The 57671-nt window shown below is 57.7% G+C and carries 53 protein-coding genes, 1 tRNA gene and 1 pseudogene (1 of these 55 running past the window's edge); 26 read left to right on the plus strand and 29 right to left on the minus strand.

All coding sequences use genetic code 11. The annotated features are described in order from the left end of the window. Window positions 1-510 (plus strand): TetR/AcrR family transcriptional regulator (locus ACFC5L_RS13740; RefSeq protein ID WP_375210753.1); only part of this gene is annotated, 510 nt, incomplete at its 5' end. A 482-nt stretch (window positions 511-992) separates the two neighbouring features. Here the strand turns inward: ACFC5L_RS13740 and ACFC5L_RS13745 are convergent. Beyond that, the gene (locus tag ACFC5L_RS13745) at window positions 993-2153 is read right to left on the minus strand and encodes a hypothetical protein (protein ID WP_375210754.1); all 1161 of its coding nucleotides are present in this window, start codon (window positions 2151-2153) and stop codon (window positions 993-995) included. A gap of 150 nt (window positions 2154-2303) precedes the next feature. On the opposite strand from ACFC5L_RS13745, the gene ACFC5L_RS13750 reads away from it, so the two are divergent. From ACFC5L_RS13750 to ACFC5L_RS13760, 3 genes are all read left to right on the plus strand, one after another. Next, a complete protein-coding gene (locus tag ACFC5L_RS13750; protein WP_104831515.1) occupies window positions 2304-2636 on the plus strand; it encodes a PadR family transcriptional regulator in 333 nt (110 codons plus the stop codon). Between the two features lie 6 nt (window positions 2637-2642). Beyond that, window positions 2643-3125: a hypothetical protein gene (locus ACFC5L_RS13755; RefSeq protein WP_375210755.1), complete on the plus strand. Its 483-nt coding sequence runs from the start codon at window positions 2643-2645 to the stop codon at window positions 3123-3125. A 351-nt stretch (window positions 3126-3476) separates the two neighbouring features. After that, window positions 3477-4682: a hypothetical protein gene (locus ACFC5L_RS13760; protein WP_375210756.1), complete on the plus strand. Its 1206-nt coding sequence runs from the start codon at window positions 3477-3479 to the stop codon at window positions 4680-4682. 280 nt (window positions 4683-4962) lie between these two features. Here the strand turns inward: ACFC5L_RS13760 and ACFC5L_RS13765 are convergent, their stop codons facing one another. From ACFC5L_RS13765 to ACFC5L_RS13780, 4 genes are all read right to left on the minus strand, one after another. Then, on the minus strand, window positions 4963-5841 hold the full coding sequence (locus ACFC5L_RS13765) for a DMT family transporter (protein ID WP_375210757.1): 879 nt from the start codon (window positions 5839-5841) through the stop codon (window positions 4963-4965). Between the two features lie 20 nt (window positions 5842-5861). Next, complete coding sequence (locus ACFC5L_RS13770; RefSeq protein WP_375210758.1) at window positions 5862-6158, minus strand: putative quinol monooxygenase; 297 nt, start codon at window positions 6156-6158, stop codon at window positions 5862-5864. Window positions 6159-6309: 151 nt separating this feature from the next. Beyond that, window positions 6310-6693, minus strand: a complete 384-nt coding sequence (locus tag ACFC5L_RS13775; RefSeq protein WP_375210759.1) for a transcriptional regulator — start codon at window positions 6691-6693, stop codon at window positions 6310-6312. Between the two features lie 20 nt (window positions 6694-6713). Continuing rightward, window positions 6714-7436 carry a CPBP family intramembrane glutamic endopeptidase gene (locus tag ACFC5L_RS13780; protein ID WP_375210760.1) on the minus strand — a complete coding sequence of 241 codons (723 nt, stop codon included), beginning with the start codon at window positions 7434-7436 and terminating at the stop codon, window positions 6714-6716. Between the two features lie 78 nt (window positions 7437-7514). Between ACFC5L_RS13780 and ACFC5L_RS13785 the strand changes: the two genes are divergently transcribed. Continuing rightward, window positions 7515-8030, plus strand: a complete 516-nt coding sequence (locus ACFC5L_RS13785; protein WP_375210761.1) for a PadR family transcriptional regulator — start codon at window positions 7515-7517, stop codon at window positions 8028-8030. Window positions 8031-8067: 37 nt separating this feature from the next. Here the strand turns inward: ACFC5L_RS13785 and ACFC5L_RS13790 are convergent, their stop codons facing one another. Beyond that, window positions 8068-8280, minus strand: coding sequence for a GDCCVxC domain-containing (seleno)protein (locus ACFC5L_RS13790; protein WP_375210762.1), 213 nt, complete (start codon window positions 8278-8280; stop codon window positions 8068-8070). Further along, window positions 8277-8648: a hypothetical protein gene (locus ACFC5L_RS13795; RefSeq protein WP_375210763.1), complete on the minus strand. Its 372-nt coding sequence runs from the start codon at window positions 8646-8648 to the stop codon at window positions 8277-8279. The genes ACFC5L_RS13790 and ACFC5L_RS13795 overlap by 4 nt, the downstream gene beginning before the upstream one ends. Before the next feature lie 34 nt (window positions 8649-8682). On the opposite strand from ACFC5L_RS13795, the gene ACFC5L_RS13800 reads away from it, so the two are divergent. The 3 genes from ACFC5L_RS13800 to ACFC5L_RS13810 all read left to right on the plus strand — a co-directional run bounded on the left by ACFC5L_RS13800 (window position 8683) and on the right by ACFC5L_RS13810 (window position 11062). Further along, window positions 8683-9081, plus strand: a complete 399-nt coding sequence (locus tag ACFC5L_RS13800) for a MerR family transcriptional regulator (protein WP_375210764.1) — start codon at window positions 8683-8685, stop codon at window positions 9079-9081. Window positions 9082-9315: 234 nt separating this feature from the next. Next, on the plus strand, window positions 9316-10155 hold the full coding sequence (locus ACFC5L_RS13805; protein ID WP_375210765.1) for a type IV toxin-antitoxin system AbiEi family antitoxin domain-containing protein: 840 nt from the start codon (window positions 9316-9318) through the stop codon (window positions 10153-10155). After that, on the plus strand, window positions 10145-11062 hold the full coding sequence (locus ACFC5L_RS13810; RefSeq protein WP_375210766.1) for a nucleotidyl transferase AbiEii/AbiGii toxin family protein: 918 nt from the start codon (window positions 10145-10147) through the stop codon (window positions 11060-11062). The genes ACFC5L_RS13805 and ACFC5L_RS13810 overlap by 11 nt, the downstream gene beginning before the upstream one ends. Window positions 11063-11122: 60 nt before the next feature. Here ACFC5L_RS13810 and lspA read toward each other — a convergent pair whose 3' ends face one another. The 7 genes and pseudogenes from lspA to ACFC5L_RS13845 all read right to left on the minus strand — a co-directional run bounded on the left by lspA (window position 11123) and on the right by ACFC5L_RS13845 (window position 20726). After that, the gene (lspA, locus tag ACFC5L_RS13815) at window positions 11123-11653 is read right to left on the minus strand and encodes a signal peptidase II (protein ID WP_375210767.1); all 531 of its coding nucleotides are present in this window, start codon (window positions 11651-11653) and stop codon (window positions 11123-11125) included. 20 nt (window positions 11654-11673) lie between these two features. Further along, a pseudogene (locus tag ACFC5L_RS13820) lies at window positions 11674-12267 on the minus strand (cation transporter); the annotation flags it as partial. Between the two features lie 282 nt (window positions 12268-12549). Then, a complete protein-coding gene (locus ACFC5L_RS13825) occupies window positions 12550-14601 on the minus strand; it encodes a heavy metal translocating P-type ATPase (RefSeq protein WP_375210768.1) in 2052 nt (683 codons plus the stop codon). A 231-nt stretch (window positions 14602-14832) separates the two neighbouring features. Next, window positions 14833-15141: a P-II family nitrogen regulator gene (locus ACFC5L_RS13830; RefSeq protein WP_165793820.1), complete on the minus strand. Its 309-nt coding sequence runs from the start codon at window positions 15139-15141 to the stop codon at window positions 14833-14835. A gap of 13 nt (window positions 15142-15154) precedes the next feature. Next, the gene (locus tag ACFC5L_RS13835) at window positions 15155-18310 is read right to left on the minus strand and encodes an efflux RND transporter permease subunit (protein ID WP_375204411.1); all 3156 of its coding nucleotides are present in this window, start codon (window positions 18308-18310) and stop codon (window positions 15155-15157) included. Window positions 18311-18321: 11 nt separating this feature from the next. Then, window positions 18322-19491, minus strand: a complete 1170-nt coding sequence (locus ACFC5L_RS13840) for an efflux RND transporter periplasmic adaptor subunit (RefSeq protein WP_375204412.1) — start codon at window positions 19489-19491, stop codon at window positions 18322-18324. Continuing rightward, on the minus strand, window positions 19491-20726 hold the full coding sequence (locus ACFC5L_RS13845) for a TolC family protein (RefSeq protein ID WP_375204413.1): 1236 nt from the start codon (window positions 20724-20726) through the stop codon (window positions 19491-19493). The genes ACFC5L_RS13840 and ACFC5L_RS13845 overlap by 1 nt, the downstream gene beginning before the upstream one ends. Before the next feature lie 184 nt (window positions 20727-20910). On the opposite strand from ACFC5L_RS13845, the gene ACFC5L_RS13850 reads away from it, so the two are divergent. Continuing rightward, the gene (locus tag ACFC5L_RS13850; protein WP_375204414.1) at window positions 20911-21087 is read left to right on the plus strand and encodes a hypothetical protein; all 177 of its coding nucleotides are present in this window, start codon (window positions 20911-20913) and stop codon (window positions 21085-21087) included. Between the two features lie 91 nt (window positions 21088-21178). Here the strand turns inward: ACFC5L_RS13850 and ACFC5L_RS13855 are convergent, their stop codons facing one another. Continuing rightward, window positions 21179-21769 (minus strand): methyltransferase family protein, encoded by a 591-nt coding sequence (locus ACFC5L_RS13855; protein WP_375204415.1) that lies wholly within the window; start codon window positions 21767-21769, stop codon window positions 21179-21181. A 2-nt stretch (window positions 21770-21771) separates the two neighbouring features. Then, complete coding sequence (locus tag ACFC5L_RS13860; protein WP_375210769.1) at window positions 21772-22407, minus strand: cation transporter; 636 nt, start codon at window positions 22405-22407, stop codon at window positions 21772-21774. Window positions 22408-22476: 69 nt separating this feature from the next. Here ACFC5L_RS13860 and ACFC5L_RS13865 point away from each other — a divergent pair, with 69 nt between their 5' ends. Further along, window positions 22477-22914: a MerR family transcriptional regulator gene (locus tag ACFC5L_RS13865; protein WP_207764912.1), complete on the plus strand. Its 438-nt coding sequence runs from the start codon at window positions 22477-22479 to the stop codon at window positions 22912-22914. A gap of 327 nt (window positions 22915-23241) precedes the next feature. Here ACFC5L_RS13865 and ACFC5L_RS13870 read toward each other — a convergent pair whose 3' ends face one another. The 6 genes from ACFC5L_RS13870 to ACFC5L_RS13895 all read right to left on the minus strand — a co-directional run bounded on the left by ACFC5L_RS13870 (window position 23242) and on the right by ACFC5L_RS13895 (window position 30691). Continuing rightward, window positions 23242-23736 (minus strand): copper-binding protein, encoded by a 495-nt coding sequence (locus tag ACFC5L_RS13870; protein ID WP_104831546.1) that lies wholly within the window; start codon window positions 23734-23736, stop codon window positions 23242-23244. A gap of 175 nt (window positions 23737-23911) precedes the next feature. Beyond that, entirely contained in the window at window positions 23912-27082 is a 3171-nt protein-coding gene (locus ACFC5L_RS13875; RefSeq protein WP_375204423.1) for an efflux RND transporter permease subunit, read from the minus strand. Continuing rightward, window positions 27079-28623: an efflux RND transporter periplasmic adaptor subunit gene (locus ACFC5L_RS13880; protein WP_375204422.1), complete on the minus strand. Its 1545-nt coding sequence runs from the start codon at window positions 28621-28623 to the stop codon at window positions 27079-27081. Before ACFC5L_RS13880 ends, ACFC5L_RS13875 begins: the two co-directional genes overlap by 4 nt. Next, window positions 28620-29864, minus strand: coding sequence for a TolC family protein (locus tag ACFC5L_RS13885; protein WP_375204421.1), 1245 nt, complete (start codon window positions 29862-29864; stop codon window positions 28620-28622). The genes ACFC5L_RS13880 and ACFC5L_RS13885 overlap by 4 nt, the downstream gene beginning before the upstream one ends. 89 nt (window positions 29865-29953) lie before the next feature. Beyond that, window positions 29954-30316: a hypothetical protein gene (locus ACFC5L_RS13890; RefSeq protein ID WP_375204420.1), complete on the minus strand. Its 363-nt coding sequence runs from the start codon at window positions 30314-30316 to the stop codon at window positions 29954-29956. Between the two features lie 105 nt (window positions 30317-30421). Continuing rightward, window positions 30422-30691: a metal-sensitive transcriptional regulator gene (locus ACFC5L_RS13895; protein ID WP_375204419.1), complete on the minus strand. Its 270-nt coding sequence runs from the start codon at window positions 30689-30691 to the stop codon at window positions 30422-30424. Between the two features lie 68 nt (window positions 30692-30759). On the opposite strand from ACFC5L_RS13895, the gene ACFC5L_RS13900 reads away from it, so the two are divergent. From ACFC5L_RS13900 to ACFC5L_RS13940, 9 genes are all read left to right on the plus strand, one after another. After that, window positions 30760-31200, plus strand: coding sequence for a hypothetical protein (locus ACFC5L_RS13900; protein WP_375204418.1), 441 nt, complete (start codon window positions 30760-30762; stop codon window positions 31198-31200). A gap of 190 nt (window positions 31201-31390) precedes the next feature. Beyond that, window positions 31391-31936, plus strand: coding sequence for a copper-binding protein (locus ACFC5L_RS13905; protein ID WP_104831552.1), 546 nt, complete (start codon window positions 31391-31393; stop codon window positions 31934-31936). Window positions 31937-32010: 74 nt separating this feature from the next. Continuing rightward, the gene (locus tag ACFC5L_RS13910; RefSeq protein ID WP_375203765.1) at window positions 32011-34041 is read left to right on the plus strand and encodes a copper resistance system multicopper oxidase; all 2031 of its coding nucleotides are present in this window, start codon (window positions 32011-32013) and stop codon (window positions 34039-34041) included. After that, entirely contained in the window at window positions 34041-34847 is an 807-nt protein-coding gene (locus ACFC5L_RS13915; RefSeq protein WP_104831554.1) for a copper resistance protein B, read from the plus strand. Before ACFC5L_RS13910 ends, ACFC5L_RS13915 begins: the two co-directional genes overlap by 1 nt. A 12-nt stretch (window positions 34848-34859) precedes the next feature. Beyond that, entirely contained in the window at window positions 34860-35903 is a 1044-nt protein-coding gene (locus ACFC5L_RS13920) for a DUF2231 domain-containing protein (RefSeq protein WP_104831555.1), read from the plus strand. Beyond that, window positions 35903-37252: an APC family permease gene (locus tag ACFC5L_RS13925; RefSeq protein ID WP_104831556.1), complete on the plus strand. Its 1350-nt coding sequence runs from the start codon at window positions 35903-35905 to the stop codon at window positions 37250-37252. Before ACFC5L_RS13920 ends, ACFC5L_RS13925 begins: the two co-directional genes overlap by 1 nt. A 20-nt stretch (window positions 37253-37272) precedes the next feature. Continuing rightward, a complete protein-coding gene (locus tag ACFC5L_RS13930) occupies window positions 37273-37632 on the plus strand; it encodes a DUF5676 family membrane protein (RefSeq protein WP_243396480.1) in 360 nt (119 codons plus the stop codon). Between the two features lie 2 nt (window positions 37633-37634). Beyond that, window positions 37635-39842, plus strand: a complete 2208-nt coding sequence (locus tag ACFC5L_RS13935) for a copper-transporting P-type ATPase (RefSeq protein ID WP_375203764.1) — start codon at window positions 37635-37637, stop codon at window positions 39840-39842. Further along, entirely contained in the window at window positions 39839-40519 is a 681-nt protein-coding gene (locus tag ACFC5L_RS13940) for a class I SAM-dependent methyltransferase (RefSeq protein WP_104831558.1), read from the plus strand. The genes ACFC5L_RS13935 and ACFC5L_RS13940 overlap by 4 nt, the downstream gene beginning before the upstream one ends. Before the next feature lie 208 nt (window positions 40520-40727). On the opposite strand, the gene ACFC5L_RS13945 is transcribed toward ACFC5L_RS13940, so the two are convergent. Continuing rightward, window positions 40728-40804 (minus strand) — tRNA-Asp (locus ACFC5L_RS13945). 301 nt (window positions 40805-41105) lie between these two features. On the opposite strand from ACFC5L_RS13945, the gene ACFC5L_RS13950 reads away from it, so the two are divergent. From ACFC5L_RS13950 to ACFC5L_RS13970, 5 genes are all read left to right on the plus strand, one after another. Continuing rightward, entirely contained in the window at window positions 41106-41855 is a 750-nt protein-coding gene (locus ACFC5L_RS13950; protein ID WP_375203763.1) for an alpha/beta hydrolase, read from the plus strand. Between the two features lie 171 nt (window positions 41856-42026). Beyond that, a complete protein-coding gene (locus tag ACFC5L_RS13955) occupies window positions 42027-42422 on the plus strand; it encodes a BlaI/MecI/CopY family transcriptional regulator (RefSeq protein ID WP_375203762.1) in 396 nt (131 codons plus the stop codon). Next, window positions 42419-44707 carry a peptidoglycan DD-metalloendopeptidase family protein gene (locus ACFC5L_RS13960; RefSeq protein ID WP_375203761.1) on the plus strand — a complete coding sequence of 763 codons (2289 nt, stop codon included), beginning with the start codon at window positions 42419-42421 and terminating at the stop codon, window positions 44705-44707. The genes ACFC5L_RS13955 and ACFC5L_RS13960 overlap by 4 nt, the downstream gene beginning before the upstream one ends. A 221-nt stretch (window positions 44708-44928) precedes the next feature. Beyond that, window positions 44929-48021: an efflux RND transporter permease subunit gene (locus tag ACFC5L_RS13965; protein ID WP_375203760.1), complete on the plus strand. Its 3093-nt coding sequence runs from the start codon at window positions 44929-44931 to the stop codon at window positions 48019-48021. A gap of 16 nt (window positions 48022-48037) precedes the next feature. Beyond that, window positions 48038-49159, plus strand: coding sequence for an efflux RND transporter periplasmic adaptor subunit (locus tag ACFC5L_RS13970; protein WP_375203759.1), 1122 nt, complete (start codon window positions 48038-48040; stop codon window positions 49157-49159). Here ACFC5L_RS13970 and ACFC5L_RS13975 read toward each other — a convergent pair. The 5 genes from ACFC5L_RS13975 to ACFC5L_RS13995 all read right to left on the minus strand — a co-directional run bounded on the left by ACFC5L_RS13975 (window position 49156) and on the right by ACFC5L_RS13995 (window position 52758). Next, window positions 49156-49446 (minus strand): HPr family phosphocarrier protein, encoded by a 291-nt coding sequence (locus ACFC5L_RS13975; RefSeq protein ID WP_375203758.1) that lies wholly within the window; start codon window positions 49444-49446, stop codon window positions 49156-49158. The genes ACFC5L_RS13970 and ACFC5L_RS13975 overlap by 4 nt on opposite strands. Continuing rightward, on the minus strand, window positions 49447-49857 hold the full coding sequence (locus tag ACFC5L_RS13980; RefSeq protein ID WP_375203757.1) for a PTS sugar transporter subunit IIA: 411 nt from the start codon (window positions 49855-49857) through the stop codon (window positions 49447-49449). Between the two features lie 78 nt (window positions 49858-49935). Continuing rightward, the gene (locus tag ACFC5L_RS13985) at window positions 49936-51615 is read right to left on the minus strand and encodes an ATP-binding protein (protein ID WP_375203756.1); all 1680 of its coding nucleotides are present in this window, start codon (window positions 51613-51615) and stop codon (window positions 49936-49938) included. 45 nt (window positions 51616-51660) lie between these two features. Then, on the minus strand, window positions 51661-52359 hold the full coding sequence (locus ACFC5L_RS13990; RefSeq protein ID WP_375203755.1) for a response regulator transcription factor: 699 nt from the start codon (window positions 52357-52359) through the stop codon (window positions 51661-51663). 99 nt (window positions 52360-52458) lie between these two features. After that, window positions 52459-52758, minus strand: a complete 300-nt coding sequence (locus tag ACFC5L_RS13995; RefSeq protein ID WP_375203778.1) for a 4a-hydroxytetrahydrobiopterin dehydratase — start codon at window positions 52756-52758, stop codon at window positions 52459-52461. A 210-nt stretch (window positions 52759-52968) separates the two neighbouring features. On the opposite strand from ACFC5L_RS13995, the gene ACFC5L_RS14000 reads away from it, so the two are divergent. Continuing rightward, entirely contained in the window at window positions 52969-55203 is a 2235-nt protein-coding gene (locus tag ACFC5L_RS14000; protein ID WP_375203754.1) for a TonB-dependent receptor family protein, read from the plus strand. Between the two features lie 369 nt (window positions 55204-55572). On the opposite strand, the gene ACFC5L_RS14005 is transcribed toward ACFC5L_RS14000, so the two are convergent. After that, a complete protein-coding gene (locus tag ACFC5L_RS14005; protein WP_375203753.1) occupies window positions 55573-57120 on the minus strand; it encodes a sodium-dependent transporter in 1548 nt (515 codons plus the stop codon). A 199-nt stretch (window positions 57121-57319) separates the two neighbouring features. Here ACFC5L_RS14005 and ACFC5L_RS14010 point away from each other — a divergent pair, with 199 nt between their 5' ends. Continuing rightward, window positions 57320-57671: the 5' portion of an Hpt domain-containing protein gene (locus ACFC5L_RS14010; protein ID WP_375203752.1), read on the plus strand. It continues 2 nt past the right edge of the window; the window shows 352 of its 354 coding nt (coding positions 1-352); it begins with the start codon at window positions 57320-57322; only part of the stop codon is in view: it crosses the right edge, with 1 base visible at window position 57671.

Consider the following 57671-nt stretch of genomic DNA (forward strand, 5'->3'; position numbering starts at 1 on the left):
ATCGCCGAGGAAATCGGGATAACATCGGGCAGCATTTTCTATCATTTTGATAACAAGGAACAGCTCCTTGAGGCGGTAATCGAACACGGAATGACCAGCGGTCTATCCATCGTTGAAAAGCAACTGTCAAAATTAACCGGGCCGCTCTCGCGTTTCCATGGTTTAGTCCTGTCACATTTACTTGCGCTTAACGGACCTCCGGGAGACGCGCATAACGTTTCTTTTCGTGAATGGGGTTCCTTGTCTCAAAAAGCGCGAAACCGTTTGCGAGCAGTCAATGAGCGATATCGAAATATCTGGATAGGCGAATTGACAAATCTGAAAAAACACCAGCGCCTCAAAAGCGACCCAGAATTTTGTAGACGCGCCCTGATCGCCGCCCTCAACTGGTCGCCCGTCTGGCATAAACAAACTTCAAAACAACACTTGGAAAAGGCTTCAGATCAGTTTTGCGCGGTCGCGTTGAATATGAATGTCGCCGACTTCGTTGATCAACGAATGAAGGAATAAAGACTAAAGCACACTCGGAAATCGCAATAAACACTGACGAAGCGCCGGGCTTAACGGCAATGCAACCGGTGAATTTCTTTAAAATTCGTCGGTCCCTACATTGTCATCTGACATGGAAAGCGCACCACACCTAATACGGACGGTGGCCTTTTATCGTGACCCTGTTTCTGACCCGCTCCTGAGTGCGCAGCCGGGTTCTATGTAACAGATAAAGATGCTCCGACGGAAGGCCGATCCGGCTGGAGCTTCCAAATCGCGGAGGACGGATCGTTTCTGGGGCTGGCGGTTAATAGCGCACTGACGAGGCCGACAGATTGTGTTGCATTGCCGTCACCAGCGTTCAATGACGATTTTGACCCCATTAAGCTATTGAACAGTTCAAGATAAAGGCATTAGGCAACATTCCAACAAACTTTTCAGTCCTAAGTCGTTTGCGTTTCATTCTCTCCGCCTTCATATGACGAATTAAGCCAGATTCTTCCTCAAGGGTCGGGCCGATTTTTCAAATTCCGGTCATCGGCGATAAATTTACCGGTGCTGTAGATCCCAAATAGTCGCGGCAAGTGTTTTCGATCAAATTGCGGCATGACGATTCCACCATTTACATTCGCTTCATCATAGTCCGACTGCCCGCCCTTCGCTTGCTGCGGCGGCAAGAATTTGACGGGCTGAGGCGCGCCGTCGTCGCCGCGCCGCAGGCGCCCGGTTGCTATATCGTCGAACTCAAAGACCACCGTGCCGCGATGGCCTGTGCGCGCGTTGCCTAACTGCTCCGGCGCAACCAAGAGAAAGATGCGGTCGTTTTCAACGGCGAGGTTTGAGCCTGTGAACCAGTCGCCCGCATAGGGCGCGGCGTCCTCCGGCGTCAGAAGCGTCGCCACATAACTCCAGTATTCGCCGGCGCGGTCACTCGCCAAGAGAATGGTGTCGGCGAGCACCTTACCGCCGTGAAGCACCGGATTGCGGATCGCCTGCAGTGATAAATAGAGCCGACCTTTGTAAAAAAGCGTTCCCGGTTCAGTCAAGATGATATAGTCGGCCAGGTCGCGATTGATTTCGCCGAGCTTGAACCGCGTTCGAAAAGGCGAAACCGGGAAAGGTCCCGCGCCGAAAAGCGCCACTTCATCCAACCACGGCCCTTCCGGGTATGGAGCATGGGAGTAAGCGATCCAACCGATTTCTAACTTGCGATCATGGGGCCCGCGATATGGTTGTCGCGAAAGATAACGGTGCCAGAATAGCTTCCACTCTCTGCCAGCGTCGCCCGGCGTGTGAACGAGGCTCGCCGTTTCATGCCACCAGCGCCCGGAGACGGCCTCGCCATTTGCCAGTGTTGACGCGGCAGGCGACGCTCTGTTCACCTTTGCAACCCGGTGCCACGTGCGACCGTTGTCGTCAGAGCGGGCGATTCGCGTTTCTACGCGGCTGTCTTTACCGGCCTTAACGGCGGAATAAGCCATCCAGCCCACGCCGTCGGGACCGTATTCCATAGACGGGTCATAGATCCCGTTGGGAGCATCTTCGCCTTCGATGAAAATTTCTGACCAGCGCGCCTCGTCCGTGGGCGGGCGCTCACCTATGGCGCGGGCATGGAGTGGGAATAACCCTGCAAGCAGAACGAGTGCGATCGTTCGACAATTCATCTTAGCTCCGTTCTGTTTGATCGTTACGGGGTTTGCCGCCCTTGTGCAATCGCATCGCCATTGGTTATTACCTTTATGTCCAAAGTATTATTACATTGGACTGCAATGTAAGTTAATGTTAGGCAAGTGCAAAATGAGGGTAATACACTTATGGACGACGCTTGGCCGCAACAAATGCGCAAAGGATTTGCTGAGCTTTGCATTTTGATCGTGCTCAAGCGATCGGAAAATTACGGCTATGCCATCCTCGCCGAGCTCAGCGCTTTTGATGCGCTTTCCTTCTCGGAATCGACACTCTACCCGGTGTTGTCAAAAATGGCCGGCGAAGGCCTACTGGCGGTTCGAGAAGGCCCATCCCTGCGCGGCCGCGCGCGGCGATATTACAGCCTCACCGCAAAAGGGCGTGCGCGGCTGAAAAACCTGACTGTCTACTGGAAGGCGCTTCGCGCCGGGCTCGACGACCTCCTTGCAGGAAAAGGATAGATTGTTATGACGGAACATAAGATATTGGGGTCGTACCTCGCGCAAGTTGCAGACGCATTACGCGAAGCAGGCGCTGCCCCTGCTGAAATCGCCGACATCCAAGCGGGCTTGCGAGAGCATGTTCATGAAGCCATCTCGCATGACGGTGCAGACATTAACGCCATCGTCGCAAGCCTTGATCCGCCGACGGCATTCGTTGAGCGGTTCGGCGAGACGGCGGTCGGCGCAAAGACGTCTGATCGTGAGCATCTGTTCGGCGGCGCAGGATTTTTCGGTGGGCTGATCGTTTTCGTGACTGCGTTCCTGATTGTGCCGAATATTGATCCGGCGTTGATGGAACGCATGTCGGCACCGCTGATCCTGACAGCCATTGTCTTCTCCGCTTCGCTGGGCTTTGCAGGGCGTAACACAAAGTTTGGCAAGGCCTCACTCGCGCTTGCGGCGGGGATGACCGGTCTTTTCGCGTTCCTCATAACCCGTGGCGGCTGACGGCGCGCGCGCTCTGGCGAAGGTCTACGCCAGACGGCTTGACATACCTTGGACGCCAATGTAATAGTGCTCTGGAATTTACAGTATCGGTGACTGAGTTCAGGTATGCGCATGTCATTTTTGGCAGCTTCTCCGCTCAAAGCTGCGAGCTGCTCTGCAGTACTGGCTTTAGCAACGGTGTGCGCATGCGACGGTGATGCGCCGGTTGCTATGGAAGCCGAAGCCCCTCCGCAGCCGCAAGCCAGCTGCCGCATTGTTGCGCAAAATGTAGAGATCCGCTGCCCCTATCATGCCATCGACGGCGACCGGCACACAATTACGTATACGGACCTTACCGATGGCGCGGTCAGGATGGCCGACGCCCTGGCTACCAACAATCAATCTAAAATCCTGAATGACCCGCTTCAGCCGCTGGGTTGGGCGACACAGGTGACCGTAGTATCGCCCGGTCTCAACCGCGCCCTGACGGCGAAGCAGCGCGTCAACTGCGCCTCGCAAATCGACTGCCTAACAAGCATGTGGTACGTATACCATGATGAACGCAACGCCGGACCGGACGACGACGAATGGGTGCATATCAATCTTTCAAGCCTTGGTCTGGCCTCGCCTTATGAGGCGCATGGCTGGAGCACATGGCTCAATAACGACCTTGCGTTATTTAATGCGCTCGCGGCGCCGAACGGAACCGGCTGGATCACAGAGCAAGAAGAAAACACGCCGCAAATTTATGCGTTGCGCATTTCCGGATCACCCCGAGTTGAGCTTTTTGCGCCCGACAAGCTCGAAAATCAGAACTGTCTGACCGGGCGCGTCAACGCGCAGCCGCCGCGACAAGCCGATCAGTGTTTTGACGGCCAGCGCCTGTCAATTGTCAGACGCTGTTATGACGAACCGGTCACGAGCGCGGCCTATTCGCGCCACAACACGCGCCTTGTTAATGATGCATCGAGCGGCGCATGCATTCCCGGGCCGCAACAAAACGTTCCCGTGTTGAGAACTTTTGTCGTCGAACTCAACGCGTTTTGTGAACCCAAACAGCACTTTGCCGATCTGACGCCGGCGCACGAGCCAGCCACTTCTCCCGAACATCGGGCGATGGGCGCTACGCCTGAATGGGGCGAGATGCTGTCGGCGATCAGCGATGACGGCCGGTTTCTTGCGCTTGGCGTCAATCGTGTCGATCCGGATCTCGTGATGAACGAAGAATGCGCCGGGTTTCAGCACAACCTCACCGACACGAATAACGAATTGAGTGGCAATGCAACCCGTCATACGCATGTCTGCGAGTTAAATGACCAACTAACATGCGCAGGTGCGCCAGTCGCGATCCCGACGGAATTTGCGCCTATCGAAGACCTTGCCGTACCCGGATTTCTGCCCGGCACGGGCGCGGGCGATTATTCGGTCCTATTGAACCGGGTTTTCGCACCGATTGGCGGTGACCGGCTATCGGATATCGTTCGCGCGGACTCCATTGCAGGAAATACGGATGTCGCGCCGCTGCCGCTCGGCCCGGCAACAGGCGCAATGATTATACACCGCCCAACCGACCCATAAAGGAAGTCAATTTCCCGCCCTGTCGCATGCACTATATGGGCCATACGCATGCTGGCGAAAATATTGTGCTCACCTCCTGCAAAATCACTCGAAATTCCGCCTTTGGCGCCTGACATAAAGTTCGATACGCGTTCACGAAGGGGAGCCACATACTTAACAGCAGATTCAATTGTTTACTCGCCAAACTTGTCGATCCCATTTTTCCTATCGAATTCTTTGGCGCTATCCGGGTTCGCCTAAATGGACAGGGGGGCAAACGTCAAAAATGATTTTCATGCGATTACTTTAATCGCCCTCTTGTCACCAGCAAGCAGGCGCAGATGATCACTGCGATCCCGGCGATCATCCTGAGATCAATCCCTTCACCAAAGAACGCATAGCCGTAGAGCGCGGCGATGGCGACGCTGAGATATTCTGTCGGCGCCAGCGTCTGAGCACGCGCGCGGGCGTAGGCGACCGAAAGGAGGAACCAGACCGAATAACCAAGCACGCCGAGAAGGAAGAACAAGCATATCTCGATCAGCGAAGGCGCTCCGAACATGCCAGTGAGCACAGGAAGCAGAACAATCGCCGGGACCAGATTGGTGAACAGCGAAATGACATGAGAGTCCTCGGAAGCAGACCGGAGACGGAGAAACACCAGCAGGATCGCCGTAAGACATCCCGATGCGAGACCGGCCGCGACTCCAAAGGGGCGTATTACCTCAACCGGGTGTCCGGCTGCTGTGATATCCAGCACAGTGATCGCGACGCCGAGAAACCCGGCGGCCGCCGCAAGGACTGCGACGACAGAAACTTTTTCGCGGAGAACGATAGCGGCGACGGGCAATACGAAAAGCACAGACGTAAAACTCAGAACGGTCGCGACCGCCAGCGAGAGTTGCGTGATGGAGTAGAAATAGAGCGACACCGACAGAAGCTGGATCAACCCTCTCGCCGCGTGAAACCGGACGCTCGCAGCCTTGATTACCTGGCGGCTTCTCAGCCGGTAGACGAATAAGGCGATGATGGCGCCGAAGAAAAACCGCCAGGCGAGCAGGATGTGAAGGCCAGCTTCAGGCCCTGCAAATTTGACGATCGCGTCAATCGAGGAACTGAGGAACACCGCCAGGATGGCGAGGCCATAGACCTGCAACGCCGGTCCTGCAGATGCGTTCATCGGGGACGGGATGCCGGCTGTCAGAGATTGTGGCCTGCCATGGAGAAGCTATCCGCGGCGAAAATTCTTTCCGCGCCGGTAATAGAGTCGCGGGCCGCCATCATCGCCTGTTGAATGCTGTCCAGTTTGAGCGAGTCCGAGTGGTGCTGTTCCGACGCCCAGACCTCATAGACCCAGATCGCATTTTCGTTTTGACGATCGAGGGACACCGCGTAGAGACTGCAGCCGGGCAGCGCCTGAGCGCTCTCGGCAATGATCGACGCGACGCGCTCCCGTTCACTGGCGACGCAAGTGATTCTGTTCAGTACATTGAACATTATGTTTTCCTCCCTGGATAATGAACTTGCGTAGGCCGTCAGGCACAAGCCTGACGCGCCGAATGCAAGAATGGATCGCCGGTTCATTGCAAAAGGCGCCGACGCGGCTGTTTTCGGAACTTGCCCTAAATTATTGTTGGTTTTGCAGCGCTCACTCATCTTTTTTGCTCTCGCTTTCTGTTGAACCGTCAATCTGCGTGAGCGCCATCCGAAAGCGATGAAGAGCCTTTCGTCCATCAGGCGTGATGCAGATTATCGTCTCCTTGCCGGGCCGCCTGCCCTGACGTTTCAGCACATATCGGCGCTCGCATAGTTTGTTCAGATGGACGAATACATTTCCATCCGTCGCGCCGATGCCGGTTCTCAGCTCCGTGAATGTCGCCTCCGACACGGCGCCAAGATAGGCCAGGATCAACAGCCTGCTGCGGGAGAATAAGATAGGATCGAGCTTGCCAAGCGCCCTCAATTGTTCGCTTTGCGGCCCCGATGATCGCACGTCACATTGAAAGACGTTTCCCCGCTGCTTCGTTTCCATTGTGAGCGCAACGCCATTGTTCATGAGAGCGCCAACCATGGCTGCACGATGACGATCAGCACCGCATGACAGAAGACCACCGGCAGCAACGCGCCCCGGGCCAGCAGGACCGACCACGCAAGGAATCCTCCAAGCACAGCCGTGCCGAACATCGGCCAGATCACGGAGAGCAGATCGTCGCCAATATAACCGACATGAATGGCGGCAAAGAGAAGCGCCGAGACGGCGATCTGCGCCAAGATAGGCAGGCCGCCGCGCGCCAAACGATAGATGACATAGCCACGGAAGAACACTTCCTGCGACCACCCGTCAAAAGCAGGTGCAATCGACAGAAACAAATTGCGGCGCGATGGCTCGAAGATTTGCACGGGATCGTCCAGGAAAAAGAAAGCGATTGTCGCGGCATGGATCGAGATTGCGATGAGCGCGGCGCCCCAGGCCGGTATGGTTCCAAACTGCAGACTGTTTACGATCGCGCGGCGCACGTCCTTGAAGACGATCGCGAACGCCAGCACGAGCGCAATCTGCGCAGCGGCGCCGGCAAAGAAGGTAGCGCCGACCGTGCGCGAGGGCCCTTGCAGGAACGCCGGCATCAGTGTTTCAAGTCTGAGGCCAACAGCGGCGGCATGCGCGAGGACGATGAAAGCCGCGCCGATAACGATAACTTCGACAATCGCGGACGTTTTCGACGTTCCGTCCGGGAAGAGTGGTTCCCCCGCCTCTGGCTGCGGTATCGATGACATGACGCCTCTGCGAATTATTTGCGCTTGCGATGTACTCTATGATAGAGTACTTGTCAACGATGAAGGCCGGACATGGCAATGCACCATCAGAAAATGATCGTTCTCGGGCTGGTCGCCATCGGCAAGAAATACGGCTTCGAGATCGAAGAGTTTATCGCTCAAACCGACATGACGCGGTGGGCCGAGATCGGAACATCAACGATCTACAAAGTCCTCAAGGACCTCGAACAGGACGGTGCTCTTCGCGGGAAAAAGGTCGCTGGCGAAAAAGGACCTGCCAGAACAGAATATGCTCTGACGGCGCATGGCCGACGGCAGTTGAACACGTTTATACTGGATGCGCTTAAGTCGGACAGAACAGCGCGGCTCGACCGGCTTTCGGGCCTCTTTTTCGCGCCGCTTCTGCCAAAATCAGAAGGCGCGGCGGCACTCGAACGAACCGTCAGTCAGCTGAACCATGCCTGCGACGCGCTTCAAGACCAGCTTTCTTCAAACAAGAGAGACATCATCGCCGAGTCCATTATCCAGTTCTATATCGACCTGCTCGACGCCGAGATCCGCGCGATCGAGAAAGTCTATAAAATTTTCAAATAGCGATACGTTGCTGAATGACTTGTGTTGTTGTGCCAAATCAGCCGCAACAATCATCGCCGGCCTGAACCGGCGGGCACATCACATCGCCATAGGAGCAATAGACACAACAATCACCGGTTTTCGGTTTCAAGACGGCGCCGCAGCCATTGCAATCGTAAAACCATTGACACGCATCTGTCGGCATTTCATCGGTAGACTGATGCCCGCATTCAGGACAGGTGATTATGGAGTGTTCTATGAAGGCGCTCATTGGCTCACCCAACGAAGCAATTGAGGTTCATAGAAAGGCATGATGTAGGCGACAACGACCAGCAGCGCAGCAAGAACGAGGCTGATCGCGACTCGCTTGCTTGGTCGCCGCCCCTTCCAGAATGCGGCGATGATTGCGGCGCCAAGAAGAACAACTGCCGCACCCATGAAATAGTGCTGAGCCCGCGCGAAGAAAGCGAGTTTGCCGACAAGAGCCGTACTGACGCCGAGATTGACCAGAATTAAGGGCAGCACGCAGCAGGACGCGCCGACAAAGGCCGCGAACCCTGACAAGACGCTTCCGCCGGCCATGACGCCGCCCTTTTTGGGGCGTTTGGAAGTTTTGCCTTCACTCGACATGAGCGTCATCCTAGTATCTGTAGTCACTACAGGATCAAGGCCGATGGATGGATATGAGCTGACGATTGGGAAGCTAAGCGATCAAACCGGCGTGAAGATCGAAACCATCCGCTATTACGAAAAAATCGGACTGATGCCGGCGCCGCCGCGGACGGAAAGCGGGCGCCGGATGTATAATGACGCACTCGCCGACCGGCTGCGCTTCATCCGGCGTGGCCGCGAGCTTGGGTTTTCCCTTGATGATATCCGGACGTTGCTTGGCCTTGAGGATCGAAAACCCACCTGCGCGGAGGTGTTCGACATCACCTCAGCGCATGTCGATTTGATCCGGACAAAGATAACGGATCTCAAAAAACTTGAAAAAACCCTGTCGACAGTCGCAAAGGAATGCAGCCGCAATAAAAACCCCGACTGCGCGATCATCAAAACGCTGTTTTCGTGAGAAAGTGCGCCCTTTTCAGGCAATCGCTGGCAAATCGGAATGCTGTTTCTCGTGGGGAGGAACCGCTTTCGCCGATTTCCGCGGTCAGGCAGGGGCCGCGCCGCGCCCCAGGCCGCCGCGCAGGGAAGCGGATGACTTTAATATTTTGCTGTTTTAATGGTATTTAACCACGATCATGGGATTTCTATAAACAGGCCCTTGCCGTCGCTTTGTAATATCCCTATTTTATTGGTTATGACCCAACAACGCCAAGAACGCTTAAAGCCCCTGCTTGACGACCTGCCGCCCGGCTATGTCGCCGACGCGGCCTGGCTCGTGGGCCGCGGCATCGACCGCAAATCGATCCTGCAATATGAGCAGCGCGGCTGGCTCGAAAAACTCGCCCGCGGCGTCTACAGCCGGCCTGACACACACCGCGATGTCAGCGCCGCCAGCGACTGGCGGCGCCTCGTTCTCTCCCTGCAGCGGGTTATGGGATACGAGGTCCATGTCGGCGGGCGCACCGCCCTGTCGCTGCACGGCTTTGAGCACTATCTCAGCCTCGGCGCCGAGGCGGTGCCCATATATCTCTATGGCAATGTCCCGTCCTGGCTTGCGCGGCTGCCGAACGCGGACCGGTTCGAAACGAGAACTCTAAGCCTCTTCGGCGGATCAAAAACCGGTGTTGACGGCGTAGACGATGAAAAACAATCATCCCCGCCGCAACGACGATTAAACGACCTCATGGTTTCAACGCCCGAACGGGCGATCCTCGAACTCCTGAACGAACTGCCTGCCGATGAAAGCTTTCACAACGCCGATATGCTGTTTGAAGGACTCGTCAATCTGCGCCCGCGTCTGCTCGAAGCCTTGCTGAAGGAATGCCGGAGCGTGAAAGTAAAGCGCCTCTTCTTCGTCTTTGCCGACCAGCACGATCACGCCTGGCGGCAACATCTGGACCCGGACGACTTTGATCTCGGATCGGGCCCACGGGCGCTGGTCGGAGGCGGAAGGCTGCATCCGCGCTACGCCATCACGGTGCCGCCGGAATTGATAGACGACATGCAAAACCCTGAGCCTGAAGATGGCCCGTGAAACCTATCTCGCGCAGGTGCGTCTGCTCTTGCGCCTCCTGCCCGTCGTCTCAACAGAGTCCGCCTTTGCCCTGAAGGGCGGCACGGCGATCAATCTTTTCTATCGCGACATGCCGCGGCTCTCCGTCGATATCGATCTCGCTTATCTGCCAATTGAAGATCGCGCGACTTCATTGAACGCCATTGACGCTGCATTCGACCGCATCACGAGCCAGATCAACAAACTCCCGGGCGCAAGCGCCCAGCGCATAGCCGGCGGCGGCGCCGGCGACACGCGCATTCTCGCCGACGCCGATAGCGTCACGATAAAGATCGAAACCTCGCCGGTAATGCGCGGCGCCATCGGCGAGCCGCGCCTGATGCGAACGACAGACGCCGTCGAAGACGCGTTCGGCTTCGTTGCAACGAATGTTCTCGCCTTCGACGATCTATACGCCGGAAAGCTGCACGCCGCGCTCGATCGCCAGCATCCGCGAGATCTGTTCGACGTCAAACTGTTGTATAAGTATGAAGGGCTGACGGACGAACTGTTCCGCGTCTTTCTCGTCTACGCCGCCTGTTCCAATCGTCCCATGCACGAACTCCTCGCGCCCAATGAAAAAGACATTGCGGATGACTTCGCACGCGAGTTCGCCGGCATGACCGTCGAGCGGGTCGAACTCGACGACCTTATCTCGGCGCGCACGCAACTCATCGGCGATATCCAGGGGCGGCTCAAAGGACCCGCCGCCGACTTCCTGATTGGGCTGCAGTCAGGCGAACCGGATTTCGACGCAATCGGTTTGCCGCAGGCCGCAGATCTGCCGGCGATAAAATGGAAAATTCTGAATTTGAAGAAACTGATTGCGGACAATCCAAACAAGCATCGCGCGCAAAGCGACGAATTGAAATCAATTCTGCAGACATGAAATTGTCGCCAACTGGCGCGAGCCATACCTGATCTTGACCGCAGCAAGCGACGGTCGCCATCAAGGCAGAGATGGTTTATTTGCTAACGTCATGAAAAACGCAAAAATAGCAACGCCGCAAACGATCGCAGCGTCCGCAAGATTGAATGCAGGCCAATGAAGATCGCCCACATGAAAATCGAGATAGTCTGTAACCGCTCCATCGGCGAGGCGGTCAACAGCGTTCGCAATCGCGCCGCCTATAATCAAGCCAAGGCCTGTCGCCTCAACGATCCGAACTGTTTTAAGCAGGCGGAATGCGAGCCACGCTGCGATTAAAACGGCAGCTGCGGATAACGCCCATGGCGCCCATGCGCTTTCCGAGCTCAACAGGCCAAAGCTCACGCCGCGGTTAAAACCAAGCACCAGATTAAAAAATTGCGTGACTTCGATCGGGCCGCGAGCGTTCAGCAATATTATCGTTATGTATTGCTTGATGATGATGTCAAACACGATGACGACAATCGCCGACGCCAGCCCGAACACTACAGCTAAAGGCCGGGACGAACTTGTGAGTGTCGAGTCGGAACGACTGCTCGATGCGATGTTCATTCAGACCGGTCCCTTGCGCCCTATGGCGCCTGTTCGGCTGCATTCGCAGCGCGCAAATCTTTTCGGGCGCGATCAACAATGTTCCACGCCGAATGAAGAAATAGACCCGCAATCAGCAATGCAACTATCAGGTCGGGAAAAGACGAACCGGATAGCGCAACCAGCCCCGCTGCGATAAGGACAGCAACATTTCCGATAGCGTCATTCCGCGAGAACAGCCACACAGCACGCATATTCGCGTCACCATCCCGATAAGGCAGCAGCGGTATGACCGCCGCGACATTGACGATCAATGCGACGAACGCGAAGACGCCCATCAAGCCGGCTTCGACAGGCGAGTCGTTAAAGAGTCTAATCAAAGTGCTGCCAAGCACCCATGCGCCGAGCAGCCCGAGAAAAAGCCCCTGCATGAGCGCAGAACGCGCGCGCCATGCGATCGACCAGCCGATCGCCAACAATCCCAGAAACGTAATCGAACCGTCGCCGAGAAAATCGAGCGCGTCAGCTTTCAAGGCTTGGGAATTCGCCAAAAAGCCGCCGACAATTTCCACGAGCCCGTATGCAACGTTCAGCCCGACGACAATCCACAACGCGCGCCGATAACCAGGGGATCGAATTAATTCGTTATCAACGGCGCAGCAATCATCGTCATTCATTTCAGGCGCCTCGGATGACGATGGTTAGAAATTCAGGGTGACTATTTCGCACCAACAACAGATTCATCCTCAAATTCCCTTCGCTTGCCAAAATCTTGATTAAAGTCATCTCATCACGATGCATTATAAATGCTACAGCAACTGGAGGTTCAAGAGGCCGCCGAATGGCTTCTCGCTTTGCCTAAAATTGATTGATTTCAACTCAGGGTCAGTACGCAGCGATCTCGCCTAGACGAATAATCAGCTCACCGACTGGTCCACTGCCCCGAGATCGCCAAGCGGATACGCCGTCGGCAACGAGTCTCTATAGGCCAACAATCTCAATGCATTTGCGACGACAATGAGGGTCGATCCCTCATGCACCAGAACAGCTGGCCCGATGCCAAGCCCGAGAAGCGTCGCAGGAATAAGAACCGCAACAATGCCCAGACTGACCCAAAGGTTCTGACGGATGATGCGGCTGGTCGCGCGACTGAGCCCGACCGCGAATGGCAGCGTTTCGAGATCATCCGCCATAAGCGCAATGTCTGCGGTCTCCAATGCAACGTCGGAGCCTGCCGCGCCCATAGCGATGCCAACGGTTGCATTCGCCATCGCCGGCGCATCGTTGACGCCGTCGCCCACCATCGCAACTCCTCCCGCTTCCTTCAGTTCTTTGATTTTTTCGACCTTGTCTTGCGGCATGAGGTCGCCGAACGCCTGATCGAGGCCGACCTGGCGTGCAATTGCGTCCGCCACATTTTGATTGTCGCCCGAAATCATCATCATTTTCGAGACGCCGACATCGCGCAGGTGTTGGATAACCCGTCTGGCAGCGGATCGCGGCGTGTCCATCAACCCCAGAGCGCCGAGATACGAATTGCCACGCCGGACAATCATCGTCGTCCGCCCCCGCGCCGACATGCTCTTGACGATCGCCCGCAGATCATCAGGCAACGGCGTTCCATCTGACTCAGTGAACAGAGCGGTTTTTCCGATATGGACAAGCTCCCCGTCCAGTCTTGCTGACACGCCCCGACCCGTGATGCTTTTGAATTCAGTCGCATTGCGTTCAACGGTTCCCATTCGCTCTTTAACGTCGCGAACGATGGCCTCGGCGAGCGGATGGTCGCTTAACGCTTCAACAGCCGCGGCGACGCGAAGAAGCTCCGTTTCTGTGACGCCGGCAGAGGGCGTGATTTCAACGAGCTTCGGCTCTCCCGATGTCAGCGTGCCAGTCTTGTCAAATGCAATTGAATCGAGACGCCCCAGAGCTTCCAGCGGCGCGCCTCCCTTGATTAACACGCCGCCGCGCGCGGCGCGGGCAACACCGCTCAGAATCGCGCTGGGCGTTGCAATCGCGAGGGCGCAGGGGCTGGCCGCGACCAGCACCGCCATCGACCGGTAGAAACTCTGCGCCGGGTCCTCGTCGAGAACGAGCCACGACAAAGCCGTTATGAAGGCGAGCATGACGACACATGGAACAAATATTTTCTCAAACTTTTTTGTGAAACTTTGCGTCGGCGACTGCCGGGTCTCGGTGGCGCTGACCATGTCGATTACGCGTGCGAGGGTCGATTCCGAGGCGCGCCGGGTCACCTGTATTTCGAGACTCCCGGCGCCGTTGATGGAACCGGCGAAGACCTTATGCGCCGGCTTGACGCCTTCGGGTTTTTCCGCGGCGGCGGCGGCATCTTTCACTGGCGATTTATCAACCGGGACGCTCTCGCCGGTGATGGGCGCCTGATCGATGCTACTCTCGCCTTTGATAACAAACCCGTCTGCAGGAACGCGCTCATTGGACCTTATGACGACGATATCGCCATCCTTCAACTCTTCGACTGGGATTGTAACTTCCTCGCCAGCGCGCCGGACCAGCGCTTCCTCCGGCGCGAGGTCCGCTAGCGCAGCGATCGCATTGCGCGCCCGCGCCATTGCGTAATTTTCGAGGGCGTGTCCGATGCTGAACAGGAACAGGAGAAACGCGCCTTCCGCCCATTCTCCCAGGATCGCGGCTCCGCCGGCGGCGACGAGCATCAGGAAATCTATCTCGAATTTGCCCTGCGAGATTTTGCCCAGCGCCTCCTTCAGCGTGAAATACCCGCCGAAAAAGTATGCAGCTAGGAACAGCCCAAATGCCGCGGATTCTGGCATCGCCGATATCTTCGGCCCAAGCCAGCCAGCAAGAAGCGCAGCGCCGCACAGCAATGAAAAGGCGAGTTCCGCCCGGCCATGCAACAACCTGTTTAGCCAGTCACCGTGCTGATGCTCGTCTTTTGCGGTGTTGTCGGTTGGCTGATTTTCTTCGTTCACGGTAGGAATTCCTCGAAGAGGCTATTGAGTTGGTGCAATAAGAGTAACGATGCTGACATTTGCGTACTGATTACAGTTGTCAAAAAGTTCAGGCGGAGCCGCCGGGTTAGGGGGACGAACCCGGCGGCTCCTTCTGGCTACGTAGGGCGATCGCACGCGCAGGAAGTAAGCGCTTTCGCCCGCTCGCAAATCAAAACAAGTCAACGAATTGCGAGACCAGAAGCAAGTGACTTAGAACGGAATTGCCGCCGTGATATTGCTCACATAAATGAATCCCGATTCCTCCATATCGGTTTTCCCATTTGCGCGAATGAGTTCGGTCGCCTCGGAAAGGCGGTCGTCTTCGCAAACCAGCTCCAGCTTCACCTCCGTGATCACTCGGTCGCCGAGCTCCGTTGAATATTGCTGTTCTTTTTCGTCGAGCGCCTTGACCATGCCCTTGACGTCGACTGCCGTCATGTTGGCGAAGCCGCCTTTGCGCAAGGCGCGAACGACGCTCGCGGCCCGGCTGCGGTGAACAAATGCTTTAATCTCAATCATTTTCGTACTCCTTTCATTCGGCTGCTTTCGCGTGCGCCTCGGCGAGTTCGAGATCGCCGCGAGACGGCGGCGCCTGCGATTTTCGCCCGCGTGTTTCCATCCACTCATAAATCACCGGCAACAGGATCAATGTGAGTGCGGTCGAGGTCAGCAATCCACCGACAACAACCGAAGCCAGAGGCCGCTGTGTCTCGGCGCCGACGCCTGTCGAAAGCAGCATGGGGACAAGGCCCAGTATCGCTACGCTTGCGGTCATCAGCACTGGGCGAAGTCTCAATTCAACGCCGCGCCTGACGGCATCGCGGACATTGTATCCGGCGTCCCGCTGTTCATTGATGAAACTGACGAGGACGATGCCATTGAGCATGGCGACTCCGAAGACCGCGATAAACCCGATCGCTGACGGCACCGATAGATATTGTCCAGTGATGAAGAGTGCGAACAATCCTCCGCTCGCTGCAAAAGGCACGTTGGCGATAATTAACGCGGCGTATTTAACCGAGTTGAACGCCGTGTAGAGCAACACGAAAATAAAGAAGATCGTCGCCGGAACGATGAGCGATAACTTCGCCAGCGCGCGTTGCTGGTTCTCAAAGGCGCCGCCCCATTCGATCCAGTAGCCGGGCGGCAATTCCACATTCGCCGCAATGACGTCATTGGCGTCTTTCACGAACCCATCGACGTCTCGGCCGCGCACATCCATCTGGATCACGGCGTAACGCTGCAATTGTTCGCGGCGGACAAAGGAATAGCCCTCCGCGGACGTAACATTCGCCACGCGGCCGAGGGGAATAATCGCGCCGTCCGCGGTCTGCAGCGGAATATTGCGGATCGATTCCATGGACGCTTTCGACGCGTCCTGCAGACGGGCGGTGATATCGAACCGCCTGACGCCATCGATAAGCGTGCCCACGGGCTCCGCGCCGATGCCGGTCCGCACGACGTTCAGAACATCGTCGGCGTTCATGCCGTATCGCGCGAGTTCGGCGCGGTCGACCTGAATGCGGATTTGCGGCTTGCCGATATTGGCTTCGAGCGAAAGATCAGCGGCGCCCGGCACGCCGGAAATCGCTTCCTTGATTTCCTGGCTGAGCCTGTCCAGTTCGCCAAGATCCTGACCATAGATTTTCGCGGCAAGCGTTGCGCGAACGCCCGAGATCAGCTCTTCAACGCGCATCTGGATTGGTTGCGTGAAGGCGATGACCGAGGTCGGCACGGTTTCTTCAAGCTTTTCGCGCATGTCGTCGGCAAGCGAAGCGACCGAACGCTTACGGGGCCACTCGCTTTGCGGTTTTAGCGCCGTGTAGATTTCCATGTAGTTGACATCTGCGGTCTCGCCTTTTTCGGCGCGCCCGATCATGGCGATTGTCGTTTCCACTTCGGGAAACTCAGACAGCGTGTTTTCAATTTCCTTGGAAATCTCAATCGACTGATCCAGCGAAGTCGAAGGGATCGACGTGACCCGCCACATGATCGACCCTTCCTGTAATTGAGGCATGAACTCCTTGCCGAGGAAGGGAAAGAGCGCGAGGCTGGCGACCAGAAGACCGCCGGCCGCGAGGCCCACCTTGCGCTTGTTATCGAGACTCCAGGCGATCAGAGGCAGATAGCCGCGCTTGACGATCCGCATCAGCATCGTGTCGCGCTCTTCCTTCGGCTTCAGGATCATCGCCGCCAGGACGGGAATGATCGTCAGCGTCAGAATCAGCGAGCCCGCCATGGCGAAGCTGATATTGAAGGCCATGGGCTTGAAGAGTTTGCCTTCTAAGCCCTCAAGACTGAAGAGCGGCAGAAAGACGACGATGATGATCATAATCGCAAATGCGATGGGATTGGCGACTTCCCTCGCAGCCTGCAGAACGGCGGCTGTCCGATTGACCTCGCCGCCTTCCTCCTTGCGCTCGGCCATGATGCGGAACGAGTTTTCGACCATGACGACGGCGCCGTCGACCATCATGCCGATGCCGATGGCGAGACCCGCGAGCGACATCAGATTGGCGGAAAGACCCATCTGGCCCATAAAAATGAAGGCGATGAGCATGGCGAGCGGCAATGCAGTAATGACCACCAGCGCCGATCGGATTTCGCCGAGAAACAGAAACAGCACGATGGCGACCAGGATCGACCCTTCTATGAGGGCTTTCTCCGCCGTGCCGACCGCTTTTTCGACCAGCTCGGTGCGGTCATAGATGGGCTTGACAATGACGCCATCCGGTAACGCGCTTTCGACAGTCTTAACTTTCTCTTTAACCGCGTCGACGACGTTCTTGGCGTTCTCGTTAATACGCGCAAGCGCCATGCCGAGAACCACTTCCTCGCCGTCGCGGGTGACGGCGCCGAACCGCAAGGCGGGCGCCTGTTCGACGTTCGCGACATCGCGCACATAAACCGGGGCTCCGTCCTTTACCTTGACGACGATGTTGCCAATATCGGTTTCGTCCCGCACAAGGCCGAGGCCGCGCACGAGATATTGCTCCGGTCCCTGATCGATATATTGCCCGCCGACCTGGCGGTTATTCGCCTCAAGCGCTTCGACGACATCGGAAAACCCCAATTCGTATTTGATAAGTTGCAAGGGATCGATCTGGACCTGGAACTGGCGTTCCTGCCCGCCCCAGGACATGACGTCATCGACGCCGGCGGCTGTGCGCAGAATGAGCCGCACGTTCCAGTCCTGAAGGGTCCGTAGATCCATGTCGCTGATGTCGCCCTTGAGGGATTCATCAGCGCGTTCGAGCGTGTACCAGAAGACCTGGCCGAGACCCGACGCATTTGGGCCCATTTCTGGCGATCCATATCCTTCGGGAATGCGGTCGCGGACTTCCGCAAGCCGCTCCATAACAAGGCGCCGCGCGAAATAGATATCGACGCTGTCCTTGAAATAAACAGCGACATAGGAAAGACCGAAGAGGCTCACCGAACGGATTTCCGACACGTCGGGAAGCCCCGCCATCGCCGACTCTACCGGGAACGTCAGCAATTGCTCGACGTCTTCCGCGGCAAGGCCCGGCGATTCCGTATAGATATTGACCTGAACGGGCGTCACGTCCGGGAAAGCGTCGATCGGAACCGTCGTCACGGCGCGCCAGCCGAGAAAGCCGACGACGGCGAAGATGATGAGCACCAGAACTTTATACTGGAGCGAGAGTTCAACGAGTTTATTCAACATATCATCAATTCCTAATGCCCGTGGCCTTCGCCCATTTTTGTTTTCTGAATGAGCGATTTGAGGAGAAAGGTTTTTTCGGTGACGATTTCATCGCCTTCCGCGACGCCGGAATTGACTACAATCCAGCCGCCGCTCGCGGCACCGGTCTCTATACTCACCGGTTCGATTTCATCGCCTTCGATGCGGAAGACTGTGGGCGCGCCGTCCATCAGGACGACAGCGCTTTCCGGCAGCGCCAGCGCTTCGTCGCTGGCGCCGACGGCAATCACTGCATCAACGAATTGGCCAGCATGGAAGTCGTCATCGTCATTGCTGATCTCGATGCGCGCCATTAATGTACGCGTCGTTTCATCGAGTGCGTGCTGGAGTTGAATAACCTCTCCTTCCTCCCAGTGATCCGCGTTTGACTTCACGCGCGCGGGCGCGCCGATAGAAATCCGCCCAGCCTGCTCGGCCGTCAATCGCGCCTCGACCCAAACCGTCGATTCATCACTGATTTCGACCAGCACCCTTCCCGGATCGACAAATTCGCCCAGTGTAAACTCATCGCGGACAACGGTTCCCGCTTGCGGCGCAAACAAAATAAAACGACCTGTGGCCTTGCTTGCGTCGCCGGTTTTCAACAACGCGGCGACTTCCTGTTCCGCCATGCCGAAGGACAAAAGCTTTGCGTGGGCCTGCTGGCGCGCCACTTCCGCTTCCACGTAACGCTTTTCGGAAACGACGTCCCGGCCGAGGTTGCGGACCCGGCGCCATTCCTTATCGCCGATGATGAGCGCGCCTTGCGCTTCGGCCGTATCGACGCTGGACAAAGTGACCAGCGGCGCGCCTTCGCCGACTTCCTCACCGCGCACGACATGACGTTCGATAATTTGCGCGCTGATGCGCGGCGCAACTTGCGCAGTCTTGTAGCGGTTCGCCGTCACCTCGCCCGGCGCGATAAACTCGCCCGACAGTTTTCTCATGCCGAGCGTTACAGATTTTATCCCTTTTTCGCCGCGTTCGGCCGCCGTCATCTCGATATGACCGCCGCCTTCCTCTTCGCCGTGCTCATCTTCGGCTTGGGCGGCCGGGACAGTTTTTTCCTCAGCGTCCGACGCGCCGCAAGCGGCGATTGTCAGCGTACCAAATGCAATGATCGCCAATCCGATGCCTGAATTCAGTTTTCGATAATTACGCATTACAGTGTCTCCATCCATTCATTGAGAGTGCCGGACGCATCGAGCCAATCGATCCAGGCGCGCCATAGCGACCCTTGAAGTTCAATTCCCGCACGCTCGGCGCTATAAGTTTGATCAAGTTGCACCAGATACTCGACGGCGGTGATGTCGCCCGATCGCCATAATTGATCGAGCACCCCGCGTTGTTCTCCGAGCACGTCTGATCCGTCCCGCATCCAGACGCGCCATGTCCCGGCCGCGACGGCGTAGCGTCCGCTGGCTTCGATGAGCCGCGCTTCGGCGTTGCGCAACTGATTGCGGATAGATTGCTGGGCAGCAATGCGTTCGGCGCGAGCTTCATCCACTTCGGCCTGGCCAGACGCAAAAACGGGGATTGGTACGGACAATCGAACGCCGGCGAAATCGGCGTCTCCATCGCGCCCATAGGCCGCGCCGATCGTCGGATCGGGAATGCGCGATTTTTTAGCGAACCGGATTTCAGCTGCGAGCGCGTCGGCGCGCGCTTCCGCCGCGCGAAGTTCCGGCAATCGGCGAACCAGCGTCATGTCGAGCGGCGCCGCCGCCGCCGGCGGATCCGGGAGAACGGGCCATGCGGGCATCACTTCGCCGACGAGTGCAGTTAAGGCCTGCCTCGCTTCGGAGAAATCGCTCCGGGCGGTCGTTTGTTCCGCGATAGCCTGGGAAAGACTTAATTGCGCAGCAAGACGTTCCGACTTTGAAAGATCGCCGGCCTCAGCGCGCCTGCCGGCGATTGAAGAGAATTCACGTGCGACTTCAGCCCGTTGCGCCGCCAGTTCCGACAGGCGCTTGCGCGCCTGGTAATCCGCCAGCGCCGTCAGGAGATCGGCGAACAGCGAGCGCTTCTCCGCTTCATACGTAAACCTTGCGGCGTCCACGGCGCTGCGTGCGCCTTTGGCCCGCGTGGCGCGTTTGTTGGTGATGTCGAACGCTTTCGACAGGCCGATGGAACGGCTGTCATCCGCGTCGTCCTCACTGTCGGAGAATTCGCCTTCGAATTCAGGGTTATAGAGCGGCCGCGAATTCGCCCGTCCGCGCGCTTCGGCTGCATCAAGTTCTGCGCGCGCTTCTTCAAGCCGCGGGTGATTGCGCGCCGCGTCTTCAAGAAACTGCCCTAACGTCAAGCCCGGGTCAGCGGTATTCTCCTGCGCGGACGCAGCGCCGAGCCCCCACGCCGCAAAAGCGGCGAGCGCGAGCCCGCATATTCTGATGATCATTGGTCATTGTCCTCTTGGAATCAAAATTACTGATGGGCGCGCAACCGCGCGCGATCAGTCAGATTCGCGGAGGACGGAATAATGAAGAAAGAGAGGTTTGGGGAACCACGCCGTTTTGCGACGCGATGATCTTGCTTGCAAAGAGTAGTACGGACGCCGGATCGACAGAGGCGCGCGATAGCGCATGAAAATGGCACGCACCGGAATGACAATGCGCAGCGTGTTCCGGGTGAACAGAACCTTCGTCGGCAGGCTCGCCCTGCGCAGCTGCGCGTTCTTCACCAACATCGTGTTGGGCGGCATGATGAATGTCTTCTTCCGCGGCATGAGCGGGCGCGACAATGCCGACCGCGCCCCATAGCGCAACCATCAATACCGCGATGACGCGGTGCATATGTCGAATGGCTGACATCATCTCAAATGCGTCCTACTGCAAAACTCCTGACAAATCATTATAATTTTTCGTTTATGTCGATGTGTCGCCGCCCGGAGGGCAGCCCGAAATATCGCGCTGTCCTAACGACATACGCCTCATAGGCTTTTCCAAAAGCCGCCCGAAGATGCGGCTCTTCGACCGCTACAATATAACAGTGAATGAAGAGCGCGAATAACAGGGCCAGCGAAAACGCCCATATCGACATCGCGATGAGCGACACGCCGCCCAGAAACAAGGCGTATCCGACATATTGCGGGTTGCGCGACCAGCGATAAACGCCCCGTTCAATGAGTTCGTCTTCCTTGAGTCCATAGACTCTCGAAAAATCCGCATAGGCGCTTCGGCCAAGATAAATCAGCATCGCTCCGGCAAAGGCGAATAATCCGCCGGCCGCAACTGTGAATTCGCCTAGGTCGCCAAGCGACCCCCGATCGAACCAGGCGATTGCAAACAGCAACAAAGCATTGCCGTGCATGGCGGCGCCAGTCCAGACCGCCATTGATAAGCTGACACGGCCGCGTTCTGCAAAATCCCGTTTGACCAGCATCGCCATCGGAATGGAAAGCACTGCATTGACCGCCGCCAATATGAGTAACGCTCGAACCATGTTTAAATACGCCCGTCTGCGAAGTTCAACGAAGCGCGGCGTTCTTTCATCGCCTGCGCTATAATCGAGTACGATGACTTTGCAAACAGGCTGGCGAGCAGCGCGGCGACAATCAAGTCGGGCCAGAAGGATCCTGTAAGCCACACGGCGCCGCCGGCGGCGATCACCGCAATGTTTCCAATGGCGTCGTTGCGCGAGCACAGCCAGACGGAGCGGACATTGGAATCGCCGTCGCGCCAGCGCAGCAAAATGAAAATGCTTGCGACATTGGCCCCGAGCGCCAGCAGACCGACGCCGCTCATGACTGGTGCGGCCGGGGAAACGTCGCCAAACGCGCTCGCGATTGTCGTTATCAGGACGAACACCGCCATCAAAGCAAGACTGGTGCCTTTGATCAGCGCCGCTGTCGCGCGCGTATGCAGCGCGGCGCCAATGACTGCAAGGCTCAAGGCGTACGTCGCCGTATCGCCTGCAAAGTCGAGAGCGTCGGCTTTCAAGGCCTGAGAGCCCCCGAGGAATCCCGCCGACATTTCGACGAAAAACATCACGGCGTTAATTGCGATGACGGCAATCAGCGCCCGCTTGTAGGAAGGGGATTGCCCGTCAAACTGATCGTTATCGCAGGCGCAACCGGCCACTCTCGTCTCCATTGAAAAGCTCGCAAGCCTAATCTAATGTCTACAGCAACTGTAGGTTCAAGAGGAAAAATGCGGAAACTCGAAAAAAAGCCGGTCACCATCGGACGGTTGGCCAAAGCATCCGACGTCAAAGTCACGACAATCCGCTATTATGAAAGCATTGGCCTCATCGATCCGCCCGACCGGTCAGAAGGCGGCCAACGCATCTACGACCAGAAAGCCGTCGAGCGCATGCGTTTCATCCGCCATGCCCGCGATCTCGGCTTTCCGCTGGAGGCGATCCGCGAGCTGATAGCCCTTTCCAGAAATGAAGACCGTTCCTGTGCGGAAGTCGATGAAATCGCGCGCCGCCATGCCGAAGACATCAAACAACGTATCAAGAGATTGAAATCGCTCGAACGCGAGCTCAATCGCATGATCATGGAATGCAGCGTCGATCGGATTTCAGATTGCCGCGTAATTGAAATCCTATCCAATCATGAGCTTTGCGCCACCGGACATCAATAATCATAACTCTGGCACAAAGGCCTCACTAATCGTCCAGCCTGAGGAAGGTATAAAAAAGATTGGCAGCAGCTCCAAAATCTTTCACACAACGTACATCAAGCGCTGTCTTTTATTTTCTGTGAAAGAAAAGATATTTCACAAACGCCGCAATGCCCAAAAGAAGAAACAGGACGATTAACAACATTATCACTGCGCCGCCTGCACCCATCATCATTCCGCCTTCCATCATCTTCATTCTCTTTACCGATGATAACGAGTATGCTGACCACGGCTGAGCGAAAGCCGCCCGGACTCTAAAAGTCTTCTAGTTTTGCTTCCCGCCGGTCGTCAATTCTGGTCCTTCTCGGAGCCCTGTTGCATGCCGTCCATCATACCATCACCCATCTTCATTCCTTCGCACATCATGCCGCCGCCCATCATCGATTTCATCGCTGCTTTGAATTCTTCCGGATCACCGCCGATAGGCATCATCATCGACACGTCGTAGGCGCCGTCGTCATTCTTCGTCAGCATGAAATGCACGTTGTCGCCTTTCTGGAACTTCTGAAGCGCGACCATGTCGCTGACTGCGAAGTCCATCGTCATCTTGCCCCATCCGATTTTTTTGATGGGATCGTGCGAGAGATTGACCGTCCTCGCATCCAGATCGACGGAGTTGACGACGCCGAAGCCGGGCGCCATGTCATTGCAGCAGGACATGCCGTCCATCTGTATGCGTTTCATTTCGCCCATTTTCATGTCTCCGCTCTGGCTGAGCGCCGGAACGGAAATGAGCGCGATGGCGACGCCAGCGGCGATCGTGGAGAGTTTCATAGATTTCATTGCAGTTTCCTTTCGATGTTATGCGCACTGAGAGACGGCTGACCTCGTCGCGCATGAAACGAGGCCGCCCACAAGAGTCGGCTGGAGCAATTCGTTCGTTTCCTCAATTTACATGCTCCCTATACGTATTTCTGACTGCAGCGAGCAAATGCCCGTGACGCCGCTTACTCCGATCCTATTCTGCCGGCGCCAGATTTGGATCGACGGGGTCATATTGTTCAACATGCTGAAGCGCCCGGCGGTTCCACAGGAAGTAGACCGCCGGAATCACGACAAGCGCGAGCACGGTCGCACTGACGATGCCGCCGATCATTGGCGCGGCGATGCGGCGCATGACCTCGCCGCCGGCGCCATGGCCGTACATGATCGGCAATAGCCCTGCGAAGATAACCGCAAAAGTCATCATGATCGGGCGCAGCCGGCGCAGCGCGCCTTTGGCGATGGCGTCGGCGAAATGCGGTTCGTCGAGAGGCGAGCCCTCCTCTCTCGCTGTTGCATTCGCCGCGGCGATTTCCTGTTTCAGATACATGATCATCAGGACGCCGATTTCGACGGCGACGCCAGCAAGCGCTATGAACCCGACCGCGGCGGCAACAGACAAATTAAAGCCGAGGAGGAACATCAGCCATAACCCGCCGACAAGCGCGAAGGGCAAGGTGCCGAGGATAATCAAGACATCGGACACGCGCCTGAAATTCAGGAACAGGAGCAACATGATGATCAGCAACATGCCGGGTCCGACATAGGCGAACCGCTCCTTGGCGCGTTGCATGTATTCATACTGTCCCGACCAGGCGATCGAATAACCCGCCGGCAAATCGACATTTTCAGCAACCACACGCCGCGCTTCGTCGACATAAGAGCCTATGTCGCGACCGGCGATGTCCACATAAATCCAGCCATTGAGCCGCGCATTCTCGCTGCGGATGATCGCCGGACCTTCATTGATGCGGATGTCAGCGATCCGGCCGAGCGGAATCTCGGCGCCCGATGCCGTAACGATCGGCAATTCGCGAAGACGCGCTGGAGAATCGCGCACTTCGCGCGGATAGCGCAGATTGATCGGGTAGCGCTCAAGTCCTTCAACGCTTTGGCTGATCGTCATGCCGCCAATCGCCGTCTTCACGATGTCATGGACGTCGGCGATATTGAGGCCAAAACGCGCCGCGGCTTCGCGATTGATATCGACATCAATAAACCGCCCGCCGGTCACGCGCTCCGCATAGACGGAAGCCGTGCCGTCAACGTCTTGCAAGACGTTCTCTATGTCGCGGCCGACTTCGGCGATGACGTTGAGATCGGGCCCGGCGACCTTGACCCCAACCGGGGTCTTGATGCCTGTCGCCAGCATGTCGAGCCGGTTCTTGATCGGCATGATCCAGACATTGGTGAGGCTCGGCACATCGACGAGCGCATTGAGTTCGGCTTTCAAGGATTCCATCGTGACGCCGGGACGCCATTCATCGCGCGGTTTCAACTGGATTGTTGTTTCGATCATCGGAAGCGGCGCCGGGTCCGTCGCGGTCTCTGCGCGGCCCGCCTTGCCGTAGACCGTCTCGACTTCGGGAATGGTCATGATCAGCTTGTTCGTCTGCTGAACGACCTGTGCGACCTTGCCGGCGGAGATCCCCGGATATGCGCTCGGCATGTAGAGAAGATCGCCCTCGTCGAGATCGGGCATGAACTCGCCGCCGATGAGACTCGCGGGGATCGCCATGCTCGCCATCAATATTCCTGCCGCAGCAAGCGTGATCCATGGCCGGCGCAAGGCCAGGCCAATGACCGGCTTGTACCCACGCATAAAAAGCCGATTAATCGGGTTTGCATGTTCCGGCGCGATGCGCCCGCGCACGAGCAATCCGATCAGTACCGGAACCAGCGTCACCGACAGGATGGTCGCAGCCGCCATAGCGTAGGTCTTGGTAAAAGCGAGCGGCGAGAACAGCCGCCCTTCCTGCGCCTGCAGCGCGAAGATCGGCGTGAAGCTGAGCGTGATAATCAGCAGTGAGAAAAACAGCGGCGGTCCGACTTCGACGCAGGCGTCGGCGATCAACCGCCAGCGTCCGGAACCTTGAACCTCACTATTTTCTTCAAGTTTTTTATGCACGTTCTCGATCATCACGATGGTGGCGTCGACCATGGCGCCGATGGCGATGGCGATGCCGCCGAGCGACATGATGTTGGCGGTGATGCCTTGCGCGTTCATGACAATAAACGCTGCAAGAACGCCCAGCGGCAAACTGATGACAACGACAAGCGCGGATCGCAGATGAAAAAGAAACAGCGCGCAGACCAGCGCGACGATAATGAACTCTTCCAGCAGTTTTCCTTGTAGAGTCTCAACCGCGCGTTCGATGAGCTTGGAGCGGTCATAGGTCGTGACGAGCTCGACTCCTTCCGGCAGACCCGCCTTTAGGGTTTCGAGTTTCTTTTTGACGCGTTTGATTGTCGCCTCGGCGTTGCCGCCGGCGCGCATGATAATAACGCCGCCAACGGCTTCACCCTCGCCGTTGAGTTCGCCGACGCCGCGGCGAAGCTCCGGGCCGAGCCTGATGTCCGCCACGTCGCGCAACAGGATCGGCGTTCCCGCATCGCTGACGCGCAAGGGAATCTGCTCCAGGTCTTCGATGGACTCCACATAGCCGCCGGCGCGGACGATATATTCCGCCTCCGCCATTTCAACGACGCGCCCGCCCGATTCCATATTGCCGCGCTCTATGGCGCGCCGGACATCAACAAGCGGAATGCCGAAGGACCGCAATCGGTTCGGATCGACGACAATTTGATACTGCTTGACCATGCCGCCAATCGCGGCAACTTCCGAAACGCCTTCGACAGTCTGAAGCTCGTATTTCAGAAACCAGTCCTGGAGCGAGCGGAGATCGGCGAGATTATGGCGGCCGGTCTTGTCAATCAGCGCATATTGATAGACCCAACCGACGCCGGTAGCGTCGGGACCGAGCGCGGGTTTCGCCGCTTCAGGGAGTTGCGGCGCAACCTGACTTAAATATTCGAGCACGCGCGAGCGCGCCCAGTAAAGATCGGTCCCGTCTTCGAAAATGATGTAGACGTAGGAATCGTTGAAGAAGGAATAGCCGCGCACGGTTTTTGCGCCGGGCACAGCGAGCATCGCCGTCGCCAGCGGATAGGTGACCTGATCCTCGACCACCTGCGGCGCCTGTCCCGGGTAGCTGGTTTTGATGATCACCTGTACATCGGAAAGGTCAGGGATGGCGTCGAGCGGTGTCGACCGAAGCGAGACGACGCCCGCGACGGCGAGAAAAATCGCGCCGACAATAATGAGAAAGCGGTTTTCGATCGAACCGCGGATAATTTGGGAGATCATTGCTCATCTCCCGCTTCACCGTCTTCCGGCATCGATTCAATCATATCGAGTTCATAACCGGTCTCCGTCTCCCTAAACGCGAAGCGCACAGGCTCGCCGGCTTTGACGCTCATCAAGTCGATTTCAGACGGCGCCTTGAACGCCATCACCATCGCTGGCCAGCCGATTTCGGGGACGGGTTTATGATCGATAGTGACGCTTTTTGCGTCCATATCGACGGAGACGACGCGGCCTTCAGCCCCGACAGCATCAATCGTTTTCATGTCATTCGCCGTCATATTGTTTTCCGACATAGACATGCCGTCCATATCCATCTTTGCGTCTTCGTCTTTTTCGGGCGAAGCCATGCGCAGTAATCCGGACGTAAGGCTCGCTTCGGAATCGATCAAGAACTGGCTCTCGACGACAACGCGCTCGCCGTCCGCGAGGCCGGCAAGCACTTCAACCTTGCCGCCGCTTTCCATGCCTGCCCTCACTTCCGCCGGGCGAAATTTGCCCTCGCCCAAGGCGAGGATGACGCGATCGCCCTTGCTTGACCGGATCACCGCCGACTGCGGAATGGTCAGCACGTTTTGCTTCGGCTCGGCGCCGATCATCACATTGGCGAACATGTTCGGCCGCAAACGGTGGCCGGGATTGGGAAACCGCAAACGAACCTGCACGGTCCGCGTCATCATCTCCGCGGTCGGATAGACATAGTCGACCTCCCCCTCCCAGGTTTCGCCCGGAAAAGCCGGCAGGGTCATCCGCGCGCGATCGCCGGCCGACACCCAGGCTGCCTCCGTGTCGAACACGTCAGCGATGATCCAGACGTTGGAAAGATCGGCGAGCCGCATCGCCATATCGCTTGGCTTGAGATACATGCCGTCGCGGGCGTTCAGCATGGTGACGACGCCAGATTGCGGGGCCTTCAACGCAACGCGGCGCGTGGGTTTTTGCGTCCGCTTAAAATCGGCAATCTGATCGGCGCTCATGCCGAGCGCGGTAAGCCGTTCCGTCGCCGCTTCGATCAACGGCGCGCGGCCAATCTTCAGCGCCTGAATGAATTCCGATTGCGCAGCAACCAGCGCTGGCGCGTAGAGTTCGAACAGGACATCGCCAGCATCTACTTTCTCGCCGACGGCTTCAACATGGAGTTTTTCAATCCAGCCTTCGGCGCGAACGTGAATGTCAGATCGCGCTTCCTCATCAATCATGATCGAGCCGACCGTATTGATATCGCGCGCCATATCCTCGCGCACCACTTGCTGCGTCTTGACGCCGATATTCTGAACGACTGCCGGGTTTATTTTTAGGGACGGTTCGCCGCCGCCGTTTTCGGCGCCTTCATATACCGGAATAAGATCCATCCCCATCGGAGACTTGCCGGGTTCGTCACGCCGGTAGTTCGGGTCCATTGGCGCCACCCAATAGGCGATCTTCTTTTCGCCGCTGCCCGTCGTTTCGCCAGACGAGTTACCGCCGCCCTGCCGCAATAGGAGAAATGCGCCTGCTGCACCAATTGCGATCAATAAGATGAGGATCATTCGAAATTTTGTCATTGGTCGTCTCCTGCGAGATAGGACAGCCGCGCCCACGCCTTGGCGCGCTCGATGCGCAATTCGAGACGTTTGAGTTCTGCATCGAGTTCAGCGAGCTGGCTGCGAATAAGTTCGGGAAAGTCGGCGAGGCCGCCGCCATAGGCGGAAACGGATGCGTCGGCAGTTTCCCCAGCGCGCTTGATGACGGCGTCGTCATAAAGGCTGACGCGCCGCTCCAATTGCGTCCAATCCGCGTAGGCGCGGACAAGGTCGCGCCGTAAATCCAATAGCGTTGTCGCGCGATCAAACTCCGCCGCGGATTTGTCCTTTCGCGCGGCGGACAATGAACGGTCTTGTCGTTTGCTGGTAAACAGCGGGATCGTCAGACTTACGCCGACGCTGGCGAAGTCGGGCCGGTCGGCGCCCCTCGCGCCGTAACCGCCCTCGATCGCCCAGGCAGGCTTGTACGCCTGCTTCGCCAGTTCAATGTCGGTTTCTTCGACATCGATCATGGCGTCGCTCACGCGCACGACCGGATGACGCACGAGCCGCTGTTCTATCTCTTCAACAGATCTGAGTGATGAAAGCGGCGGCAATTGATCCGGGGCCGGGCGCGAGGCGTTTGCGCCGATAAACCTCGACAGTTCGGCTTCGGCGAGGGCTTGGCGCTGCTGCAACTCCGCCAGCCTGTCATCAAGCAGCGACAGTTCCAGTTCTGCGCGCAACACGTCCTGACTTGTCAGCTTGCCTTGCGCATAGGAAGCGGCGAGCGCATCGATCAACTCACTGACGGCTGACCGGCTTTTTTCAACGACCGTTTGCGCGTTCGCCGCGTAATATTTTTCAAACCATGCGAGCCGCACGGCGAGTTCGACGTTGCGTACTGTCGCCTCCCGTCGCATGCGTTCGATCTCGGCTTCGCCCTCGCGCTTATATCGATTGAGCCGCAAAGTGCCCCCCCGCGGGATTTCCTGACGCAGACCGATCTGCGCTTGCGTCATCGGCTCCTGGCCGAATGCGAAAGTGTCTGTCGGAACATTGGCGATCGCGGTCCGCAAAGTCGGATCGGGCAGTTGCGAATCTGAAACCGCACGATCTTCCTGTGCGGCGGCGCGCGCATCGAACCGGGCGTATGCCGGGTCTTCCGCCGTGACCGCGATCTCCACGGCTTCATTTAGTTTCAGGGGCTCATCAGCGGCGTATGTAACGCCCGACGCCAGCCCCGCGAAGGCCGCAGCCATCGCGCCTATAATTTTAAGCATGATAAATCTCGAAAATTGAGCACGTGCAACAAACGCCGTGCGAACACGCGCAGCGCTATGACGAAGCCCGCTTTAGGAAGCGGATTTGCTCAGAATCGAGGAGGAGGCGGATCGAGATGCGAAGGCGTCGCCTGGCCTGGCTCAACCGGCGGGATCGCATACTGAACTAACTGAAAGGCCAGACTGTTATCCGCCGTTGGTTCAGGGCCTGAATAAAAACCCGGGCAGATGAGCGCGCAGGCTGCAGCGCATCCAGCGTCATGACTTTGAGACTTTTCGCCTTTCATGCTGTCACAATCGTCAGCGCCCATGGCGCCCATCGACATCTGCGGACCGGCATCCGCCATTTCCATCATCCCCGCCTCGTCGCCCATGGAGGCGCAGGACGCCAGCGCCACGGCTGGCGAAACCGCCATGGAGAAAATCAAGGCTATGAAAACAAAGATACGCATTAAGCCAAATATCCGCCTCGAACGGCTTCGATGTCAATCAACGATAGAGTGAACGGGTTTCCTAAATGTTCTTTTAACTTCCGCCAAAGGCTACTCCGTTGGGGGCTAACGCTTCGTCCTTTCGAACAAATCCACCAGTTCCGAAAACTTCTCCCTCTGCGCTTTGGCGCTGCCAGCAGTAATCGCCTCCTCCACGCAATGGTGGGCATGGTTTTTGAGGATTTCACTTTCTGCCCGTGATAGAGCGGATTTGATCGCCTGCACCTGATGCAAAATATCGATGCAGTACCGATCCTCCTCGATCATGCGGGCGACGCCGCGGACCTGGCCTTCGATACGGCTGAGGCGTTTGATAATCGCTGAATTGTCCGACACGAGATTCCTGACATTGACATATACCCTACAAGGGTATAGATAAACAGCTTGAAGAGGATGGTCAAGGCGTGTTTGCAGGCTCGTTAAAAACAGTTGTCTTTGCACTGTTTGCGCTCATTTTAAGCGTGGGTCACAGTGTTTGTGCGGAAGTGTTGGCCTCTTCCGTGTCAGCCTCGACGCCGGTCCATGAATCGCACGCACTAGATGCCGGCAACGACTATCACGCGAACCATAAAACCGCACAAAAGGTTTCCGAGGAGCATGAGGCTCCCTGTGGAACGGGCGATTCAGACTGCCAACACTGCAACGCTGCGCAATTTTATAAAACCGCGTCCATCGCCGAGCTTGCCAGCCCGCTTCCTGCGTCGGCTGCGTTTTTTGTCATCCTTCATGATGATGCACTTGCATCAATCAGCCGCGTCAGCGCCATCTCATTTCAGGTTGCTTTGCGTAGACGCGGCCCGCCCGGCGAAACGCCAGTTTCTTTGAAAACTAAACTTCTGAATTAGGTTGGTCCTGACGCGCACTCTTTCGAGAGTGCGCCGATCGCGTTCGGCATGAAGATATTTGTGCCGCGCCTACAGCGGCGTCAGTTCACCACATTTTCCCCACTGACGTCTGACGTCGCCCCGAGGCAATCGCCCACCAAACGCGAACCCGAAATTCGCGCCAAATAAGCAATCAATAAGGACAAACCCGATGAAAAATACGCTGACAGTTTCAACTTTAGCCATCCTCGCTTTCCTCGCTGCGCCCGCACTTGCCGCGCTGGATCAATCAGACATGGACCCAGCCGCCAAAATAGCTGGCGAGACCATGGATCATGGCGACCATTGCGGCATGCCGACCGGCGAAGGCGTGATCAACGCCCTTGATGTCAAAAAGTCGAAAATCGATCTCACTCATGAACCGATTGAATCGATCGGTTGGCCGGAGATGAAAATGCAGTTCTCCATTTTGAAACCGGTCGATCTCTCCGCCTTCGCGGTCGGCGAGCGCGTCCACTTCATGCTGAAGGCCGAAAAAGACAAGTCCTACTCTATTGCAATGATGTGTTCGCTCGACGCCGACGAAGGAACGCATGAAGCCTGCATGGCGAAAATGCACGATGTCGCCATGAAGTCGGCGTCCGAGGAGGGCGTCGCCTGCCCGATGGGCGAAATGGACGGCATGAAGGGCATGGACCATGGCGACATGGGCAAGTCCGGCGACGCCGCGAAATCCGACCACAAAGGCCATCACTAACAATAATGGCGGCGCGCCCTGGCGCGCCGCGCCGTCGCAGCCGCGGCAAGAGTAATTCTGATTGGAGACTTAGAATGTATTCGCGAAGACGATTTATGCAGGCAGTTGCCGCGGGCGGCGTCATCGCCTCCGCAACCGGTTTGCTGCCCGCTTGGGCGAAAAGCGCCAGCGCCGGCAATACCGGCATTTTTGAGCTTGCCGGCAATTCGTTCGACCTGACCGTCGGCCATAGCGCCGTTGAAATTGGCAAGCGCCGCGGCCACGCGATTACGGTCAACGGGACCGTTCCGGGCCCGCTCCTGCGTTTTCGCGAGGGCGAGAAGCTGACGCTCCGCGTCAAGAATATGCTGGACGAGGACACATCGATCCACTGGCATGGGCTTCTGGTGCCGTTCTATATGGACGGCGTTCCCGGCGTCTCCTTCCCCGGCATCAAGCCGGGCGAAACTTTCACCTATGAATATGCCGTCCCGCAATACGGCACATACTGGTATCACTCCCATTCGGGACTGCAGGAGCAAGCGGGCCATTACGGACCGATCATCATCGATCCCGCCAGCGCCGATCCCGTCACATCAGACCGCGAATATGTGCTGGTGCTATCGGACTGGTCTTTCGAGCATCCGCACAAGGTCTTCGCCAGAGTCAAAAAGGATATGGAGGTCTACAACTTCCAGCAGCGGACAATTGGCGACTTTGTCAGCGACGTTGGAAAGAACGGGCTCGGCGCAACCCTCGAAGATCGCGCGATGTGGGGCCAGATGCGCATGTCCCCAACGGACATCTCGGACGTTACGGCGGCCGCTTACACCTACCTGATCAACGGCCATGCGACCGCTGACAACTGGACGGGCATATTCAACCCTGGCGAACGGGTGCGTCTGCGGATCATCAACGCGTCGGCGATGACGATCTTCAATTTCCGGATTCCCGGCTTGCCAATGACAGTCGTCGCCGCCGACGGCCTCAATGTGCGGCCGGTCGAGACCGACGAGTTCCAGATCGGCGTTGCGGAGACCTATGACGTGATTGTCGAGCCAAAACGCGCGCGGGCCTTTCCAATCGTCGCGGAATCGATCGACCGCTCCGGTCAGGTCGTCGCCACTTTCGCGCCCGAACCGGACATGCGCGCGACGGCGCCGCTGCTACGCGACCGCCCGACCCTGACCCACAAGGACATGGGCATGGCCGCAATGGCCGGCATGAATCATGGCGGCATGGATCACGGGGCCATGGCAAGCGGCTCGAAGGCGCCGGGACCGAATGTTCAAGGGTCAATGGATCATGCGGCCATGGGGCACGGAACCAGTGCGGACACAAACGACGGCGCGGTCAAACCGGACATGGCGAGCATGCCCGGGATGTCTGAAGACAAGTCAGGAATGTCTTCCATGTCGCACGACATGTCCGGCGGTGCGATGCAGGAACACAATCACAAGACCGACGCCGGCGTCGACAATGTCGCCATGGCGCCGACCAATCGTCTCGATGAACCCGGCCTCGGTCTCGAAGATGTGCCGCATCGCGCGTTACGCTATTCGCAACTTCGAAGCCTTGATCCGAATCCGGACACGCGCGCGCCGGAACGGGAAATGGAAATCCATCTCACCGGCAATATGGAGCGGTACATGTGGTCGTTCGACGGCGTGAAGTTTTCCGCCGTTGAAAAACCAATCATCTTTCATGAAGGCGAACGCCTCCGCGTCACACTCGTCAACGATACAATGATGACGCACCCGATCCATCTACATGGCATGTTTTTCGATCTTGTTGTCGATGAAGGCGATCACAAGCCGCGCAAGCATACAGTGAACGTCAAGCCGGGCGACAAATTGTCATTCGATGTCTCGGCGGAACATGTCGGGGACTGGGCGTTCCATTGCCATCTGTTATTTCACATGCATGCCGGGATGATGCAGGTCGTGTCACTGTTACCACGCGACGGCGCCGCGCCAATCGCGCCTGACGAGATGAAAATGGACCACAAGGCGATGGGCCACGAAGGCATGGATCACGGCTCCATGAAGATGTCCGACGAGACCATGAAACCGAGAGAGATTTCATCTCCCGACCACTCGAAAATGACACATGGGAGCGAGCACTGATGGCGAAGGCAACATATTTCTCGGCCGCCGGCGGCGCCTGTTTCATTCTTGCGTTGGCGATTGCGCCTGCGAAAGCGGAGGATCCGACCCAACCCTGGTCGCAGGCCGACAGCTATTACGGTCCGACAGAAATGGCGGAAGCACGACGCGCCGTCCAGAAAGAGCATGGCGGCAATACCATGTATTACGTGCTCGCCGACCGGCTGGAATACCAAACCAATGACGGCGATCCGTTGCTGCTGTTTGACGGCCAGGGCTGGTGGGGCGGAGACCGGAATAAACTGACCCTCAAGTCCGAGCTCGAATATGACCTGACGGCTGATCGTTTCGAAGAGGCTGAGATTCAGGCGTTGTGGACACGGCCGATCGCCCGCTACTTCGATCTACAGGCAGGCGTGCGCCATGACTTTACAGCCGGCGCCGATCGAACCTTCGGCGTTCTTGGCGTGCAAGGCCTTGCGCCCTACTGGTTCGAAATCGACGCCGCCGCCTTTGTCAGCGGCGACGGTGATGTCTCAGCCCGGGTCGAACTTGAATATGAACTGTTGCTGACGCAGCGACTCATTCTTCAACCGCGTACGGAGTTGAATTTCGCCATTCAGTCCGTTGAGGAGGTCGGCGTTGGCAGCGGCTTATCCACAGCCGAAGTCGGGGCGCGCCTCCGCTACGAAATCAGGCGGCAGTTTGCGCCCTATGTAGGCGTCTCGTGGACGCGCTCGGTCGGGGAAACAGCTGACTTTGCGCGCGCTGACGGCGAAGACCCCGGCGGCGTTTCATTCGTCGCCGGATTGCGGCTTTGGTTCTAGGGAGGAACACCAATGGAAAATATGATTGAACCGAATATTCATCCGATCCTTGTTCATTTTGCTTATGCGCTGTCGATAACAGCTTTTGTCTCGTACACGCTGGCGTCATTGGCGCCGTCGGGGAAATGGCGTGAATCGCTCCGTCCGGCTGCGGACTGGATGCTCGCATTTGGCGCCCTTTCAATCGTCGCGACGATTGCGGCGGGATTTCAGGCTTACTACTCGGTTGCACACGACGGACCGTCGCATGCGGCAATGACAGTTCATCGCAATTGGGCAGTCCCTTCGGGCGCCGCGATCTTGTTATTGGCGCTCTGGCGCTGGCGAGCGCGCACGAAAGCGGCCTCACCGATATTCGTTGCGCTCCTCGCCGTCGCAGCTCTCTCCTTGTCGGTCACGGCATGGTGGGGTGGAAAGATCGTCTATGGCTACGGTCTCGGTGTGAAAAGCATGCCCACCGTCACCGGCGAAGGCCATGACCACGAGCATGCGCCAGGCCAGGAGCATGGCGGCACAGCAACAACTTCTGAGTCCGAAGAACACGACAATATAGACGGCCATCATGACAAGGACCCGGAAAACGCCGCCGAGAATGCGGAGCACGACGATAGCGATGGTCACCATGATGACGATGCAGGACTGTCGACGCCAGCGCGCGCCGTCGAGGCTGGTTCTCCGGAAGCCGTCGTCAACGCCTATGGCGCCGCATTAAAAGCAAAAGATGAAGCCGCCCTGCGCGCACTATTGGCGCCTGATGTCATCATCGCCGAGGGCGGCGGCGCCGAGCGCTCAGTCGAAGAATATGCCGGTCACCACATGCCGGCCGACATGGCGTTTACGGCGGCGGTCGAGTTTTCACTGAAGAAGCGTGATGTGATCGAAAACGCCGATCTCGCAACAGTCATTTCCGAGTCGCAGGTTCATGGAACATACAAGGGCGAAAACGTGCATTCGAGAATGATGGAAACGATGGTCTTGCGCCGCGAGGGCGGCCAATGGCGCATTGTTCACATCCATTGGTCGTCTGCGCCGATCACGGGTGAACATGAACACTGATGTCCGATGAGCACCGTAAAAGCGAATACAAGAAAGGCAGCCTGACGCTTTTCGGCACGGTCGCCATGGGAACCGGCGTCATGATCGGCGCCGGCATATTCGCCCTCACCGGTCAGGTGGCGGAGTATGCCGGTCCTTGGTTCCCTGCGGCGTTCCTGCTCGCCTCCATCATCAGCGCGTTTAGCGCCTACACTTACATCAAGATGTCGAACAAATATCCGTCGGCCGGCGGCATCGCGATGATTTTGCACAAGGCCTATGGGCAGTCGGCTGTTAGCGGGGCGTGCGCCCTGTTGATGGCGTTTTCAATGGTCATCAACGAAAGCCTGGTTGCCCGCACCTTCGGAACCTACACGCTGCAGCTTTTCGACGTTGAAAATAGCACAACGCTGGTTCCGGTCCTCGCTGTCGGGCTCATTGTCTTTGCATTTCTGATCAATCTGGCCGGCAATAAATACATTGGAGCGGTTTCGAAAATCACGGCCGTCCTCAAAGTCGGCGGCATATTGGCCTTCGCCGGCGCCGCGCTTTGGGCGTCGGGATTTTCGTTCGAGGCGGCGAGCGCTTCCCAGAATTCTGACTCTTCTTTCACCGGGTTCCTGGCCGGCGTCGCGTTGGCGATCCTCGCCTACAAGGGCTTCACGACGATAACAAACAGCGGCGATGAGGTAAAAAACCCGAACCGCAATGTCGGGCGCGCAATCATGATCTCGCTGGGAATTTGTCTCGCTGTTTACATGGCGGTTGCTTTCGCCGTGGGCTCGTCGTTGACCATCGATGAATTGGTCGCCGCAAAAGATTATTCGCTCGCCGAGGCGGCGCGCCCGGCGCTCGGGCAATATGGCGTCATTTTCACCGTGGCGATTGCGATTATCGCAACATCGTCAGGGTTGCTAGCCAGCGTGTTCGCCGTGTCGCGCATGCTCGCCATGCTGACGGAAATGAATCTTATCCCGCACAGCCATTTCGGCATGCCGGGACGCATTCAGAAACACACGCTGGTCTACACCGTCGTGCTCGCAGCGTTTCTTGCTGTCTTCTTTGATCTGAGCCGGATCGCCTCGCTCGGTGCGATATTTTATCTTGTCATGGACATCGCTATTCACTGGGGCGTCTACCGACATCTTCGTCATGACGTCGATGCAAAGGCGTGGATTCTTCTATCGGCGATTGCGCTGGATGCGGTCGCGCTGGGGGCGTTTCTGGCGATCAAATCGGCCGCCGATCTACCGATCGTCATAATCGGAATTGCTGCTATCGCGTTCATTTTCGCTTTTGAGCTCTTCTACCTTCGCGGACTGAGGGGCGAAGACGGCGTCAGGGCGTCGCATCATCAACACGACGCTTGACTATACCCCATAGGGGTATTATGTATAAGCGCATCAGCAGCTGGGACGCCTTGTGCGACCGGCTGGAATTCGACAGCGCCAACTCAATGCTGACGCTGCCTGCGATGAAACGGAGGCAAATCATGCGTATCGTTCCTGTCGGACATGCTCTGTCCATCTTCTTTGTAATCACATTCGCCATTTGCATCGGCTGGGGTCTAGTGACGCCTCCCGCCATGCATATGCATGAAGCGTGGGAAATGATGATGCCGGGCTTTCACTGGGTTTCATTTCCAGCTTTTCTGATCGGACTCGTCTGGGCCTATGTCTATGGCTGGTACACGACGATCGTATTCGTTCCCCTCTATAACTTGTTCAACAAGCGCGGAGCCGCTGAATAATTATGGATACACATATTCACTGTCACGCCACTCCGGGCGCCGCGGACGCCGCGCCCGGAAAATATGACAATGTCCCTGCCGGTTACACCGGAACGGTCTGGACCTGCCCCATGCACAGCCAAGTGCGCGAAACCAGCAACACCGGTTGTCCAATCTGCGGCATGGCGCTGGAGCCAGAGACCGTTTCCTTGAGCGCCGAAGAAGACATGTCGGAACTCGATTCCATGACGCGGCGATTCTGGGTCGGCACCGTCTTGAGCATCCCCCTTTTCATCTACGCTATGGGCGATCTCATTCCCGGCCAACCGTTTGAAGGCCTGCTTCCCGGCGCCTGGCCGCAATGGATCCAGTTCGCCATGGCGACGCCCGTTGTCCTTTGGGGCGGCTGGCCATTTTTTGTCCGCGGCGTTCAGTCCGTTCGCACCATGAATCTGAATATGTTTACGCTGATCGCCCTTGGCGTCGGCGTCGCTTATGTTTTCAGCGTGGTCGCAACAGTCGCGCCTGGTGTTTTCCCGGACGCCTTCCGCGGCATGCATGGCAATGTCGCCGTTTATTTTGAAGCGGCGGCCGTCATCACTACCCTTGTGCTGCTTGGTCAGGTGCTTGAATTGCGCGCCCGCAGCCAAACCTCCGGCGCCATTCGCGCGCTCCTGGAATTGGCACCGCCAACGGCCCATCGCATCAACGACGACGGCTCCGAAGAAGAAGTTTCTATCGACCATTTGCGCGAAGGAGATCGTCTACGCGTTCGGCCGGGCGAGAAGGTTCCGGTCGACGGAGAAATCATCGAGGGCAGAAGTTCGGTCGATGAATCGATGGTCACAGGCGAACCGATCCCGGTCGAAAAGAATGCCGGCGACAAGGTCACGGGCGGCACGGTCAACGGAACCGGCGGCTTTATTATGAAGGCGACCCACGTCGGCGAAGACACAATGCTCTCGCAGATCGTTAAAATGGTGTCGGAAGCGCAGCGCAGCCGTGCGCCCATTCAGCGCCTTGCGGATACGGTTTCGGGCTGGTTCGTGCCTGCGGTCGTCGTCATTTCGATCATCACGTTTATTGTCTGGAGTCTTTTTGGCCCCGAGCCGGCCATGGCGTTCGCGACCGTCAACGCAGTCGCGGTGCTGATCATCGCCTGCCCTTGCGCGCTCGGTCTGGCCACGCCAATGTCGATCATGGTCGGGACTGGCAAGGGCGCGCAGAACGGCATCCTCATCAAGAACGCCGAAGCCCTCGAAACCCTGGAAAAGGTCGATACGATTGTCGTCGACAAGACTGGCACCCTGACAGAGGGCCGCCCGAAACTTGTCCTCGTCGAGCCGCAATCTCCATTTACAGAAGGCGAACTCCTGTCCCTGGCGGCGTCTGTCGAAAGAGGCAGCGAACACCCGCTGGCGGCGGCCATCGTCGAAGGGGCTGAAGAACGCGGCGCCCAAATCAGTTCGGCGTCGGAATTCTCCTCGGTCACCGGAGAAGGCGTTGAGGCGATGGTCGACGGCCGCAAGGTCGCGCTTGGCAACGCGAAGATGATGAAACGCGTCGGCGCCTACGACGAAAGTATGGCGGCGAACGCTGAGGATCATCGGCGCGAAGGCCAGACAGTCATGTTCGTCGCCGTCGATGGAAAACCGGCCGGCCTCATCGGCGTTGCCGATCCGATTAAGGTGACAACGCCGGACGCCATCAAGGCGCTGCATGACGCCGGCGTCAAAGTCGTGATGCTCACCGGCGACAACCGCGCGACTGCGGAAGCTGTCGGCGCCAAAATCGGTATCGATGAGATTCACGCCGACGTTTCGCCGGAAGACAAAAACCGAATCGTGCGCGAATTGCAGGAAACCGGCGCAAAAGTCGCCATGGCAGGCGACGGCATCAACGACGCCCCCGCGCTCGCCCAGGCCTATGTTGGCATTGCAATGGGTACAGGCACGGACGTCGCCATGGAAAGCGCCGGCGTTACGCTCGTTAAAGGCGATCTGCGCGGCGTTGCCCGCGCGCGTCGCCTCAGCCAAGCGACTATGCGCAACATTCGGCAGAATCTCTTTTTCGCCTTCATCTACAACGCCCTCGGCGTGCCAGTGGCTGCCGGCGTCCTCTATCCGGTTTTCGGGTTGCTCCTGAGTCCGATGATTGCGGCGGCGGCGATGAGCTTTTCATCTGTCTCCGTCATCGGCAACGCGCTCCGGCTTCGAGGCGCTAAACTGTGAGCGGCGCCGTAACACCCGGCGGCGGCAACGCCCAGCATACGCCGCCGCTGGGCCATCGTGCTCTGACACCTCTTTACGATTTTGCGATTGCATCGTTAACCCGGGAGAAAGCTTGGAGAAAAGCGCTCGTTGCAGCCATATCACCGCAGCCGGACGACCGCATCCTCGATATCGGCTCAGGCACCGGCAGTCTCGCGCTCGCAATTCATCAAACATGTCCGGGGGCTCGCTATGTTGGAATTGATCCAGACGAAGAAGCCGTCAAACGCGCTATCAACAAAACCGCTAAACTGAAGGGAGACATCCTGTTTCGCTGCGGGTATTTTTCAGCCGAGGAGGATTATTTCGCCGACCCGCCAACCATCATTGTGAGCAGCCTCGTCTTGCATCAGGTACCGCTCACGGAAAAGCGGCGAATCATATCGGAAGCGAATAAAGCGTTATCGCCGGACGGCGCCTTACTCATTGCAGACTACGGCTTGCAAACTGGTCTTATGCGGTTTCTCTTTCGGAAAACCGTGCAGGCGCTCGATGGGGTGCAAAACACCCAAGCAAACGCTGACGGCGCTATTCCAAAGCTATTGGGTGACGCCGGCTTTTTCCCGGTCGAAGAGATAGAAAAACTCGACACGGTGACGGGGTCAATATCCATCCTTCGCGCGCATCCAAAGCGATGACCCGCGTTCCGTTCCAAAACCAGTTATCATTCATTGCCGCGGATAGCCGAAGTGAACGCATCCTCATGAGCTTCCGACGCGAACAAACCAGAAAAATTGTCCCCAGTTTATGGCCGCAAAGTTTGGTACCCCGGTGGTACCCCGAACCATAATTCGTGAGATCTGAAAAATCGAAAAACTGATAAGGCGTTCATTTCCTTGAAGAAAATGGCGCGAGTGACGGGACTCGAACCCGCGACCTCCGGCGTGACAGGCCGGCGCTCTAACCAACTGAGCTACACCCGCAAAGACTAGCCTCACGGCCGGTCCGAGCGCGCGGTTTAAGATAGGGGGCGGCGGGCGTCAAGCCGGAATCTGGCAAGATTTTACACCGAATAAGCGCTCCGGCGGAAACTGGCGTGAAAAGCGCGAACCGTTAACGTAACCATCTCGAAAATTTGCACAATTTCCCGGAATCCGGTGAGATCAAAACAACCCGCCTAAGGACCTCGCCTGGCGGCGAATGGGGTTTTCCCCAAAGGCGTCTGCAAAAGCCGTCAGGCTTACATATCAGGTTCACGTAGACGGGTATGGAAGGATAGCTGTGATGACCGGCGAAAAGGAATTTCTGGACGGGCCCCATGGCCGCCTCGCCTACCGCCGGCGGACCGGAGAAAAGGATGGCCGGCCCGGCATCGTCTGGCTCGGCGGCTACCGATCCGACATGCTCGGAACCAAGGCGGAGCATCTCGACCAGTGGTCGCAGGCCCAGGGGCGCGATTTCCTGCGTTTCGATTATTCCGGTCACGGAGAATCCGAGGGCCATTTCGAAGCCGGTTCAATCGGCGACTGGGCGGCGGACGCCCTCGCCATGATCGACGCCAAAACCACCGGCGCGCAAATACTCGTCGGTTCTTCCATGGGCGGCTGGATCGCCGCGCTCACCGCGTTGAAACGGCCGGAAAAGGCCGCCGCTATTGTATTTATCGCACCGGCGCCGGATTTCACGGAAAAGCTGATGTGGCCGTCTTTCACGACCGAACAACAAGAAACCATCATGCGCGAAGGCAAGCTGGAATTGCCCTCCGACTATTCGGATGAACCCGACCTTTACACTCGCAAGCTAATTGAAGACGGCCGCGACCATCTCATCATGAACGGCCCGGTGGCGATCCATTGTCCGGTGCGGATACTCCAAGGAATGAAAGACGACGCAGTGCCGTTCGCCCATGCGCTCGACTTCGCCGCCCTTCTGGAAAGTGACGATGTGGAGATCCTTCTCACCCCCAAAGGCGACCACCGGCTTTCGACCCCGCCGGATCTGGAGCGCCTGACCCGGATTCTGGATCGGCTCTAGCGAAAATCCGCCACCGCTTCGCCGCAAAAGTCGCTCATTTCACCGCAGAACTTGCCGGAAACCCGCATGATTTCTTGCGACAACTGTCGCAAACGGCTAGACTGGCCACAAATGTCGCAGGGGGCTCTTATGCGGCCCCCTGACTTCGCATCGAAATCAGGGCTGCCGCCAATGACCGATAGAATGACCGATAGTAAGGGGACCGACCCCACCAAACCCGAACTCGCCATTTTGAAACTGCTCTGGCGATCAAAGGAAATGAACGCCCGGGAGATCCATCGCGAAATCGAAAGCGATTTCGGCTGGTCCTACTCTACGGTGCGGACCGTGCTTGAGCGCATGGCGGACAAAAAGCTGATCTCCAAAACGCCGGTCGACGGCGTCAACATCTATGAGCCGCAAGTCGGAAAAGTCGCCATGCTGTCGCGCATGATCGCTGACTTTTCCAAACGCGTCCTTGAACTGGACACGACACCGGCGACGGCTTTTTTCGCTGACTCAAAACTTCTTAGCGAAGATGAACTCGCCGAGCTCGAGGATGTCCTGAAAAAGACGGAGGCTGAATGATGGCTGTTCTCATTGAACCCTTCTTCTACTGCCTGCTCGCATCACTTATCTGGGCGCCTCTGGTTTTTCTCGTCGCGGCAAGCATTGCCGGCGATGATAAAAATCCGCTGCACACGAACGTACTCTCTGGAAAAATCTGGCCGGCCGCACTGATCATTGCAGCCTTGCCCGTGCTGCTGGCGCCGATCGCCGCCGCATTCGGTCTTTCTTTAAGGGCGCCGGCGCCCCTGCCGCCAATGGCCGAAGCCGTGGGGCCAACCATGGTTGCGAACGAAACGCCCGTGATCGCGGCTTATGAAGGCCCGACTGCTGTTTCTCTCGCGGATGTCCTGCGTATGACGGCGGTGCTTTATTTCTACGGCTTCATCATGCTTTTTGCATTGGCCGCCGTGCGTCACATCTGGTTCGCATACCGCCTCAATTTCGCAATCAAACTGGATGAGCCGCGCCTCGAAGCCGCGCTGGAAGACTGGCGGACACGTATCGGAGTCAAGCAACGGCCGCGTTACGTCTTCTCCCATATCGTGTCGAGCGTATGCGTCTACGGATTTTTCCGCCCTGTGATTGTCATGCCGATGAACCTGCTCGACCGGGTATCTATTGAAGACGCGGCGCTCATGGGCGCTCATGAGATGGCGCATATCAAACGTGGCGACGTTGCGCTATTCGCGCTCTGCTCCATCGCCAAGGCCGTGTTCTGGTTCAACCCGTTCATGCACCAGATCTGCGCGCGCGCAAATCTGACGGCCGAACAAGGCGCCGATGCGCTGGTGCTGGCCCGCGGCGTCAACCGCAAACAATACGCCCATTGTTTTGTGCAGGGACTGCGCCTCGCCGCTGATGCCCGCTATGGCTTTGCAGGTGAACTCATTCCATCCTTCACGCCTTTTGACAAACGTTCGCGCCGTCAGCGTCTCGACGCCATTCTATCGGGCGCGCCGGAAGGCGGCGCTCTTCCGCTCACCACAAAGATTGGCCTTGGCGCCGGCGCCGCTATTGCGGCGTGCCTTGCTTGCGCACAGGCTGCGCTCGCTGTGGCCCCGCCTGCTATTGAAGACGCGCTCACGGTCCGGCCCGTCGATGGCGATGTAACGCTCGCTTATGGAGAAAAAAGCAAGTTCCTGAGCGGTGACCGCGCGGCCCATGAAGGCATCGACCTTCGAGCGGCAAAAGGCGAACCCGTTCGCGCCTCCGGCGCCGGCAAGGTCATCGCCGCGACAGACAATTATCAGGGACATAAATCCTGGGGCAATGTCGTCGTCATTGATCATGGACACGGCCTCGTCACTCGTTACGCCCATCTCGATAGCTATGCGGTTGAAAGAGGAGACCGCGTAGACGCTGGAGAGATTATCGGCGCGGTCGGATCAACCGGGGTCGCCACCGGCCCGCATCTTCATTTCGAGGTGATCTCCGAAGGAGAAACCGTTGATCCGGCGCCGGTCGCGGCGCCTTCGCCCATTCGCGCACCCTCGCAAAAGGCGCGCGCCACCATGACCCGTAAAGTCAAAATCGCGCCGGCCCCCACCGCCCTCACCCCCCTGGCGCCGGTTGAGCCGGCGGCGAGAGCGTCAAGTTCATCCTCCGCATCGGCCTCATCATCGCAGAGCAGCGATAGCAACCGTGAACACAAGCTGGAAAAAAAGCTGCAAAAACTCGAAGCCCGTTTGCGCCAGCAGTTTGATAATTTCGACGCCTTTGATGACCTCGAAGACATGACCGTCAGCTTTGGCGACCTTGAGCTTGATGGCTTTAATGGCGCGGAGGACTGGGCCGAACTTTTTGAGAACAGCCGCGTAGAGCTGGAAGGACTTGCGAAATTCGCCATGGCGACGCCCGATATGAAAGAACTCGCCGGTAAAGAACACTTTACTGAAGAAGAGCTTGAAGCGTTTCGCGAAGCGCAGGCGGACGCCATGGAAGCCGCGTCCGAAGCCATGGAACAAGCGAAAGAACGGCTCGCCGAACAACGCGAAGCGCGTGACGAGGCCCTGCGCGAGATGCGCCAGGCCGCCCGCGAACGCGCACAGGAACAAAAAGAACGCGAGCGTGAAATGAAACGCGAGCGCAAACGCCATGAAGCCGAGATGAAAAGAATGCGCCGCGAGGCAGAACGCGACATTGCGGAAGCTGAGCAGGACTGGGCCGCCGAATATGGCGACATGGTCAGCGAACGCGAATTACTGGAACAACGCGAACAGGCGTTGCGCAACGCAAAACAAAACCTTGAACTCCAGCTGGCGGAAGTCGAGCGCCGCCGGAAAGAGTTAAGCAAATCTGAATAAGATGCGTGAAACGGCGCCTTCTCTATCTTGGAGCGCTGCAAAACTCATCAGTTCGCCGCAACAGAACAGCGCCTTGTCGAATAGCTAATGCGCGGCGGTTTGAAAAAAGCGACACTCTAAACACACGCGCGAATGCAGCCCGACAACGAAACGGGAAATGCGCGGGGCGACGGAGCTTGTCCGCCGCTTGATAGGGAACAAATTTTTCAGGAGCGACCGACATGGGGCTAACGCGGATTTGCCTTAAAAACCCGGCGGCGGCGGCGGTCGTGCTTGCACTGATTACGCTTTTGGGCGCGCTTTCGATTTCACAGCTTCCGGTACAGCTGTTCCCGGCAATTGAGCGCCCGCAAATCAGCATCTGGACCGGCTGGCGCGCCGCTTCCCCGCGCGAAGTGGAAAGCGAAATCACCGAGCCCATCGAACGCGAACTGCGCGGCTTGCCGGGCATTACGGTCATGCAGTCCTGGTCCAATCAGGGCGGCGCCTGGATTGGTCTTGAATTCGCTCTTGGCACCGACATGGACAAGGCCTTTTCGGAAGTGAACGCGCGCATGCAACAGGTTCGCGGCCTGCCCAGCGACGCCGACCGTCCGCGCATCAACATTGGCGGCGGCGGCGACAGCGGTGAAACCCTGATTTTCCTGTTCTTGCAGCGATTGCCGACAAACGAAAATTCCAGCATCAAACTCAGCGAGTTTGCCCAACAACGGATCGTGCCCGAACTTGAGGCCATTCCCGGCGTCGCCACCGTCGATGTAAATTCCGACGACGGTGAACAGATTCTCAATATTGAGTTTGATCCTTTTCTCGCGGCGCAGCTCGGCATCACGCTCGACGATATCGCACAGAACGTGAACCGCTCATCGGACGTCACCGGCGGCTCAGTTGAGGTCGGGCGGCGCAACTACACTATGCGTTTTGAGGGACGATTTACCGCTGAGCAGTTGAGTGAAACGATTCTCGCATGGCGGGACGGCGCCCCGGTTCGCCTCGGCGACATCGCCAATGTAAGGGTCGGCGCCGACCGCCGCAGTGTCGGCGTCGTTTACCAGAACGGCAACCCGGCTATCGGGATGCGCGTCTTGCGTCAGCCTGGCGCCAATACGCTTGAGGCGATTGACGAATTGACCGAGGTGCTTGACGAATTGAATGCCGGCCCCCTGGCCGAAATGGGCTATGCGATACACAAAAGCTTCGATCCGTCCGTCTTCATCAAGCGCGCCATCTCCCTGCTCACCAGCAACCTGTTGATCGGCATCATTCTGGCCGTTGCCGCACTCTGGCTTTTCCTGCGCCGGACCATGGCGACCCTCATCATCGCCGCAGCAATCCCCATCTGCCTGATGGCGACGATCATCATGCTCAATGTCTTCGGCAGATCGATCAACGTTATCTCTCTTGCCGGTCTCGCTTTCGCGACAGGTATGGTGCTCGACGCCGCGATTGTAGTCTTGGAAAACTTCGTGCGAATGCGCGAAGAAGGCCGCTCGCCTTTCGAGGCGGCGGAAGCCGCTGTGGGCCAGGTTTTTGGCGCCCTTTTCGCCTCGACCGTCACCACAGTCGCTATCTTTATTCCGATAATGTTCTTTGAAGATGTCGAGGGGCAGCTTTTTGCCGATCTTGCACTGACAATCGCTATTGCTGTCTCATTCAGTCTTGTCGTCGCTGTCACCCTGCTCCCCACCGGCGCGCGATATTTTATCAAGGCGAACTCAAGCCAGAAACAGCATGGCGCACAGATGGCCGCCCGCCTTGCTGATTTCATCATTCGCGTGACATCAACGCGCAACAAACGCCTAGGCATTATCGGCGCCATGACGGTCCTTCCTGTCGCTGTCGCCTTCCTTCTCTGGCCGCAACTCAATTACCTCCCGCCCGTGAAACGCGACGCTGTGGACGCCTTCATCAGTTTTCCGTCAGGCGCCAGCGCGGACATGATCAAGACAGAATGGGCTGAAGTCGTCGTTGACCGCCTGCAGCCCTATATGGACGGTGAAAAAGAGCCGGCCCTTAGAAACTACTATCTTTATTCCGGCAACTGGGGCGGCAATATCGGTGTACGGATTCTCGACCAGTCGCGCATCGACGAAATGGTCAAGATCGTCAATGAGGAAATCCTTGCAGGGTTCCCCGACACACGAGCCTTCGCCCGTCAAGGCGACCTTTTTGGCAATTTTGGCGGCGGCGGCGCAATCAATCTCGAATTACAAGCCGCGGATTTCGACGCTCTTGGCGCCGCTATTCCGACCGCCACTGAAATCATTCAGGATGCGCTTCCCGGCGCACAGGTCTGGCCGAACCCCGACCCGCAAATCGTCACACCTGAACTGCGCCTCCTTCCCAATGACCGGCGTATCGCTGAAGTCGGCATGACACGCGACTCTGTCGCCCGCGCCGTGCGTGCGCTTGGCGACGGACAATGGCTCGGTGAATTCTTCCATGAAGACGGCCGGATCGACGTCATCCTCCAAGCGAAGCAATGGACCGAACCGGAATATCTCGAAAGCGCTCCGATAGCGACGCCGACAGGCCTTGTCGTACCATTGGGAGAGCTTGTTACTATCAGCCGTAATGTGGGGCCGCAGCAAATCCGTCGTGTCGATGCACGCCGCACAATTTCTCTCGGCATCACCCCGCCGGAAGGCATGGCGCTCGGGCCGGCTGTCGACGCCCTGAAAGCAAATGCGCAAGGACGCCTTTACGAAGCCCTGCCGCAGGGCGCATCACTCAAATGGGGCGGCGACGCTGATGCGCTCGCCCGCGCCGTTTCAAACCTCGGCACCAACTTCCTGCTCGCCGTTATTATTCTCTTCCTGATCATGGCTGCGCTCTTTAAGTCTGTAAAAGACTCTGCACTTGTCATCATCACCTTGCCGATGGCGGCCGTCGGCGGCGTTCTCGCCATGCGTCTTCTCGATCTCGTCAAGACAACGCCGCTCGATCTTCTTGGTATGATCGGTTTTATCATTCTGCTTGGCCTGGTCGTAAATAATGCAATCCTTCTGGTGGCGCAGACCCGCGCCTCTGAAGCCGAAGGAAAATCACGTTCCGAAGCCGTACGCGAAGCGCTCTCTTTGCGCATACGTCCGATCTTCATGTCCACGTCAACATCGCTGATGGGCATGTTGCCGCTCGTCCTGGCGCCCGGCGCCGGCAGCCTCATCTATCGCGGCCTCGCCACCGTCATTGTCGGCGGCATGGCGGTGTCTGCCCTGTTCACGCTTTTCCTCCTGCCGGCGCTCCTTCAGCTCGGCGTAAAACAAGAAAAAACATCGCAGGCCCATGGCTTGGCCATGCAACCCGCGGAATAAAAGGAGCTGTCGTCTTATGAACCGCAAATTTCTTTTCGCCGGCGGCGCTGGCGCCGCCCTCATCGCCGCAGCAGCCTCGGCTTATCTTTATGGCGGTTTTGTCAGCGCACAGCCCGCTGAAGGCGCCGAGGGCGCACAAGCCCAGCAGGGCCCGCCGCCTGCGCCGGTCACCGTCGCCAAAGCCGAACAGAAAAGCCTGGCGCCGCGCGCCGAAACACCGGGCGCCGTTGTCTCTTTGCGCGACAGCCGCGTCGCGGCAGCGACTTCCGGCAAGGTTGAATGGGTCGCCGAGGTTGGGGCTGAAGTCGAAGAAGGAGACGTCATCGCCCGCCTTGAACAGGCAGACGCCAAATTCACGCGTGACGATACGGCGGCGCAGGTGCGCCGCCTGCGTGCTCGCGCCGACTATCTTGAAAGCTTTTATCAGCGGTTCGTCGGCTTGGAAGAAGCTGGCGAATCCGAAGCGTCCATGGATGAAATGCGGTCGAACCGCGACGAAGCTATTCAGGCGCTGCGGCAAGCAGAAGTCGCCTTGCAACGCGCCAATATCAATCTTGAGCGCACGGAAGTGAAAGCCCCTTTCGCTGGCCGCATCGTGTCCCAGGAAACGCAAGTGGGCGAATACGCCAATCCGGGAACGGAGCTCATCCGCCTTGTGGATACGCGCCACCTTGAAGTGACTGCGCGGGCGCCGGCCGGCCTCACCCGCAATGTTTCGCCAGGTGAAATCATTCGTGTGGCGAACGGTCCCGATGAGCTCGAAGGCACTGTGCGCGCTGTGGTGCCTGTCGGCGATGACCGCTCGCGCATGCTGGAGATCCGTCTCGAGCTCCCCGAAACTGACTGGTATATCGGCTCCGCCGTGCGTGTGAACTTGCCTTCCGACCGGCCGCGCACAGTGACGGCAGTGCCGCGTGACGCGCTTGTGCTGCGCGCCGATCAGATCAGCGTGTTCGTGATCGGCGAGGACCAGACCGCCAAACGCGTCAATGTGGAACTCGGCGCGGCGGATGGCGGCTTCATCGAAGTGATCGGCGATGTCTTGCCCGGCGATAATGTCGTGATCCGTGGCGGTGAACGCCTGCGCGACGGGCAGTCGGTAAGCCTGTCGGCGATACCGGCGGAACCGTCAGCTTAATCCTTCTCGCCGAAACGGTCCTGAACAAGTTTGACAATGGAGTCGACCGCTTCGGCGGCCTGGGGGCCCGTCGCGGAAATTTCAAGCTTGGCGCCTTTGCTGGCCAGCAACATCAATAAATCGAGCTGCGAGTCGGCGAGCGCGACGCGGTCATTGTTCCGCACTGTCACTTCCGCATCATAGGATTTGGCAATGGCCGAAAGGTGACGGGACGGGCGAATGTGAAGACCGAGCTTATTACAAACTTCGACAGTGGCGACGACCGGCTCTGCTCCCCCTTCAGACACTTAATCCGCCGCCTCTCCTGACAACACCCAGGAGGCGACGTTGATATATTTGCGCCCGGCCTCCTGCGCCGATTTAACGGCATCGGGAAGATCATCTTCGGCCCGCGCTGACGCGAGCTTGATCAGCATCGGCAAATTAACGCCGGCGATGACTTCGGCGTTCGCCTTTTCCATCACCGAGATGGCGAGGTTCGATGGTGTGCCGCCAAACATGTCGGTAAGAATGATGACGCCTTCGCCGCTATCCACCGCTTTCGCTGCGTCCAGAATATCCTGGCGGCGCTTTTCCATATCGTCATCGGGACCGATGGAAACGGCTTTCACCTGTTCCTGCGGGCCAACGACATGTTCCGCCGCAGAGAGAAACTCCTCCGCGAGGCGCCCATGGGTGACAACGACGAGACCAATCATGCGGTTTGCATCCACTCCTTCAAAGCAACCGATATGGTGCGTGTTTGATGGCAGATGTCCACAAAAAAAATATAAAAGTTAACGGCCTGGGAGCTCGACGACAAACCGCGCGCCTTTGCGGGCGCTCTCAGCAAAATTGGGGTCTTCAAGGCGGTTTTCCGCATAGATCCGCCCGCCATGGGAATTGACAATTTGTCGCGAAATCGCAAGGCCAAGACCGGAATTATTACCGAAAGCCGAGCCCGCCGGGCGCTTGGTGTAAAACCTTTTAAAAATCGATTCCAGATTGTCCGGCGGAATGCCGGGCCCTTCATCCTCAACGGTGATGCGCGCGAGCCCGTTGCGCGCCGTCGGCGCGTCAAGCGTGATCCGCACTTCGCCGCCGGGTGGGCTAAAAGACCGGGCGTTGTCGATCAAGTTGCGGATCACCTGCCCCAGCGCGCCGGGATTGCCTAATATATAGACGTCAGCCAAAGGTTCATGAAAGACGATTTTCGAGTCGCCTTCCTTTTGCGTGTCCCCATACATGGACACAATATCCTTCATAAGTTTACTGAGGTCGATCGCCTCGCGGCTTTCACGCGCAAGTTCAGCGTCAAGACGTGAAGCGTTCGAGATGTCCGTAATGAGCCTGTCCATCCTCGCCACATCTTTCTGGATGACAGCTAAAAGTTTCGCCTGTTGTTCTGGCGTTTTTGCGATTTGTAGCGTTTCCGCAGCGCTGCGAATGGATGTGAGCGGGTTTTTGAGTTCATGCGAGACGTCCGCGGCGAAACTTTCAATGGCGTCGATCCGCGCATAGATCGCCTGGGTCATGGATTTGAGCGACCCGGACAATTCGCCGATTTCATCTTTTCGGTTGGTAAAGTCTGGAATGCGCGCCCGTCCCGCGGCGGCGATCCCTTCGCGCACTTTATCCGATGCTATTGCAAGCTGGCGGATGGGCTGGGCGATCATGGTCGTGAGCAAAAGGGAAGACAAAATCGCCGCTGCAAACGCCCAACCGAAGAACGGCAGGATTGAAAGGCGCGCATCTTCAACCAGCGCATCGATGCCGCCGCTTTCCGCCGTCACAACGCCGTAGATCGCCTGCACACGGCGGATCGGCACGGAGACGGAAGCGACAAGTTCGCCCTCTTCATCGAGCCGCACTGACGCCGCGCCCCGCTCCGCCGCAAAAGGCGAAGACGCAAGCGCCGCATTCAGCTCATCTTCAATAGAGGTGCGCGCCGCCTCCGCTCGATAGCCTCGTGAAAAGAAGCGCGAAATCCGCCGCCACAGGCCCTCCTCCTCAATGGTCTTGATGAGCGTTGACTGCTCCTCAATGGGCGGCAGGGTTTGTGCGACAATTTCATCCTGGCGCAGAACAACGTCTTCGAGAAGCAAAAGCTTTGCATCGCTTACCGGAGGCGTGGCGAAAGTCTGAGGCGCATTAAAGATACGCACCCTGCCCTCAAAACTGTCCCATACGCGGTTAAAGACTTCGCGCACATCGCGCTGACTTAATGAGAGCGCGCAAACCGCTTCCGTATCCTGACGGGCGATGTCGGACGCTTCGACCGGCTGACAGGTGGTCTCATCGATTGCGACCTGCGCGAGCACGTCGGCGATAATCTGCGCCTGGGCGCGTACGCCTTCCAGTTTCGCCTGAATCAGGCCGTCGCGATATTGGGTCAGCGCAAAGGAGCCGAGCAGAAGAATGACGAGGCCGATAAGATTGGCGAGAACAATCGTCAGCGTCAGCCGCGACACCGCCATGGGCGCGCGCCTTCGCCGCGCGATTCCGCCCTCTTCCTCCATCCCTTAGGAGACGTCCTTGTATTTATAGCCGACGCCGTAAAGCGTTTCGATGGAGTCAAACTCCTTGTCGACCTGACGGAATTTCTTGCGCACACGTTTAATGTGGCTGTCGATCGTGCGGTCATCCACATAGACCTGATCATCGTAGGCCGCGTCCATCAACTGATCGCGGCTCTTAACAAAACCGGGCCGTTGCGCGAGCGATTCCAGAATAAGAAACTCCGTCACCGTCAGAACGACCGGCTGGCCCCTCCAGGTGCAGGCATGACGCATAGGGTCGAGTGTCAGCTCCCCCCGGCGCATGATTTTCTTTTCTTCCTCCTCGGTCGGCGTTTCGCCGGCCTGACCACGGCGCAAGACCGCCTTTACACGCTCAAGAAGCAGGCGCTGGGAGAAGGGTTTTTTGACATAGTCGTCGGCGCCCATGGTGAGCCCCAGGACCTCGTCAATCTCCTCATCCTTGGACGTGAGGAAGATGAGCGGCAAGCTGGAGTTCTGACGGATCCGCCGCAAGAGCTCCATGCCGTCCATGGTCGGCATCTTGATGTCCGACACCACCATGTCCGGCGGCGTAGAATTGATAAATTCGAGCGCCGCAGCGCCGTCCTCGAAGGTCTTGACCTCGTGCCCCTCCGCCTCAAGGGCTATGGAAACGGAGGTCAGGATGTTTTCGTCGTCATCGACAAGCGCGATTGTCGCCATCTTTGATTCAATCCCCTTGTGAATTCAAAATCTTACTAGATCGAGCCGCGGGCGTATAGAAGGCGCGAGGAAGGCGTTTTTGTGACCCAGACCACTTTCTCAGTCATCTTCGCCGGAAACCGCATCAATAAAAGCCGCGAGGCTCACATCGCGCGCAGACAGCCCGCCTGCATCATGGGTCGTAAGCGTAATTTCGACCCGATTATAGACATTGAACCATTCCGGATGGTGGTCCGCTTTCTCCGCGGCGAGCGCCACCCGGCTCATAAATCCCCAGGCCTCGTTGAAATCGTCAAAGGCGAAGCTTTTCTTGACCGCATCCCGGCCCTCGACCTCGCCCCAACCCGGATGGTCTTTCAAAAAAGCGCTCCGTTCTTCGGGACTTAGTTTTTCGACCATCAGGACCTCCGTCACTTCAATGCAGACCTGCCGGATGTAGGGCCAGCCGCGCATTTTGTCATGTATCGATCTGTCGCCATGAGCCGCCAGGCTCTTGTGTTTGCGGTAAGCCCCGGCTGTTGCTCTGCCGCAATTGACAATCATTCGCAAGAAGGCTAGCGACAATGATAATCATACGCAATATCCCCTTCCTTGAGAGTTCCCATCGCCATGCCGAAGACAACACGCCTCAAAAGCGCCGTCGCCCTTAGTGTGATCGTCGCCAGCACCGCCACCGCCATCGCACAGGAAGCCCCTCTGGTTCAGGTTGCAGCCATCGATGAGATCACCGTCTTCGGGGCTGCTGGCGGACTTGATGAAGTGCCGGGGGCAATCACTTTTCTTGACGCCGACGACATCGCCAAACAGGCCTATACAGACATCCTGCGCACCATGCGCCGCTCCCCCGGCGTCAACATTCAGGAAGAAGACGGATACGGATTGCGGCCCAATATCGGCCTGCGCGGATCGGGATCCGACCGCTCAGCGCGCATCACCGTTATGGAGGACGGGGTTCCCATTGCCCCGGCGCCATACGCTGCGCCCGCCGCCTATTACTTCCCTTATGCCGGCCGGCTTCACGCCGTCGAAATCACCAAAGGCACGGGGGTCGTTAAATACGGACCGCGCACCACGGGCGGCGCGATCAATCTGTATTCGACCCCGATCCCGGATGAGTTTGCCGCGGAGGCGCAGATCCTGTTCGGCTCGGACGATGGCAAGCGTCTTCACGCCTGGGCCGGCGGCCGCGACAGCATCGGTGCAATTGACGCCGGTCTCCTGATTGAAACCTATCAGCATGAAACTGACGGTTTCAAACGTCTCGACGCCGGCGGCGACACAGGGTTTGATATTTCAGATTATGTTGTGAAAGCAGGTTTGTTCACGCAGGACGGCGCCAGCGTGCCGCAAAGCCTCGAGTTCAAATATCAACGCTCTGACGAAACTTCAAACGAGACCTATCTCGGTCTGACGCGCGCTGACTTTTCATCCAATTCTCGTCGGCGTTACAATGGCTCGCAGGAAGATCAGTTCAATGGCGATCATGAGCTGTTCCAACTCAGCTATTACGCTGAATTTACGCCAGACTTGTCTTTGGATGTCATCGCCTATCGCACAGAGTTCGCGCGCGACTGGTTCAAGCTGGAACGGGTTCTAGGCGTTTCAACATCGTCTATCCTTGCTGATCCAATGCTCTACGCCGCAGAGTTTGAGAACATTCTTGCGGCGCCGGGTTTCGTGGGCCCGGATGACGCTTTGGAAATTCGCCACAACGCCCGCGATTATTATGCCCAAGGCATCCAAGGCATTCTGACTTTCAAGACCGCGACCGGCCCGGTCGATCACACTTTTGAAGTGAGTTTGCGCTGGCATGAAGATGAGGTCGACCGGTATCAGAACTTTGAATTCTTCCGCGCTGACAATGGCTCTCTCCTCCGTACGAGCGTCGGCGCCCCCGGCTCCGATTCCAACCGGATTGAAACCGGCGAGGCGCTTGCTGTATTCGTTCAAGACAATATTGACTGGGGACGCCTGCATGCAACGATTGGCGTGCGTCTCGAAGATATTGATCTGGAACGTCTCGACTACGGCAAGGCGGACCCCGGCCGCACTGGCTCCAGCCTGTCGACCCGGGAAAACTCCCTGACTGCTGTTACGCCGGCCTTTGGCGTCGTTTACGACGTCACAGACCAGCTATCTGTTCTGGGCGGGGTCTATCGCGGTTTTGCGCCGCCTTCGCCCGGCAATTCAAACTCCAGCGAAGAGAAATCTACAAACTGGGAGGCTGGCATGCGCTGGGCTGACGGCGCCGTCAGCCTGGAAGCCATCGGATTCTTCAATGACTATGAAAACCTGCTTGGCACTTGCACCGCGTCCACTGGCGGCGGCTGCTCTATTGGCGATCAGTTCGACGGCGGCGATGTGAATGTCTACGGGCTGGAGCTTGTCGCTGCGGCGGATGCAGGCGCCTGGACCGGCGCGCCTTTCGCCATTCCGTTGTCAGCCGTTTACACCTACACCCATGGCGAGTTTCAAACGGCGTTTTCTTCCGGCTATGAGCCCTGGGGCGACGTGAGCGTCGGAGATGAACTGCCTTATCTCGCCGCTCATCAGCTGTTCCTGACGGCTGGCGTGGAAGGAGAAAGTTGGGGCGGCGAAATCGCCATGCTTTATCAGTCGGAACGCAGAACGACCGCCGGGCAAGGCCCGGTCGCCGAGGCGGAAAGGCTCGACGCCCATACCGTGTTCGACCTATCGGCTTATATTGGCATCCTCGACGGCGTGAAATTGCGCGGCAAGATCGAAAATCTATTCGATGAAGACTATATCGCCGCGCACCAGCCAGCCGGGCTGCGCCCGGGCCTGCCGCGCACCTTCTGGGTCGGAGTCGATCTGGCGCTTTGAGGGGAAAAAAGGAAAGGGCCGCCCAGAGGGCGGCCCCGCGATTTCCTCAGCCAAAAGGCCTCAAGATCTCGTCAAATCCGGCGGTCAAACGGCGTTCGAAGGCTGCTCCGAGACGCGTTCTTTCCACAAAGACCTCATTGGCTTTAAGAAATCACTGGACATCGGATCACCTCCTCTCGTTGATTGAAACCTGAAGAGAGCATGACTTGCGCCGCGCCCCATGACAAGGGGGGAAAGGTAAACGCAGTAGTGTTTGTGATAAGTGTTAACGTGCGCCCGCGACGCCAAAAAAAAGCAAATTACAACGTATGCGAATGAAATCGGCCCGGCGCTGAGACCGGGCCGATAACAGTTCTTTTGCGTGACGGCTTACGAAGCCCCTACGCCAATCATCGGCGCGATATAGGGAAGCCATAATACTGAGTAGAAGATTACGACAAAAATGCCGATCGGGCACACCCAGCGGATCAAGAACCGCCAGCGCTTGAACCAGACTTCCGATTTGAATCCGATCGCCTCACGCGCCGTCGACGTCGATACAATCCAGCCAGCAAAGACCGCCGTAATAAAGCCCGCCACAGGCAGGATGATATCGGTTGTCGCCGAGAGGAAGCTCAAAAGCTCCATATTTCTAAAGAGAACGATATCGCCGAATGGATGCCAGGTGTTCCAGAAACTTGACTGGTCCTCTCCATTGGGTCCTGCGGCTGGCACCTGGCTTAAGGCGTTGGCGACGCCAATCAGGAATGCGACAAGGCCAATCCCCCCGGCGGAAAGAATGCGCTGATCGCTTTTCGTTTGTTCGTCGACCCATTTTGTCGATGTCTCCAGAAGCGCGATAGACGAGGTGATGGCCGCAAAAAACGCCAGAAGGAAAAAGGCGAGACCGAAGACGCCGCCCACCGGCATGCCGTGGAAGGCCAGCGGCAGCGTCTGGAACATCAATGTCGGACCGGATCCGGCGGCGAGCCCCATGGCGAAAACTATCGGGAAGATCGCAAGACCGGCCACAATCCCGACACCCGTATCCGCAATGGCGACAAGACGCGCCGAACGCGGCAGGTCCTGATCTTCGCGCATGTAAGCGCCATAGGTCGCCATCAGTGCAGAACCGAGACCGATGGAGAAGAACGCCTGTCCCAGGGCGGCTGAAATCACCGAGCCATCCTGAATGCCGTGCATGAGCCCGCGACGAATGGTGCCGTCGTCCAGCGTGGTGTCGCCAAGACGAACGCCAAGAAGAAAATCCAGCCCCTGCCCCCGGTCACCCGTGGCGAGCGCATAAAAGAACAATACGATTAGCAGAACAAAGAAAGCAGGCATCAGATAGGTCACCGCCGCCTCGATGCCGCCCTTAACGCCCCGCATGACGATGAGAACCGTAATCAGCATGAACAGGCCGTGATAGAAGATCATGCGGGTTGGGTCGTTGAGGAGTTCGCCCAGCTTGGCTCTCACCTCTTCGTCGGTGAGACCGTCAAAGGCTGGCGCAGCCAGCCCCGCGATCCCGTTCGCGCCGATCGACGCAAACAGGTTGCCGCCAATCATGGTCACATAAGCAAGGACCCAGCCGGCGATGACTGAATAAAAGGTTAAGATGATGAAGGCGCCGAGCATCCCGATCCAGGACTGCATACCCCAGAGCGGCGAGCGCCCCTCCGCCTTGGCGATCTTTACGACGCTGCCCACCGCCGACATGCCGCCGCGGCGGCCGATAAACAGCTCTGCGACCAGGACAGGCACCCCGATCAGCGCCACACAGATGACATAGAACAAAACGAAGGCCCCGCCCCCGTTTTCCCCCGCCACATATGGAAAGCGCCAGAGATTGCCGAGACCGACCGATGAGCCGATCGCGGCCATGATAAAGGCGGCCCGGGAGGACCAATGGGCGCCTTCGCCCGCAGTGCCTTGCATAGGTGTTTCCCCTTGAAAATTGTGAACGCCAAGGTGGCGTATTCCGCTATTTTAGACAAATTTTTACGTTTGTTAGCAAATATTGCTCAATCGCCCACCCGTAAAAGGTTGGTCGGGACGCCCATCGGAAGCTTGGACAAGGCGCAGGATAAGCGCCGGACGACGGTTACGGGGAACAGGGACGTTGACGGAAACGCAGGTGAAGCATAGCTCATCCATTGAGATGGACCAGATCGACAGCCTGATTTCGGCGGCTGGCGTTGACGGTACGCGTGCAATTCTCGAAGCTTTTCAACGCTCTACTACCGATCTTTTAAAACTGCTCTCAGATGGCGTTGAAGGCGGCGCCCTTGAGGACGCCTACCGCACCGCACACGCGGTCAAAGGGTCGGCCGCCAATGTAGGCGCGCAGATGCTGGCGGAGACGGCATCTGCGATCGAAAAAGCCTGCCGCGCCGGCGACGCCGCCAGCGCCGCCGCCAAACTGAACGACGCCCAGTCCCATTTCGACCTCTTCTGCGTACATTTCGAAGCGCATCTCGCGCAGTACT

The organism is Hyphococcus sp. (assembly GCF_041986965.1).
GTDB lineage: Bacteria > Pseudomonadota > Alphaproteobacteria > Caulobacterales > Parvularculaceae > Hyphococcus.

Bases quoted from the DNA above. Each gene is read 5' to 3' on its own strand.
- ACFC5L_RS13745 (WP_375210754.1), bottom strand. From the start codon at position 2,153: ATGAATTGTCGAACGATCGCACTCGTTCTGCTTGCAGGGTTATTCCCA.
- ACFC5L_RS13750 (WP_104831515.1), top strand. From the start codon at position 2,304: ATGGACGACGCTTGGCCGCAACAAATGCGCAAAGGATTTGCTGAGCTT.
- ACFC5L_RS13755 (WP_375210755.1), top strand. From the start codon at position 2,643: ATGACGGAACATAAGATATTGGGGTCGTACCTCGCGCAAGTTGCAGAC.
- ACFC5L_RS13760 (WP_375210756.1), top strand. From the start codon at position 3,477: ATGGCCGACGCCCTGGCTACCAACAATCAATCTAAAATCCTGAATGAC.
- ACFC5L_RS13765 (WP_375210757.1), bottom strand. From the start codon at position 5,841: ATGAACGCATCTGCAGGACCGGCGTTGCAGGTCTATGGCCTCGCCATC.
- ACFC5L_RS13770 (WP_375210758.1), bottom strand. From the start codon at position 6,158: ATGTTCAATGTACTGAACAGAATCACTTGCGTCGCCAGTGAACGGGAG.
- ACFC5L_RS13775 (WP_375210759.1), bottom strand. From the start codon at position 6,693: ATGGAAACGAAGCAGCGGGGAAACGTCTTTCAATGTGACGTGCGATCA.
- ACFC5L_RS13780 (WP_375210760.1), bottom strand. From the start codon at position 7,436: ATGTCATCGATACCGCAGCCAGAGGCGGGGGAACCACTCTTCCCGGAC.
- ACFC5L_RS13785 (WP_375210761.1), top strand. From the start codon at position 7,515: ATGCACCATCAGAAAATGATCGTTCTCGGGCTGGTCGCCATCGGCAAG.
- ACFC5L_RS13790 (WP_375210762.1), bottom strand. From the start codon at position 8,280: ATGAGCGCCTTCATAGAACACTCCATAATCACCTGTCCTGAATGCGGG.
- ACFC5L_RS13795 (WP_375210763.1), bottom strand. From the start codon at position 8,648: ATGACGCTCATGTCGAGTGAAGGCAAAACTTCCAAACGCCCCAAAAAG.
- ACFC5L_RS13800 (WP_375210764.1), top strand. From the start codon at position 8,683: ATGGATGGATATGAGCTGACGATTGGGAAGCTAAGCGATCAAACCGGC.
- ACFC5L_RS13805 (WP_375210765.1), top strand. From the start codon at position 9,316: ATGACCCAACAACGCCAAGAACGCTTAAAGCCCCTGCTTGACGACCTG.
- ACFC5L_RS13810 (WP_375210766.1), top strand. From the start codon at position 10,145: ATGGCCCGTGAAACCTATCTCGCGCAGGTGCGTCTGCTCTTGCGCCTC.
- lspA (WP_375210767.1), bottom strand. From the start codon at position 11,653: ATGAACATCGCATCGAGCAGTCGTTCCGACTCGACACTCACAAGTTCG.
- ACFC5L_RS13830 (WP_165793820.1), bottom strand. From the start codon at position 15,141: ATGATTGAGATTAAAGCATTTGTTCACCGCAGCCGGGCCGCGAGCGTC.
- ACFC5L_RS13835 (WP_375204411.1), bottom strand. From the start codon at position 18,310: ATGTTGAATAAACTCGTTGAACTCTCGCTCCAGTATAAAGTTCTGGTG.
- ACFC5L_RS13840 (WP_375204412.1), bottom strand. From the start codon at position 19,491: ATGCGTAATTATCGAAAACTGAATTCAGGCATCGGATTGGCGATCATT.
- ACFC5L_RS13845 (WP_375204413.1), bottom strand. From the start codon at position 20,726: ATGATCATCAGAATATGCGGGCTCGCGCTCGCCGCTTTTGCGGCGTGG.
- ACFC5L_RS13850 (WP_375204414.1), top strand. From the start codon at position 20,911: ATGAAAATGGCACGCACCGGAATGACAATGCGCAGCGTGTTCCGGGTG.
- ACFC5L_RS13855 (WP_375204415.1), bottom strand. From the start codon at position 21,769: ATGGTTCGAGCGTTACTCATATTGGCGGCGGTCAATGCAGTGCTTTCC.
- ACFC5L_RS13865 (WP_207764912.1), top strand. From the start codon at position 22,477: ATGCGGAAACTCGAAAAAAAGCCGGTCACCATCGGACGGTTGGCCAAA.
- ACFC5L_RS13870 (WP_104831546.1), bottom strand. From the start codon at position 23,736: ATGAAATCTATGAAACTCTCCACGATCGCCGCTGGCGTCGCCATCGCG.
- ACFC5L_RS13875 (WP_375204423.1), bottom strand. From the start codon at position 27,082: ATGATCTCCCAAATTATCCGCGGTTCGATCGAAAACCGCTTTCTCATT.
- ACFC5L_RS13880 (WP_375204422.1), bottom strand. From the start codon at position 28,623: ATGACAAAATTTCGAATGATCCTCATCTTATTGATCGCAATTGGTGCA.
- ACFC5L_RS13885 (WP_375204421.1), bottom strand. From the start codon at position 29,864: ATGCTTAAAATTATAGGCGCGATGGCTGCGGCCTTCGCGGGGCTGGCG.
- ACFC5L_RS13890 (WP_375204420.1), bottom strand. From the start codon at position 30,316: ATGCGTATCTTTGTTTTCATAGCCTTGATTTTCTCCATGGCGGTTTCG.
- ACFC5L_RS13905 (WP_104831552.1), top strand. From the start codon at position 31,391: ATGAAAAATACGCTGACAGTTTCAACTTTAGCCATCCTCGCTTTCCTC.
- ACFC5L_RS13910 (WP_375203765.1), top strand. From the start codon at position 32,011: ATGTATTCGCGAAGACGATTTATGCAGGCAGTTGCCGCGGGCGGCGTC.
- ACFC5L_RS13915 (WP_104831554.1), top strand. From the start codon at position 34,041: ATGGCGAAGGCAACATATTTCTCGGCCGCCGGCGGCGCCTGTTTCATT.
- ACFC5L_RS13920 (WP_104831555.1), top strand. From the start codon at position 34,860: ATGGAAAATATGATTGAACCGAATATTCATCCGATCCTTGTTCATTTT.
- ACFC5L_RS13925 (WP_104831556.1), top strand. From the start codon at position 35,903: ATGTCCGATGAGCACCGTAAAAGCGAATACAAGAAAGGCAGCCTGACG.
- ACFC5L_RS13930 (WP_243396480.1), top strand. From the start codon at position 37,273: ATGTATAAGCGCATCAGCAGCTGGGACGCCTTGTGCGACCGGCTGGAA.
- ACFC5L_RS13935 (WP_375203764.1), top strand. From the start codon at position 37,635: ATGGATACACATATTCACTGTCACGCCACTCCGGGCGCCGCGGACGCC.
- ACFC5L_RS13950 (WP_375203763.1), top strand. From the start codon at position 41,106: ATGACCGGCGAAAAGGAATTTCTGGACGGGCCCCATGGCCGCCTCGCC.
- ACFC5L_RS13955 (WP_375203762.1), top strand. From the start codon at position 42,027: ATGACCGATAGAATGACCGATAGTAAGGGGACCGACCCCACCAAACCC.
- ACFC5L_RS13960 (WP_375203761.1), top strand. From the start codon at position 42,419: ATGATGGCTGTTCTCATTGAACCCTTCTTCTACTGCCTGCTCGCATCA.
- ACFC5L_RS13965 (WP_375203760.1), top strand. From the start codon at position 44,929: ATGGGGCTAACGCGGATTTGCCTTAAAAACCCGGCGGCGGCGGCGGTC.
- ACFC5L_RS13970 (WP_375203759.1), top strand. From the start codon at position 48,038: ATGAACCGCAAATTTCTTTTCGCCGGCGGCGCTGGCGCCGCCCTCATC.
- ACFC5L_RS13980 (WP_375203757.1), bottom strand. From the start codon at position 49,857: ATGATTGGTCTCGTCGTTGTCACCCATGGGCGCCTCGCGGAGGAGTTT.
- ACFC5L_RS13985 (WP_375203756.1), bottom strand. From the start codon at position 51,615: ATGGCGGTGTCGCGGCTGACGCTGACGATTGTTCTCGCCAATCTTATC.
- ACFC5L_RS13990 (WP_375203755.1), bottom strand. From the start codon at position 52,359: ATGGCGACAATCGCGCTTGTCGATGACGACGAAAACATCCTGACCTCC.
- ACFC5L_RS13995 (WP_375203778.1), bottom strand. From the start codon at position 52,758: ATGGTCGAAAAACTAAGTCCCGAAGAACGGAGCGCTTTTTTGAAAGAC.
- ACFC5L_RS14000 (WP_375203754.1), top strand. From the start codon at position 52,969: ATGCCGAAGACAACACGCCTCAAAAGCGCCGTCGCCCTTAGTGTGATC.
- ACFC5L_RS14005 (WP_375203753.1), bottom strand. From the start codon at position 57,120: ATGCAAGGCACTGCGGGCGAAGGCGCCCATTGGTCCTCCCGGGCCGCC.